This window comes from Agromyces mediolanus, from assembly GCF_044917495.1.
GTDB lineage: Bacteria > Actinomycetota > Actinomycetes > Actinomycetales > Microbacteriaceae > Agromyces > Agromyces mediolanus_B.
Window position 1 is genome coordinate 335,591 of sequence record NZ_JAVSSI010000002.1, and the last position, 57,000, is coordinate 392,590.

Below are 57,000 nucleotides of genomic sequence, written 5' to 3' on the forward strand. Positions count from 1 at the left end.
CGGCCCGACGTTGACCGTGTCGTAGCCGAACTCGTCGTAGAGCCGGGCGACGGCGGCCGCGGCATCCTCGTGGTCGCTCGCCGTGGCGAGCGCGCGGCGACCCGCGGTGCCGGCCGGGCGCCCCTCGGTCGTGATGTCGGCGGCGGTGATGTGGTTGAAGCCCTTCGCGACGCGGCTCGTCGGCAGGTGCGCCTGGAGCATGCCGCTCACGGTGTCGCGGCCCTCGTCGAGGGCGGGCACGTGCCCGTCGCGCTCCCAGTAGTAGTTGTTCGTGTCGATCACGATCTTGCCGGCGAGCGGCTCGACCGGGATCGCCGGATACGCCTTGAACGGCACCGTGACGACGGCGAGATCGGCGGCCTCCGCCGCCTCCGCCGCGGTCGCCGCGCGGGCCTGCGGTCCGAGCTCCGCGACGAGCTCGGCGAGCGTCTCGGGTCCGCGGGAGTTGGCGATCACCACCTCGTAGCCGTTCGCGACCGCCGCCCGTGCGAGCTGACTGCCGATGTGTCCTGCGCCGATGATTCCGAGGGTCGTCATGTGGAAGGGGAACGCTCGGACGGCGCGATTGCTTCCCCGATCGCGACATCCTGCCGCTTCCGGGTCACGAGGTACGAGCCGAGGAGGACGAGCACGAAGCCGACGATCGTCCACACGGTCACCCGTTCGCCGAGCACGAGCACACCCGCGACGATCGCCACGGCGGGGTTCACGTAGGTGATCGTCGTCGCCTTGACGGGGCCGATCTCCGCGATGAGCCCGACCATGAGGAGGAACGCGAGGGCGCTGCAGACGACCGCGAGCACGAGCACCGCGACGACGACCTCCGTCGACGGCCAGCTCGTCGGCACCCCGCCCGTCAGCAGCACGAAGGGCACGAACACGAGCGCGGCGCCCGCGAGCGAGACCGCGACGATGCCGATGCCGGGCAGGTCGGACATCCACCGGGCGAGGATGGCCGGGCCCAGGGCGTAGCCGACGACGACCACCCCCATCTCGGCGACGGCGAAGAGGTCGGAGCCGGCGATGTCGAGGCCGACGAGGGCGGCGACGCCGAGCATCCCGAGGAGGATGCCGAGCCAGTTCACCCCCGACAGCCGCTCCGGCCGGCCCATGAGGAAGGCGATCGCGACGCCCGCGAGCGGCACCGCGGCGAGCAGCAGCCCCGCGGTCGAGCTCGGCAGGTGCTGCTCGGCGGAGCTCAGGAAGTACCAGGGGAAGACGATCTCGACGAGGGTGTACGCGAGCATCGGCTTCCAGCGCTTCAGCACCGGCCAGACCTGATGGCGGAACAGGGCGAGCGGTAGCAGGAGGACCGCCGCGAGCCCCGAGCGCGCGAGCACGACCATGCCCGGGTCGAGCTCGGTCACCGCGACCTTGATGAAGAGGTACGGGATGCCCCACGCGATCCCGAGCGCGGCGAACAGGATGATCCCCCGGCGAGTCACCCGCCCATTCTGCTGCGTCGGGGGCCGGAGCGCACCGTCGAGCCTGCCGAACTGGCGCGACATCCGGCCACGCGGGATGGCTCGCTGAGCTCGTCGAAGCGGGGGCGGGATGGTTCGCTGAGCTCGTCGAAGCGGGGATGGCATGGTTCGCTGAGCTCGTCGAAGCGGGGGTGAGGCGTGGTTCCCTTCGACAAGCTCACGGAACCAGCACCGAGCTCAGGGAACCAGCACCGAGCTGAGGGAACCAGCGCTGGGCTCAGGGCACCAAGGGGTCCGGGTCGTCGCCGAGCGCGGCGTACGCCTGCAGCGGCACGGGCTTCACCGGGATGTGCGCGGCGAAGCGCCCCGCCTGTCCGACGCCCGTGCCGCGGGCCTTCGCCACGAGGCCAGCGACCGCCGACTCGCAGTAGCGGCCCTGGCACGGGCCCATGCCGCTCCGGCAGGCGAGCTTCACGGCATCCGCGGTCCCGGCGAAGGGGTTCTCCGCCAGGAAGCCGTCGATGGTGCCGCGGGTCACGGTCTCGCAGCGGCAGATCTCCGTCGCGGGCGTCGCGAGCTCGAGGAGCGCCTCGCGACGCGGCGCGAACATGCGCTGCACGACGGTCGAGAAGCGGGCGGCCGAGCGGATGCGGCGCTGCGCCCGGGCGAGCGCACGCTCCGGCACGGTGCGGCCGAGCGCCTCGGCGATGCGGAGTCCGGCGAGCTCGCCCTCCGCGCGCGACTGCTCGGCACCGGCGACGCCGCTCGGCTCGCCGGCGACGTGCACGCCGGGCACGGTGGTCTCGAGCCGCTCGTCGTGGCGGACGATCCAGCCGCCCTGCGCCGAGTCCCAGTCGAGGGCGCAGCCGAGCTGGCGCGCGAGCTCGGTCGAGGGGTGGAAGCCGTAGCCGAGCACGAGCGCGTCCGCGTCGACGGTGCGCGCGGGCCCGGTCTGCCGCCAGCCGCGGTCGGCGGGCGCGAGCCGGACGCCCGTGACCCGCCCGTCGCCGAGCACCTCGGTGGGCACGGTGCCGGTCGAGATCCGCACGCCGGCCTTCAGCAGCCGCAGCACGCAGCCCGCGAGCTCGGCGAGGAGCCGCACGTGCCCCGGAACGGCGGGCAGGGCGCGGAGCAGCTCGACGGGCGAGGGGATGCCGCGGGCGATCGCGACCTCCTCGACCCGCGCCCCGGCGGCGAGCAGCTGGTCGGCGACGATGAGGAGGAGGGGGTGCGAGCCGGCGAGGACGATCCGGTCGGCGACGCGCAGCCGCTGCGACTTCAGGAAGCCCTGCACGGCGCCGGCCATCATGACGCCGGGGAGGGTCCACCCCGGGATCGCCACGGGCATGTCGTAGGCGCCCGCGGCGACGAGCACCCGGCGGGCGCGCACGCGCCCGGCGCCGGCCGGCTCGGCCGCGTCGCTCGTCAGCACGTCGAAGGCCGCCGGGGCGGAGCCCGCAGCACCAGCACCAGCACCAGCACCGGCACCAGCGCCGGCACCGGCACCAGCCGGGGCATCCGCCGCCTCCGCTCGCACCGGCAGGATGCCGAACACCGTCGTGCCGTGCCGCCAGGTGATGCCCGGGTGCGAACGCGCCCGGTCGAGCAGCTCGCCGGCCCACGGGTAACCGGTGGGCAGCTTCCGGCGGGCGCCGAACTCGGGCGGCGTGGTGCGGAAGATCTGCCCGCCGGGCGCGCGCTGCTCGTCGGCGACGAGCACGTCGAGGCCCGCCTCGGCGGCGGCGAGGGCGGCGGCGGCCCCGGCCGGCCCGGCGCCGACGACGACGAGGTCGTGGGTGGCGGTCATCGCTCGCTCGTCTCGATCCGCATGCCGTCGCGCACGGGGGCGAGGCACGAGCGGGTGAGCGGCACCCCGTCGACGGTGACGCCGCACTCGAAGCAGGTGCCCATGTTGCAGAGCGGGATCCGCGGCTCCCCGTTCCGGTGCGAGAACGCCGGCACCCCGGCGGCGAGCATCGCGGTCGCGACCGTCTCGCCCGCGAAGCAGGCGACGGGCCGCCCGTCGACGGTGATCTCCACCGCATCTCCGCGCTCGGAGGGCAGGCGCGTCGCCCGCCCGTCGGGGGCGTCAGCGTCGTGCATGGCTCAGCCTTTCGAATCGTGCCGGGTCGTAGGGGCGCAGGTCGATGCCCGGGGCGCGGCCGTCGGCCAGGGCGATGAGCGAGCGGGCGAAGCTCGGCCCGAGGGTGAAGGCCGAGCCGCCGGTCGCGACGTAGACCCCGGGCGTGCCGGGCACCTCGCCGACGAGCGGGAGCTGGTCCGGGGTCACCGTCGTCGTGCCGACCCAGCTCCGCACGATCGGCAGCGAGGCGGTGCGGGGCACCACGCCGATCGCGGCCGCGGCGTTGCCGACGAGCGACTCGCGCGCGAGGGTCGGGCGGCTCTCGAGGTCGGGGGCGCCGTCGGGTCCGAGCGGCAGCCGCGCGGGCCAACCGCCGCCGATCAGCACGGTGCCGTTCGCCGCCTGCTTCAGGGAGAGCTTCGTGCCGGCGTGCTGCACGAGGTGCGGCACGAACGGGGCGGTCGGGGCGCTGACGCTCATCATCAGGGCGAGCGGGATCGTCGGCAGCGCGGCGTCGACGAGGCGGCCCAGCCGGGTCGTCCAGACTCCCGCGGCGAGCATGACGGTGTCGGCCTCCAGGCGCAGCATCCGCTCCGCCTCTCCCGTGCGCTCGACCGCGTGCACCGTCCAGCCGGATGCCGCCCGCTCGAGCCCGACGAGCTCGGTGCGGGTGCGCACCTCGGCGCCGAGCCGCAGCGCCCCGCGGGCGAGGGCCGGGCCGGCGATCCGGGTGTCGGCCTTGCCCTCGATCGGGCAGTAGGCGGCCGCGAGCACCGAGTCGGAGAGGTACGGCGCCAGCCGGCGCGCCTCGTCGCCGTCGAGCAGCTCGACGTCGAGGCCCCACTCCTGCTCGAGCCCGGTCTTCCGCCGCAGCACCTCGACCTGCTCCGCGGTCTCGGCGAGCATGAACCCGCCGCGCTGCGCGACGCCGAGGGACTCGCCGAGCTCGTCGCCGAGCGCCGCCCACTCCCGTGCCGCCTCGAGGTGCAGGGGCATCGCCTCCGCCGCCGTCCGCGCCGACTCCCAGCCGTGCTCGACCATGCGGTACTCGAGCTGGAAGTGCAGGCTCCCGGCGTTCTGCCCCGAGGCGTGCTGGTTCAACTGGTCGCGTTCGAGGAGCGCGACGCGCGCGCCCTCGCGGGCGAGCATCCAGGCGAGCGCCGCGCCGAGCAGTCCGCCGCCGACGACGATGCTGTCGTATCGCTCGCTCACGAGAGCGGGACGGTCGCGATCCCCAGGTCCTCGAGGGTCGAGCGGACGATCGAGACCTGCGCGTCGTCGAGCTCGAGGAGGGGGCGCCGAACGTAGCCGGCCGAGACGCCGCGCAGCCGCAGCGCCGTCTTCATGATCGCCTGCTGGTTGCCGAACTTCGCGCCGTAGTCGGGCGCGAACCACCGGGTCATGACGACGCGGTCGCGGGCGCCGAGCTCGACGGCCCGGTCCCGGTCGCCGGCGGCGAGGGCGTTCCAGAAGTCGGGGTGGTCGCGCCCGAGCGGGGCGCCGGAGCCCATCAGCCCGTCGCCGCGGCCGAGCGCGACGAGGTCGGCGCCGAGCTCGCTCGTCGGGATGCCGAAGTAGCGCACCCGGTCGCCGAGGGCGTACAGCCCGGCGAGGAAGCCGGCGAAGTTCCCGGTGGAGTTCTTGATCGCCACGACGTTGTCGATCTCGGCGAGCTCGGCGAGGGTGTCGACGTCGAGGTCGACGATGCAGCCGCGCGGCCAGTTGTACACGCAGATCGGCAGCTCCGTGCCGGCGGCGACCTCGCGGTAGAACGCGACGACCTCGGCCCGGCTCGGCACGAGGTAGGGCGGCGGGGTGAGCAGGATGCCGTCGAGGCCCGCCCGCTCGGCCGCGCGGGCGTGCCGGATCGCCTCGGCCGCGGTGAAGGCGTTGCAGCCGCCGAGCACGCGCATGCCGGCGCCGAACCGGGCGCCCTGCGCGAACAGCTCGGCCCGCTCGTCCTCGTTCAGGCTGAACCACTCACCCGAGGTCCCGGCGAGGATGACGCCGTGCATGCCCTCGTCGGCGAGCCACCCCATCTGCCCCTCGAAGGCGGCGGCGTCGAAGTCGCCGTCCCGGGTGAACGGGGTCGTGATGGCCGGGATGTAGCCGTGCCAGTCGACGCTCGTGCGATCCATCTTCCTCGTCCTCTCAGTTCGCGCCGTCGGCGGGCAGGTCCTGCGCGTGGTGGTGCACGATGCGCCAGCCCGCCTCGCCGCGCCGGAGCACGTCGGTCACCCGGACGCGCTCCAGGAGCCGCCCGTCGGCCGGGTCGCGCACCTCGAGCACGTAGCGCACGAGGCCGGTGCCGTCGCCGAAGTCGTCGCTCACGATGTCGACGGGGCGCACCTCGGGGAGCGGCTCGGCGCGGTCCTCGGGAGCGATCGCGGGGCCGCGGAGCTCGTCGAGCTCGGCGATGCCGCGCATGAGCGTCGGCCAGGGGGTCTCCCAGACGGTCACCGCGGGGTCGAGGCGGGCGTCGAAGGCGGCGCGATCGCCGAGTTCGCGGTAGAGGGCGACGACGAAGTCGTCGAGGGCGGGGGCAGAGGTCATGGTCGTTCCGTCGTCTGGGTGGTGAGCAGGTGCTGGAGCGGCGCCAGGCCCATGGGGCCGAGGGCGAGCGCCCGGTGGTGGAAGTCCTTCGCGGGCATGCCGGATGCCTCGGCCGTCGCCCGCGCCTCGGTCCAGAGCTTGGCGCCCACCTTGAAGGCGAGCGCCTGGCCGGGCCAGGCGAGGTAGCGGTCGACCTCGAAGCCGGCCGTCCGCGGGTCGACGAGCGCGAGCTCGGTGAGGAAGCGCCGGCCGAGCTCGGGCGTCCACCGGCCGGTCGCGCCGAGCGGGTTGGCCCGCAACTCGCGGCCGGTGTGCAGGCCGAGGTCGACGACGATCCGCACCGCGCGCCAGATCTGGCCGAGCACCATGCCGAGCTGCTCCCCCGGGTCGCGCAGCAGGCCGATCGAGTCGGACAGCTGCTCGGAGTAGTGCGCCCAGCCCTCGGCGTAGCCGTGGATCTCGCAGAGGTAGCGCTGCCAGGGGTGCAGGCCCGCGTTGCTGCGGTTGATCGTGTGCTCGAGGTGGTGACCGGGCACGCCCTCGTGGTGGAAGCTCGTGACCTCCTGCCAGGTGCCGATCGCCTCGGCGCCCTCGGGGATGGTCCACACGATCTTGCTCCGCACGGAGCCGTCGGGCGCGCCGGGCGTGTAGTAGACGACGCCGCTCGCGGCGGTCGGCACGACGACGTCGACGTCGCGGATGGCCGGGGGCAGGTCGAAGGCGACCCCGTCCACGCGGGCGAAGGTGTCCTCCAGCCGCTCCTCGAGCCAGGCGACGATGCGGTCGTGCCCGACGATCCGGGAGCGCGGGTCGGCGTCGAGGAGGCGCGCGGCGGCGCGCACGTCGCCGGCGTCGCCGCTGCCGAGCACGAGCCCCGCGAGCCGGCGCGACTCGGCGACGAGCCGGTCGAGCTCGGTCCAGCCGTAGTCGTACACCTCGTCGAGGTCGAGCGGGGTGCCGAGGAAGCTCTGCGCGGTCTGCGCGTACACCTCCTCGCCGACGGCGTCCTCGGTGGCTGCGCTCGGCAGCAGTTCGGCGCGGAGCCATCCGCCGAGCTCGCCGTAGGCGCGCGTCGCCCGTTCGCCGGCCCGCGCGAACGCCGCGGCCCGCGCCTCGCTCAGCGGCTCGGTGTCGATGCGGGAGAAGTAGTCGAGCCCTGCGGGGTCGATCCACGACTCGATCTGGCCGGCCACGACCTCGATCTGACGCGCCGCCACGACCCCGGAGCCGCTGAACCGGCCGGACCGGCCGGCGTCGCGGGCCCACTCCAGGCGGCGACGGAGCTCGACGAGGGCGGGCTCGACGGCGGCGAGCCGCTCGATCACGGCGTCGCCGTCCTCGTCGTCGGTCACGACGACGTCGTCGAAGCGCTCGCGGATCTCCTGCACCGGCGAGGCGAGCGGGGCGAGGAGCCGGGCGGTGAACCCGGTGTCGAAGAGCTCGGCCTCGCTCGCCGCCCGCTCCCCGAGCGCCGCCGCGAGCGCCACGTCCGCGGCGAGCTCCTCGGCGGGCAGGGCGCGGAGCGCGGCGGCCGTGCGATCGAGCAGCGCCCGGCGCTCCTCGGCCCACTCGGGGCCGTAGTCCGCGAGGCGCGCGGCGGCGTCCCGGCCGAGCGCCTGCGCCGCGGCCGGCTCGTGCTCGGCGAGCGCGGCGAGGTGCGCGTCGGCGACGGAGCGGACGGTGGCTCGATCGCTCATCGGGCGCCGGCCCGGTCGTCGCGCACGACGACGCCGTCCTTCATGACCCAGTCGATGCCGCGGAGCGCCGACACGTCGCTCGTCGGGTCCTCGTCGGTCGCGATGAAGTCGGCGTGGGCGCCGGGCTCGATGACCCCGATGCCGGGCGCGCCCAGCAGCTCCGCCGCGTGGCCGGTCGCCGAGCGCATCACGTCGAGGTCGGTCATCCCCGCCTCGACCATGAACTCCATCTCGCGCACGGTCGCCGTCGTGCCGTCGAAGTCGGCGGCCGGCGGCATGTCGGTGCCCATCGCGATCGGCACGCCGCTCGCGATGGCGTGCTGCAGGCTCTCCCAGTGGCGGGGACCGGCACCGAGGGCGCGCTCCTTCATCCACGTCGGCACGCCCTGCGCGTCGAAGAACTCCTCGCAGCGGCTCACCGTGATGGTCGGCACGTACCAGACGCCGCGCTCGGCCATCAGCTCGGTGACCTCGCGGGTGAGCTCGTAGCCGTGCTCGACGCAGTCGAGACCGAGCTCGATCGCGCGGCGCAGCGTCTCGGACGGCCCGACGTGCGCGGTGACCTTGCGGCCCCAGTCGTGGGCGACGCGGATGATCGACGCCATCTCCTCGTCGGTGAGCTGCGGGGTGTCGATCTGCTCGTGCTCGCCCGCGATGCCGCCGGAGATGCAGACCTTGATGAGGTCGGCGCCGTGCCGGATCTGCAGCCGGGCGAGCCGGCGGAGCTCGTCGGCCCCGTCGCCCTCGAGGGCGTCGGAGTCCCAGCCGTGGCCGCCGGTGCAGCAGAGCGCGTGGCCGGCGGTGAAGATGCGCGGGCCGGGCACGATGCCCGCGTCGATGCCGCGGCGGAGGGCGAAGTCGAGGTAGCGGCTCTCGCCGACGAGCCGGGTCGTCGTGACGCCGGCCTGCAGCGTGCGCTTGGCGCCGTCGGCCATCACGAGCAGCAGGTCCGGGTCGGACTTGCTCGCGATCGCGGCGCCCGCGGTGCCGGGCAGGGCGAGGCCGAGGTGCACGTGCATGTTCACGAGGCCCGGGCTCAGCACGCGCCCGGCGAGGTCGAGCTCCCGCGCGCCGGCCGCCGCCGGGAGGGCGCGGAGCTCCGCCTCGGGGCCGACGGCCTCGATCCGGCCGTCCGCGGCGACGAGCACGGCCGAGCCGTCGAGGAGCTCGGCATCCGCGCCCGTGAAGATGCGGGCCCCGACGAGCAGGGTGGGGATGGGGGTCGCGCTGGTCATGCTGGTGCTCCGTTCGTGGCGGTCGCGTCGGCGCCTGCCGGTGCCGGCTCGGCGGCGTCCTCGTCGAGGCCCGGCAGCTTCTTGACGGGCCCGATCTCGGGGATCGCGGCGATGAGGGTCTTCGTGTAGGGGTGCGTCGGCCGCTCCCAGAGCTGCTCGCTCGGGCCGCGCTCGACGATCTCGCCCGCGTACATGACCGCGGTCTCGTCGGCGATGGCGCGCACGAGCGAGAGGTCGTGCGAGATGAACAGCATGCCCATGCCGAGCTCGCGCACGAGCGACTGCAGCAGCCGCACGATCTGCGCCGAGGAGAAGGCGTCGAGGGCGGTGACCGGTTCGTCGGCGACGACGAGGCTCGGCTTCGCCGCGAGGGCACGGGCGATCGCGAGCCGCTGCCGCTGGCCGCCGGAGAACTGCGAGGGGTAGCGGCTGCCCGCTGCGGCGTCGAGGCCGACGAGCTCCAGGAGCCGCGCGACCTCCGCGGCGCGCTCCTCGCGGGCGATCGGCTCCGAGGCCCCGTCGAGCAGCTGGCTCGCGATCGTCCGGCGCGGGCTGAGCGAGGCGTACGGGTTCTGGAACACCATCTGCAGCTTGCGGTCGGCGGCGGGCCGCTGACGCATCCGGAGCGGCTCAAGCGGTGCGCCCTCGAAGCGCACCGTGCCCGACGTCGGCGCGTGGATGCCGCACGCGACCCGGGCGAGCGAGGACTTGCCGCAGCCCGACTCGCCGACGAGCCCGACGACCTGGCCGGGGGCGACCGTCAGCGAGACGCCGCGGACGGCCTGCACCGGCGGGCCGCCGGGGCGGCGGTGGGTGACGACGACGTCCTCGATCTCCAGCACGGTGGCGGTCATGCGCGGGCCTCCTGCTGCACTCGCTCCTCGGCGAGCGACTGCGCCCGCGAGGCGATGAGCGCCTTCGTGTACTCGTGGCTCGGGTGGTTCAGGATCGTGGTGGTGACGCCGGACTCCACGACGGTGCCGTCCTTGAAGACGTAGGTGCGGTCGGCGATCGAGTTCATCACGCCGAGGTCGTGGGTGATGAAGAGCATCGACACCCCGGTCTCGCGGGCGAGCCGGTCGAAGAGGCGCAGGATGCCGGCCTGCACGGTGACGTCGAGCGCGGTGGTCGGCTCGTCGGCGATGAGCAGTCGCGGCTCGCAGGCGAGCGCGATCGCGATCGCCGCGCGCTGGCGCATGCCGCCCGAGAACTGGTGCGGGTACGCCTTCACCGCGTGGTGCGGGTCGCGGATGCGCACGAGGTCGAGGAGCTCGACCGCGCGGGCGTTCGCCTGCTTCTTCGTGATCCCCGTGTGGTGGATGAGGTGCTCGGTGAGCTGCGTGCCGATCGTGAGCAGCGGGTGCAGCGCCGCCGAGGGGTCCTGGAAGACGATCGCGATGCGGTTGCCGCGCACCGTGTCGAGCTCCTTCCGGGAGAGGGCGAGCAGGTCGCGGCCCTCGAACATGATCCGGCCGCCGGCGCGGGCGCCCGGCGGGAGGATGCCCATGATGGCCGAGGCGGTCATCGTCTTGCCCGAGCCGCTCTCGCCGGCGAGACCGACGATCTCGCCCTCGCCGATCGCGATGTCGGTGCGGTGCACGAGCTCGACCGGCCCCGACGGGGTCGGCATGGTCACCGAGAGGCCCTCGATGGAGAGCAGGGGTTCGGCGGGCGTCGTCATCGCGTCCTCGCATTCCGCGACCGGGGGTCGAGGTGGTCCTGGATGGCGTCGCCCAGGAGGTTGAAGGCCATCACGATCGTGAGGATGGCGAGGCCGGGGAAGAGGCTCACCCACCAGTTGCCGAGGTTCTGCGAGCCGAGCGCGATCATCGCGCCCCACTCGGCGGCCGGCGGCCGCGGGCCGAGGCCGAGGAACGACAGGGCGGCGAGCATCAGGATGGCGTTGCCGAGCTCGATCGTCGACATGACGAGCGCGGGGCCGGCGCTGTTCGGGATGACGTCCTTCACGATCGAGCGGAGCGTCGGCAGGCCGAGCATCCGGCCGGAGACGACGTACTCCTGCTCGCGCACGCTCAGCACCGAGCTCCGGATGATCCGGGCGTAGAGCGGCCACGACACGATGACGAGGGCGAGCACGGCGTTCCCGACGCTCGGGCCGAAGGCGGCGGCGACCGCCATCGCGAGGATGATCTGCGGGAAGGCGAGCACGAGGTCGGCGAGCCGCATCGCGACGTTGTCGACGGCCTTGCCGAAGTAGCCGGCCGCGAGGCCGACGATGCCGCCGACGAGGAGCGAGCACGCGACGATGGCGACCGCGAGCGGCAGCGAGAGGCGCGAACCCCAGATGAGGCGGCTGAGCACGTCGCGGCCGAGGTCGTCGGTGCCCATCCAGTGCGCACCCGACGGCGCCTGGAGGTTCTCGCCGACGGTCTCGAGCGGGTCGTAGGGCGCGACCCACGGCGCGAACGCCGCGAGCAGGCACCAGAGCACGATGATGCCGAGGGAGACGACGGTGAGCGGCCGCCAGAACGAGCCGGTGCCGAGGGTGCCGCCGACGCGCAGGCGGTCGCGCCGGAAGCGCGAGGCGCGCGAGACGGCGACCCGGTCGGAGGGCAGGATGGTCATTTCGCTCCGATCCTCGGGTCGATGACGCTGTAGAGCACGTCGACGAGGAGGTTGATGAGGGTGTAGACGACCGCGATGAACAGCGTCACGCCGAGGATCGCCTGCAGGTCGAGCGAGATGGCGCTCTTGTAGGCGTACTGGCCGAGGCCGGGCCAGGAGAGCACCTGCTCGACGAGCACGGCGCCGCCGAGCAGCGAGGCGAGCATGAGGCCCGACACGGTGAGCACGGGCAGGAGCCCGGCGCGGAACACGTGCCGCCAGGTGATGATGCGCCGGGGCAGGCCCTTCGCGATCGCCGAGCGGATGTACTCGGCATCCAGCACCTCGATCATCGCGGACCGCACGAAGCGCAGGAGCCCGGAGACGGTGAGCGCGGTGAGGATGCCGACGGGCAGCACGAGGTGCCAGAGCGCGTCGCCGAAGACGTCCCACTGGCCGGCGACGGCCGCGTCGACCGTGTACATGCCGGTGACCGCGGGCGGCGGGTCGTAGATGTTGCTGAGGCGGCCGCCGTTCGGCACCCAGCCGAGCAGGTAGAAGAAGACGTAGAGCGCGACGAGCGCGAGCCAGAACGGCGGGGTGGAGAGGCCGACGAGGGCGGCGCTGCGGATGCCGGTGTCGGTCGGGCGGTTCTTGCGCATCGCGGCGAGCATGCCGAGGCCGACCGCGATCACGATCGCGAGGGCCATCGCGGGCAGGGCGATCTCGATCGTCGCCGGCACGTACTGGCCGAGGTCCTCGGCGACCGGGCGATGCGTCTGCTGCGAGGTGCCGAGGTCGCCCTGCAGGATGTTGCCGAGGTAGCGCACGTACTGCACCCAGATCGGCTGGTCGAGGCCCCACTTGGCCTCGAACGCCGCGCGGATCTCCGGGTCGTCGTAGGCCTGCTGCGAGAGGTTCGCCGCGGCGGGGTCGCCGGGGACCACGTTCACGAGGAGGAAGGTCACGACCGTGACGCCCCAGAGCAGCACGAGGGCGCTCAGCAGGCGTTTGCCGATCATCTTGAGGAGGGGTGGCATCGAGGCTCCGTCTCGGGTCGCGGGGGCGACGGGATCGCGGGGGCGACGGGGGTCGCTCGCGCGACGGGGGAAGCGGGCGCCCCTGACAGGAAGAGAGCAGGGGCGCCCGCGGTCCGTTCGGCTACTTGCCGGCGATCGCCGCGAGGTCGACCGTCCAGCCGGCGGGCGTGTAGTCCGCGCCGGTCAGATCGCTCGTCGCGACGACGATGCCGGCGTTGTTCGCCAGCGCGATGTAGGGCGACACCTCGTTCATGACGTGCTGCCAGTCGATCATCGCCTCGTTGCGGCCCTCGGGGGTGAGCTCAGCGGTGACCGCGTTGCTCGCGTCGATGGCCGACTGGTCGGCGCGCTCGAGCGTCCAGCCCGTGCGCAGCGAGGTCGAGGCGCCGGGCGCCATGTTGTTCACGAGCGACGACGAGGCCGGGTAGTTCAGGCTGTTCGGCGAGAAGTTGATCTCGTTCTTGCCCTCGGACTGCGACTGGAGGAACACGTTGATCGGCTGCGGGGTGAGCTCGATCTCGATGCCGGCCTTCTTGGCGTCCTGCTGCACCTTCGTGACGATGGTGCCGAGGTCGACGCCGCGGTACGTGATCGCCGGGTAGACGAGCGCGACCTTCACGTCGGCGAGGCCGGCGTCGGCGAGCAGCTTCTTCGCGCCGTCGATGTCCTGCACCGGGTTCTCCGACTCGTCGAGCGCGCCGGCGAAGGCGGGCGGCACGAGGCCGGCCGCGGGGGTCGCCCCCTCGCCGAAGAGCTTCGCGAGGCCCTCGCCGTCGACCGTGAGGCGCAGCGCCTTCACGAACGCCGGGTTCGAGGTGACGGCCGAGACGGCCGGGTCCTGGTTGAGGCTCAGGAAGTAGGACGTGTCGGCGACGCCGGAGACCTGGAGGTCGTCGGACAGCTCGGCGGCCTGCGGGCCCGAGAGGTCAAGGGCGATCTCGTCGCCCTTCGCCTTCGAGATCGTGAGCTTCTGGTTCTGCACGTCGACGTTCTGGATGACGACGCGGCTGTAGGCCGGCTGCTCGCCCCAGTACTTCGGGTTCGCGGTGAGCACGATCTTCGTGCTCGGGTCGTAGCTCTTCAGCACGTACGGGCCGCTGCCGAGGCTCGCGGTGTCGAGCTGGGTGCCGACCTGGTCGCTCGTGGCGGCGTCCTCGGCGTCGGTCGCGCCGAGCTTCTTCGCCTCGGCCGAGTTCAGCACGCTCGCGGCCGGCATCGCGAGGATGACGGGGACGTCGGGGTTCGGCGTCGCGGAGGTGACGACGACCGTGTCGTCGCCCTCGGCGGCGAAGTCGAGGCCCTGCACGGTCTGCGAGGCGGAGCCCTGCAGGTTCTTCAGCCGGTTGAGGCTGAAGACGGCGTCCTCGGCGGTGACGGCGGCGCCGTCGGAGAACACCGCGTCGTCGCGGAGGGTGAAGGTCCAGGTGGTGCCGTCGCTCGACTGCTCCCACTTCTCGGCGAGCTCGGGCTGGAGGGTCGTGACGTCCGATCCCTCGTAGGTCACCAGAGTGTCGTAGAGCGCGTGCACGGCGATGTTGCCCGTCTGCTCGTACACTGTGCCGGGATCGAGTGTCTTGACGACGAATGAGGTGTCGACGGTGAGCGTCTGGTCGCCCGCGTTGGAGGTGTTGGCGCCTCCGGCGCATCCGGCGAGTGCGACGACGAGCGCGACGGCGCCGGCGGGCACCACGAGCTTGGCTGTGAGGGATCTCATGTGCTTCTTTCCCCGGTCGGCGACGGTGACGAAGGAGTCGGAGGAGCGCTCAGCCTCGCTGCCAATCAGTGCCCGGTGTCGTGTGGATGATGTTCAATCCAGGTACCATGAATTCAAGCACATTAAACACGTGCGGACTCACATGTCAAAACGCGGCCGTCCGTCACACCCGGATGGGGGCCGCACAGGAAGAAGGATGACTCAGCGTGCTCGGTGACCGATTGAAGGCCCTGCGCCAGGCCAAGGGCCTCACCCTCCGCGAGCTCTCGGAGCGGACGGGACTGTCGGTCAGCATGCTGAGCCAGATCGAGAACGGGGCCGCCGATCCGAGCCTCGGCTCGGTGCGCAAGCTCGCCGAGGTGTTCGAGGCATCCATCGCGACGCTGTTCAGCGACCCCGACGCGCCCGCCATCCACATCAGCCGCCCCGGCGAGCGGCACAGCCTCGGCGTCGCCGACGCGAGCTTCGCCTACGAGCGGCTCACCCCGGGCCGCGGCGACCTCGAGGTGCTCCGCGCCGAGATCCCGCCCGGGCAGGCGACCTCGCCCCGCCTCTGGGGGCACGCCTCCACCGAGTGCGCCTACGTCATCTCGGGCGAGCTGACGGTCGAGCTCAGCAGCGAGCGGGTCGCCCTCGTGGCCGGCGAGTCGGTCACCTTCGACTCGCGGGAGCCGCACCGGTACCTGAACGAGAGCGACGGCGTCACCACGATCATCATCGCGGTGACGCCGCCGTCCCCGTAGTCCGGCGCCGCGGCCGGTCAGTCGCCCTTCACGTTCACGATCTGCCGGAGCGTGTGCCGCACCGAGACGAGCGACGCGGCATCCGCCATCACCCGGTCGATCGGCTTGTACGCCTGCGGGATCTCGTCGATGAAGGCGTCCGTGTCGCGGAACTCGATGCCCGTCATCGCCTCCCGCAGCTGCTCGTGCGTGAAGGTCTTCCTGGCCCGCGACCGGGAGTACTCCCGCCCCGCGCCGTGCGGCGAGGAGTTCAGCGACATCGGGTCGCCGAGGCCCACCACGACGTAGGACGCGGTACCCATCGACCCCGGAATGAGGCCCGGCCTGCCGACGTCGGCCTGGATGGCGCCCTTCCGCGACACCCACACCCGCTTGCCGAAGTGCTCCTCGCTCTCGGTGAAGTTGTGGTGGCAGTTGATCCGCTCCTGCTCCCCCACCGGCACGCCGGTCCACTCGGCGAGCTGCCGGATGACCCGGTCCATCATCTCCTCCCGGTTGAGCAGCGCGAAGTGCTGCGCCCACCGGAGCTCGGCGATGTACCTGGTGAACTCGGGCGTGCCCTCGACGAGGTAGGCGAGGTCGGGGTCGGGCAGCGCGATCCACCACTGCTTCGCGAGCCGCCGGGCGACGCCGATGTGGTGCTGGGCGATCTTGTTGCCCACGCCCCGGCTGCCGGAGTGCAGGAACAGCCACACCCGGTCGGCCTCGTCGAGCGAGACCTCGATGAAGTGGTTCCCGCTGCCGAGCGAGCCGAGCTGCTCCCGCCAGTTCCCCGCGTAGGAGGCCGGGTCGAAGCCGCTCCGCTCCGCGAGCTCCTCGAGCTCGGCGATCCGGGGCTGCGCCGTCGCGACGACCTTGCGGTTGTACTTGCCGGCCGACAGCGGGATGGCCCGCTCGATCTGCTCCCGCAGCTCCCGCCGGTCGGCGGGGAGCTCGGAGACGTGGAACTGCGTCCGCACGGCGATCATGCCGCAGCCGATGTCGACCCCGACCGCGGCCGGGATGATCGCCCCGAGCGTCGGGATGACCGAGCCGACCGTCGCGCCGAGGCCGAGGTGGGCATCGGGCATCAGCGCCAGGTGCGGGTGGATGAACGGCATCGTCGACGAGGTGCGGGCCTGCGCGACGGTCTGCTCGTCGAGCAGGCTCGCCCACGAGACGAGCCGGTCGGAGAGTCTCTCCATGATGGTGGTTCCTGTCTGCTTTCCCGGAGCCCGCTGGTGGCGGGCCCCGCTCCGATGAGTCCTCGGGCCCGAGGGTCACCGTCGCGCGCAGACGGAATCACCCCGGGCCTCGAAGCGGCACGGGGTGACGGTGGCGATGGATCGCTGGCGTCAGGGTGCCGGCTCGAGAGCCTGCTCGAGCTTCGCTTCGGGGCGCTGCTGGCGCCCCGTGTTCGCGGGCTCGGCGAAGGCGGGCGTGAGGGTGCGCTGCAGAGACACGTTCACGATTCCACCTGCTTCCAGACTCCGGGGATGCCGCGCGATCGCGCAGCCTTGGAACCCTAGCGGGCCGAGGCGGCGGAGGTCAAGGATGGCCGGCCGGTTCGCCGAGTTCGTCGAAGCGCAGTCCCTTCGACGGGCTCAGGGAGCGAAGCGGGCGGCGCTCGCGTCGACGAGGGCGGCGAGCAGGGCGACGCGCTGCGGCACGCTGCCGAGGTCGAGCCACTCCGCGGGACTGTGGTCGCCGCCGCCGACCGGGCCGAGCCCGTCGAGCGTCGGCACGCCGAGCGCGGCGACCCGGTTCGCGTCGGACACCCCGCCGGTGCGGGCGAGCCCCGGCTCGAAGCCGAGCTCGCGGGCGAGGTCGAGTGCGAGCTCGCCGAGCGCGCGGCCCGCGCCGGTCTCCTCGAGCGGCGGGCACTGGTCGACGACGCGCACCTCGACGCGGGTGCCGTCGACGACAGGCGCGTCGGCCCGGTCCCGGAGCTCCGCGAGCGCGCCCTCGATGACGGCGGTGCGCGTCGCGCGCATCTCGACGTGCAGCGTCGCCCGCTCGGGGACGACGTTCGTGCGCTCCCCGGCGCGCAGCACGCCCACGTTCACGCTGAGCTGCCGCGCGGGGTCGGCGAGCGCCTGGAGGAAGACCGTGAGGTGCGCCGCCTCCAGCGCGGCGTGGGCGCCGCGCTCGGGCTCGATGCCCGAGTGCGCGGCGACGCCGTGCACGACGAGCTCGAGGTCGACGACGCCCTTCCGCGCGATCACGAGGTCGCCGTTCTCCCGCGCGCACTCGAGGCTGAACGCGGCGTCCGCGCCGCGCGCGAGCTCCTGCAGCACCGGACCGCCGGCGGGCGAGCCGATCTCCTCGTCGGGGGTGAACGCGAGCACGAGCTCGCCGTAGCGTTCGGCGCCGAGCGCGATGAGGTGGGCCGCGACGTGCAGCGCGGCGACGACGCCGGCCTTGTCGTCGGTGACGCCGGGTCCGTGCGCGTGGCCGGCGTCGTCGATCGAGAAGGGGCGGGCCGCGGCATCCCCCCGCTCGAACACGGTGTCCAGGTGCGCGAACAGCAGGACGCGCGCGGCGCCGTCGCCGCGCCGTCGCCCGACGATCGTGTCGCCGTAGCGCGGGTCGGCGGAGGGGCGCCGCTCGACGGTGAAGCCGAGCGTTCCGAGGCGGTCGGCGACGACGTCGCCGACGCGGTTCACGCCGGCCGGGTCGAGCGAGCCGGAGTCGATGCCGACGAGCTCCGCGAGGTCACGGGCGTACGCCCCCTGGGCCGCTTCGGCGCGGCGGAGCAGTTCGGCAACGAGCACGGGGCCTCCGTTCGAGCACTGCAACATCCGTTGCAGATCACGACGACCATACACGAACCGAAACGCTCGTTTCCGATCCCCCTCACCCGACTTGCCCGAATTCCCTGCGAATCGGGCAACTCGGGGAAGGTGAGGCGACTACAGGAGTTCGAGCTCCTGCACCGTGCGCTCGATGCGCTCCATCCGCTCGCGCGCCGGCGGGCCGAGCCGGGTCAGCACGGCCTCGAAGATCGCCTCGATGAGCGCCATGACGGGCACCACCGAGTCGAACGGCCCGCGCTCGGAGGCGAGGCTCGACAGCACCGTATCGGCGTCGCCGGCGCACGGCGAGACCCAGCGGTCGGTCACGAGCGCGACGGTGGCCTTCCGCGCCTTCGCGTGCTGCACGAGCCGGCGCGTCTCGGCCTCGTAGCGCCGGAAGTCGAAGACGACGAGCACGTCCTTCGCGTCGAAGCCCGACATCGTCGCGGCCCGGAGGCTCGCCATCCGCGGCACCATCTGCACCGCGGGGCGCAGCTGCTGCAGGCTCGCCTGCAGGTACTCGGCGAGGTAGCCGCTGTACCGCCCGCCGGCGACCCACACGCGGTTCTTGGGGTTCGCGATCGCGGCGACGGTCGTCTCGAAGTCGTGCTCGGAGAGCCCGGCGAAGGTCGCGCGGACGTCGTCGGCGGGGGCGTCGCCGAGCGAGGCCAGGTCGCTGGACGCCGTGGCCCCCGCGGCGCCGATCCGCTCGTAGAGCGAGGCCGGCGAGGCGCTGCGCTGCTCGAGCTCGTGCCGGAGCGCCCGCTGGAAGTCGGGGAAGCCGCGATAGCCGAGCCGGGTCGCGAAGCGCACCACGGTGGCCCCGCTGACCTCGGCGAGCTCGGCGAGCCCGGCGACCGTCTCGAAGCCGGCGACCGGGTAGGCCGCGAGGAGGGTGCGGGCGACCTTGCGCTCGGCCGGACTGCAGTCGCCCATGCGTTCGCGGATGCGCGCGGCGACCGATTCCTCGGCGGCCTCGCCGGGCGGACCGGCCTCCGCTGCGCGACCGGGTCGACGGGAATCGCTCTTCATCTGGGTCCTTCGATCTGCGACGCACTCCGCCGCCGAGCACGATCGGCGACGGGGACCCCCGGTCGGCCGCGACATCGGACGTCGCGAGTCTAGCAACGGCCGCGCGCCGCGCCGGGGGCTCGGCGAGCTGAAATGTTCGTTTCTGTTCTGGACAAACTAGCTTGATGTGAAATACTTGCAACGCATCCCGGCTCGGAGCAGAGGCAGGGCGGCGGCACCGATCGTCTCCGGCCGCAGTCCGACTCGGCCCGTCGGAATCCATCTTGCCCGCTCGCCCGCCCCGGTCCCGCCGGAGCCCGATCCCGTACTCGGAGAGGAGTACCGTGACCGCCAGCCACGACGCCAGCGCAGCCCGCGGCACCCTCGTGCTCATCGGCGGCGCGCTCGACGAGCACCGGGGCATCCTCGAGCCGGTCGTGCAGCTCGCCGCGAGCGCCAGCCCGGCGCCCGGCCGACCGCCGCGCATCGCGATCCTCACCACGGCGTCCGAGCCCGCGGCCTCCGCCGACGCCGAGGCGACGAACGACCCCGGCGTCGAGAACGACGCGGCCGACGGCCGCTACTACGCGGCACTCTTCGCCCGGCACGGCGCCGAGGGCGTGCCGATCCCGGTCGGGGTCGCCGCCGAGCCGCGCTTCCCCGGGCAGCGCTACCTCGCCGCGAACGCCGAGCGCGAGGAGCTCGCCGCGCTCGTCCGCTCGTGCGACGGCGTCTTCCTCGGCGGCGGCGACCAGACGCACTACGTCCTCGCCCTGTTCCGCAGCAGCGGCGCGGCCGCGTCGGCCGGCGCGCCGCCCTTCGGCGAGCGCCGCGACACCGCGGTGCTCGCCGCGATCCGCGAGGTCCTCGATCGCGGCGGCGTCGTCGCGGGCACGAGCGCCGGGCTCGCCGTGCAGCAGGGCGCGGGCATGGTCTCCGGCGGCGGCGTCCACGAGAGCTGGCGCCTCGGCGCCGAGCCCGGCTACGCCGACGACGAGCGGCTCCGCTCCCTCCCGGCCGGCGGGCTCGGCCTCTTCCCCGAGGCGCTCCTCGACTCGCACTTCTCCGAGTGGGGCCGCCTGCCCCGGGCCATCCGCCTCGCCCGCGCACTCGACCGCCCGCTCGTCGTGGGGGTCGACGAGCGCACCGCGCTCGTCTACGACCGGGCCGCGCGGCGCGGCCGGGTGATCGGCGACCGCGGCGTGCATCTCGTCGAGGTCGCCGAGAGCGAGGCGACGGATGCCCGGGCCTCGCACCCCGGTTCCGGCGACGCCGTCGACGGCGTGCGCTGGACCCAGTTGCTCCCCGGCGACGAGCTCGATTTCCGCACCCGGCGCATCGAGCGCGCGGATCCGGCCCCGCTCGCGCCCGGCGACGGTGCAGCGCCGCCGCCCGAGACGGATGCCTGGGCCGCCGACGGCTCGCGCCCCCTCGTGCGCCTCGCGCAGCGCCTCCTCGCCTCCGGCGCCCCCGCCGCGCACGGCGACACCGCCGAGTCGACGCCCCGCTACCGCACCGTGCTCCGCCGCGACGAGCGCACCGTGCGCACGGCCGGGGGCGGCTTCGACGAGCTGCTCGTCTCGATCGCCCCGGCGCCGAGCGCGACGACCACAGACACCCCCTCCCCCGCCACCCGCACCACCGCAGTCCGCACCACCACAGCAGTCCCCATGAACACAGAGGAAGGCGCACCATGCCCACATCCGTGACCGGAGCATCCGGCATCCCCCGCCGCCGGCGCACCCTGCGCCGCGCAAGCGCCGTCTCCGCCGTCGTCGCCTCCGGCGCGCTCGTGCTGAGCGGCTGCGCGGCGTCCGGCGACGGCGGCGACGCCGCGAAGGACGTCGTCAACGTCGTGACGCCCGCGCAGCCGTCGACGCTCGACCCGCAGATCTCGACCGAGTCGATCATGGGCGAGATCACCGGCTCGATCTACGAGACCCTCGTCGTCACCGACGAGAACCTCGTGCCGCAGCCGATGCTCGCCGAGTCGTTCGAGCGCAGCGACGACGGGCTCGAGTACACCTTCGTGCTCCGCGAGGGGGTGAAGTTCCACGACGGCTCCGACCTCACCGCGACCGACGTCGTCGACTCGATGAACCGCTGGACGCGCGTCTCGATCGCCGCCGACGGCGCCTTCGACGGCTCCGAGTGGACCGAGGTCGACGACTACACCGTGAAGCTCACGGTGCCGACGGCGAGCTTCCTGCACCTGCTCTACCTCTCCGACATCGGCACCTCCTACCCGGCGATCATGCCGTCGGAGGTCATCGAGGAGTTCGGCGACGAGCCCGTGCAGGACATCGTCGGCACCGGCCCGTACACGCTCAAGGAGTGGGACGCCGACCAGCGCATCGTCATCGAGAAGTGGGACGACTACCAGTCGGTCGACGCACCCTCGAGCGGTCGCGCCGGGGCGAAGGACGCCGTCCTGAACGAGGTCGTCTTCAGCTTCGTGCCGGATGCCGCGACCCGCACCATGGGCATGCAGTCCGGCCAGTACGACGTCACCCCCGAGCTGCCGTTCGACGGGCTGACCCAGTTCCAGGAGGACCCGAACCTCGTCCTCGGGACCTACACGATCGGCCCGATCAACCTCGTCTACAGCGACCGCCCCGGCGGCCCCTTCGAGAACGTCGTCAACCGCCAGGCGGTGAACACGGCGCTCGACCGCGACCCGATCATGCTCGCCTCGGTCGGCTCCGAGGAGCTCTACGACCTCGTGCACCACAACATGACCGAGCCGCAGCAGGCGATCTGGGACACCGAGGTCGGCAAGGCCGACTTCAACTCCGCCGACACCGCGAAGGCGGAGGCGCTCCTCGCCGAGGGCGGCTACACCGGCGAGCCGGTCACCCTCCTCGTCACCCGGGACTACACCGAGGCGTACAACGCCGCGGTGGTCGTCGCCGAGCAGCTGAAGGGCATCGGGGTCGACGTGAAGCTCGAGGCGCTCGAGTGGGCCTCGTACTTCGACAAGTACAAGGAGGGCCGCGACGAGTGGGACCTCACGATCATCCCGCAGGGCACCGTCACCGACCCGACGCAGACCGTCGGCTTCCTGCCGAACCGCGCCGGCTACTACGACACCCCGGAGCTGCAGGACCTGCTCGCCCGCTTCCGCGCGGCGCCGACGCAGGATGACGCGACCCTGATCTTCGACGAGATGCAGGAGTACATCGAGACGTACCGTCCGCTCACCCGCCTCGGCGACGCGCACAACGTCTACGCCGCCAACAAGGACCTCGACCTCCCGGTGTTCAACTCGCACTTCGTGTGGTGGAACGCCGGCTGGAAGTGACCGGCTGAACGCCCGGGGCGGGCGGGTCGGAGCGTCAGGCTCCGCCCGTCCGCCCCATCCCCCGTTCCCCCTTCGTCCCCGGAGATCCGATGCTCAGATTCGTCCTGCGGCGGCTGCTCAGCCTGCTGCCCGTCCTCTTCGTCGTGTCGGTGGTGATCTTCTCGCTCATCCACCTGACGCCCGGCGACCCGGCCCGCGCCATCCTGGGCCAGAACGCGACGAACGAGCAGGTCGCCGCCCTCCGCGAGAGCATGGGCCTCGACCGGCCGCTCGTCGAGCAGTACCTCGGCTGGGTCGGCGGCGTGCTCACCGGCGACTTCGGCGACTCGTACTTCCTCCGCAAGAGCGTGACCGAGGCGATCGGCGACAACGCCGTGCCGACGATCCAGCTCGCGGTGATCGCGATCATCGTCGCGATCGCGCTCTCGGTGCCGTTCGGCACGCTCGCCGCCCGCTTCCGCGGCGGCCACCTCGACCGCTCGGTGATGGGCTTCACCCTGATCGGGATGACGGTGCCGAGCTTCGTGCTCGCCCTCGCGCTCATGGTCGTCTTCGGCCTCACGCTGCGCTGGCTGCCGATCTCGGGCTACGTGAACCCCTTCGAGGACTTCGGCGCCGGCATCCGCACCCTGATCATGCCGGGGATCGCGCTCGGCACGATCACCGCAGCGCTCATCACCCGCACGACCCGCGCCGCCGTGCTCGACGTGCTGAACGCGGACTACATCGACGCGGCCCGCTCGCGAGGCGTCGCCGAGCGCCGGCTGCTGTTCAGCCACACGCTGAAGAACGCGAGCCTGCCCGTGCTCACCATCATCGGACTCTCCCTCGGCGGGCTCGTGACGGGCGCCGCGGTCACCGAGACGATCTTCAACATCCCGGGGCTCGGGCAGCTCCTCGTGACCTCGATCGCCCGCCGCGACTACCCGGTGATCCAGGGCGTCATCCTCTTCGTCACCCTCATCTACCTGCTCACGAACCTGCTGATCGACCTGCTCTACGGCATCGTCGATCCGCGCGTGCGCCTCGGAAAGGCCTGAGCGATGGCTGCGAACTCCCCCGCCACCACGAACACCGCCGCACCGAGCACGACCGTGCTCGCGATGCAGCCGGCCGCGCCGCGCGACTCACTGTGGCGTCGCATGCTCGGCAACACGGGGCTCATGACGGGCATCGTCGTGATCCTCGTCATCTTCGTGGTCTCCTACGTGCTGCCGCCCCTGCTGCACCTCGACCCGTACGCCGTCGACCCGGCGAACCGCCTCGCGCCGCCGTCGGCGGAGCACCCCTTCGGCACCGACAACTTCGGCCGCGACCTGTTCGCGCGCATCGTCTCCGGCGCCTCGACCTCGCTCCTCGTCGGCTTCGTCGTCGCCCTCGTGAGCGGCGTGCTCGGCGCGATCATCGGCATCGCGGCCGTCTTCAACAGCGTGCTCGACCAGGTGCTCATGCGCATCTGCGACGGGCTCATGGCGATCCCCGCCATCCTGCTCGCGGTGGCCCTCACCGCCGCGCTCGGCCCGAGCGTCACGAACCTCGTCATCGCCCTCACCGTCGTCTACACGCCGGGCATCGCGCGCCTCGTCCGCTCCCGCGCGCTGGCCGTCACCTCGGAGACCTTCGTCACCGCCAGCACGATGCAGGGGGCGGGGATGCTGCACCTGATGTGGCGGCACGTCCTGCCGAACACGCTCTCCGTGCTCGTCGTGCAGTCGACGTTCACCTTCGCCGAGTCGGTGATCACGGAGGCGGCGATGAGCTTCCTCGGCGCCGGGGTGCCGGCGCCGCAGGCGAGCTGGGGCAACATCCTCTACGACGGCAAGTCCGTGCTGATGCAGGCCCCGCAGATGATCCTCATCACGAGCGGCTTCCTCATCGTCACCGTGCTCGCGCTGAACCTCATCGGTGACGGACTGCGCGACCTCGTCGACCAGCGCTCGCGCTCGCTCGTCGGCAAGCCCGGCATCTTCGCCCGCATGGCCGCCGTCGTGACCCCCGGCCGATTCCGTCAGGAGGTGAAGCGATGACCGACGCCGTCACCGACGCGCCGCTCCGCTTCGAGGAGCTCAGGCTCGACATCGACACCCCGCAGGGCGTCGTGCACGCCGTCCGCGGCGTCAGCCTGGAGCTGCACCGCGGAGAGATCCTCGCGATCGTCGGCGAGTCCGGCTCCGGCAAGACGCTGACGGCCCGGGCCGCGCTCGGCCTGCTGCCGCCCCGCACCCGCACGGGCGGGCGGGTGCTGCTCGGCGGCACCGACGTGCTGAGCACCGACGCCGAGTCGCTGCGGCAGATCCGCGGCGGCGAGGCGGCGATGATCTTCCAGGAGCCGTCGACGGCGCTGAACCCGGTCTTCCCGATCGGCTGGCAGCTCGAGGAGGGCCTCCGCGCGCACGGGATCACCGAGGCGGCCGAGCGCCGCCGGCGCGCGGTCGACATGCTGCGCGCGGTCGGCATCCCGGAGCCGGAGCGCCGCCTCGGCGACTACCCGCACCAGTTCTCCGGCGGCCAGAAGCAGCGCATCGTCATCGCGATGGCGCTCGCGCTGCGGCCATCGGTGATCATCGCCGACGAGCCGACGACGGCGCTCGACGTCACCGTGCAGGCCGAGATCCTCGAGCTGCTCCGCGAGTGCCGCGACGAGTTCGGCGCCTCGATCGTGCTGATCACGCACAACATGGGCGTCGTGGCCGACATCGCCGACCGCGTCGCGGTGATGTACCGCGGCGAGCTCGTCGAGGTCGCCCCGGTCGACGAGCTCTTCCGCGCCCCGCGCGAGGACTACACGCGCCAGCTCCTCGCGGCGGTGCCGCGGCTCGGCGGCGGCCGCGATCGCGAGCCAGGGCGCGAGCCGGGCCGGGATGCGGCGGATGCGCCGGTGACGGCCACCCCCGCGGCGGATGCCCCGACGGCACTCACCGCACCGGCCGCGCCTGCCGCGCCGGCCGCCCCGGCGCCGGCCGTGGTCCTCGACGGCGTCGACATCGAGTACCGCAGCGGCTTCGGCACGAAACCCGTCCGGGCGGTGCGCGGCGTCTCGCTCGAGATCGCCCGCGGCGAGGTCGTCGGCCTCGTCGGGGAGTCCGGCTCGGGCAAGTCGACGATCGGGCGCGCCATCGGCGGCCTCGAACGGGTCGCGGCGGGACGGCTCGAGGTGCTCGACGCCGAGCTCCGGACCCTCTCGCGCCGGCGGGTGCGGGAGCTCCGCCGCCGCATCGGCTTCGTGTTCCAGGACCCGGCGGCCTCGTTCAACTCCTTCATGACGATCGAGGACTGCGTCATCGAGCCGATGCGCATCCACCGGGTGCCGGGCGGCAAGGCTGCCCATCGCGCTCGGGCGGCTGAGCTGCTCGACGCCGTCGAGCTGCCCGGATCCTACGCGGGGCGCTACCCCTTCGAGCTCTCCGGCGGGCAGCGCCAGCGCGTCGGCCTCGCCCGTGCGCTCGCGCTCGACCCGGAGCTCGTGATCGCCGACGAGCCCACCTCGGCCCTCGACGTCTCGGTGCAGGCGCGCGTGCTCGACATCTTCACCTCGCTCCAGCGCGAGCTCGGCTTCGCCTCGCTGTTCATCAGCCACGACCTCGCCGTCGTCGAGCTGCTCGCCGACCGCGTCGGCGTGCTCCGGGGCGGCGAGCTCGTCGAGCTCGGGGCGACCGAGCAGGTGCTGCACGCGCCGCAGCACCCGTACACGCAGCAGCTCATCGCCGCGGTGCCGGTGCCGGACCCCGAGGTGCAGCGGCTGCGCCGCCGGATCGAGGACCCGGAGCATCCGATCCTCGACACGGAGGCCGTCGCATGAGCGCCGACGCCCCCGCGATCCGAGCCGACCTCGTGCTCCTCGGCGGCCGCGTCCGCACCGGGCTCGAGCCGGACGCCGCGACCGGCGCGACCGCGCAGGCGGTCGCCGTCAGCGGACGGCGCATCGTCGCCGTCGGCTCCCGCGCCGAGGCGGCGGGCTGGGACACCGCGGATGCCGAGCTCCTCGACCTCGGCGACGCGACCATCACCGCCGGGTTCGTCGACGGGCACGTGCATCCGCTGTCCGGCGCCGAATCCCGGCACCGGGCCCTGCTCCTGCACGACTGCACCTCCGTCGAGGAGGTCGCCCGTCGCATCGCCGCCTTCGCCGCCGACCGCGGCCCCGACGAGTGGATCCGCGGCTTCGGGCTCTCCTTCGACCTCTTCGTCGGCGGCGAGCTCACGAACGCGCCCTTCGCCGAGGCCTTCGGTGGCCGCCCCGGCTACCTGCTGCTCTTCGACGGGCACGCGATCATCGCGAGCCCGCGCGCGCTCGAGCTCGCCGGCATCGACGGGCCGCGCGACTTCGGCAACAACGCCTCCATCGAGGTCGACGCCGAGGGTCGGCCCACCGGCTACCTCGTCGAGTCCGACGCCGAGCTCCTCGTCACGGAGCTCTACCCCAGGATGCCGTTCGACGAGCGCGTCGCCGCCGTGCGGGCGAAGCTCGCCGAGTTCGCCGCGACCGGCTACACCTCGCTGCACCAGCTGAACCTGGAGCCGGGCGACCTCGACGTGCTGCGGGCGATCGAGGAGACGGGCGAGCTGCCCGTCCGCGTCCGCGTCTCGCCGATCTGGCGCGCCACCGACCCCTGGGCCGACACCCTCCGGAACCTCGTGGCGCTGCAGGGCGTCGGCGGCCGGCGCTGGCGGGTCGAGGGCGTGAAGTTCATGCTCGACGGCAGCATCGACAACGGCTCGGCCTGGCTGTTCGAGGCCGACACGGGCGGCGGCGGGCTGCAGCCCTACTGGGTGCCGTCCGAGACCTTCACCCGGGCGCTGCACGCCCTCGCCGAGAGCGGCGTGCCCACGGCGACGCATGCCATCGGCGACCGCGCGGTCGAGTTCGTGCTCGACGCCGTCGCCTCGATCCCGGCGCACGCCCCGCGCGTCACGCACCGCATCGAGCACCTGGAGACGATCCCCGACCGGCTGCTGCCCCGCTTCGCGGAGCTCGGCGTGCCCGCGAGCGTGCAGCCGATCCACGCCTTCGCGCAGCGCCCCGACGGCCTCGACATGTGGACCACGCTCCTCGGCCGCGGCTCGGAACGGGCCGGGCACGGCTGGCGGGTCGCCGACCTCGACGCCGCCGGTGCGCTCGTGGTGCTCGGCTCCGACTGGCCGGTCGAGGAGTTCGACGGGCGCCGGGTCTTCGCCGCCGCCGTCACCCGCCGACGGCACGGATCCGCCCGGCCCCCGGTCGATCCGCACCAGGCGCTGCCGCCGGCGCGTACGCTCGTCGCCATGACCCGCAACGCGTGGACCTCGATCGACCGCCCCGGCGACGGCGTCGTCGCGCCCGGCGCGATCGCCGACCTCGCCGTGTTCCGCGACGACCCGGTGACGGCGGATCCCGAGCGGTTCGCCGAGACCGAGGTGCTGCTCACCGTCGTCGGCGGCCGCGTCAGCCACCGGGCGGGCGGCGGACCCGCCGTCCCGTGACCGGCCTGGCGCGCGCGGCGACGGTCCCGCAGCTGCGCTCCGTGCGGCTCCTCGGCGGATCGGAGCCGGTCGACGTCGCGCTGCACCCCGGCGGCCGCCCCGGCTCGGCCCAGATCGGCGCCGTCACCCCGGCCGGCAGCACGCCGGCGCCGCCGGGCGCGATCGACGCCGAGGGGCGGTTCCTCACCTCCGGGCTCTGGGACGAGCACGTGCACTTCGGCCAGTGGGCCGCGCAGTCGGGGCGGCTCGATCTCGGCGCGGAGGCGGATGCCGGGCTCGCGCTCGCGCGCGTCGCGACGGCCGTCCGGGAGGCGGGCGGCACGGACGCGGGAACCGCCACCGGCGCCGGGATCGTCGCGATGCGGGCCCGCGGCGACGAGTGGACGGGGCGGATGTCCCGGCAGCGCCTCGACGAGGTCGCCGGCCCGGTGCCGGTCGTGCTCATCACCGCCGATCTGCACGGCGCCTGGCTGAACACGGCGGCGCTCCGCAGGCACGGCCTGCCCGAGACCGGCGACGGCCACATCGTCGAGGACGCCTGCTTCGCGCTCGTGCGGCAGCTCGACGGCGGAACGGATGCCGAACTCGACGCCCGGGTCGCGGCGGCCGGCGCCGCAGCCGCGCGCCGCGGCGTCGTCGGCATCGTGGACTTCGAGATGCGCTGGGGCGCCGACGACTGGGCCCGGCGCGAGGCATCCGGATTCGACCGGCTGCGCGTGGAGACCGCGGTCTACCCGCACGATCTGGAGCGGGCGATCGCGCTCGGCCTCCGCACGGGCGACCCGATCGGCGAGGCGGGGCGGATCACCGTCGGACCGCTGAAGGTCATCACCGACGGCTCGCTCGGCACCGCCACGGCGTGGTGCTGCGAGCCGTACCCGGACGGCGGTCACGGCCGCCGCCTCTGGCCGGCCGCCGAGCTCGACGCGCTCCTGCGGCGGGCGCACGGCGCCGGGCTCGGGCTCGCCGTGCACGCCATCGGCGACCGAGCGAACGCCGAGGTGCTCGACGCCTTCGAGCGCACCGGCACGAGCGGCCGGATCGAGCACGCCCAGCTCCTCGCCGACCCCGAGCTCGACCGCTTCGCGCGGCTCGGGGTCACCGCGAGCGTGCAGCCCGTGCACCTCCTCGACGACCGCGAGACCGCCGATCGGCTCTGGCCCGGTCGCGGGCACCGCGCCTACCGCTTCGCCGCGCTGCTCCGCTCGGGCGGGCGGCTCGTGTTCGGCTCCGACGCCCCGGTGGCCCCGCTCGACCCCTGGCTCGCCGTGCAGGCGGCGGTGCTCCGCGCCCGTCCCGGTGAAGCCCCCTGGACGCCCGAGGAGCGGCTCCCCGTCGACGTCGCGCTCGCGGCCTCGATGCGCGGTCCCCTCCGACCCGGGCCGGGCGACGCGGCCGACCTCGTGCTGCTCGACGCCGACCCGCTCGCCGTGGCGCCCGAGGCGCTCGGCGGCATCGGCGTGGCGGCGACCCTCGTCGGCGGCGTCCCGACCCACCCGGTGGGCTGAGTTCCGCTCCGGCGACCCGACCGGCCCCGGCCACGTGGGGTAGGCTCGCGAACAGTGACACGGGGTGCCGCGACCGCGGCTGAGAACACACCCGTCGAACCTGATCTAGTTCGGACTAGCGAAGGGATGTCGCGATGCAGACGCGCGCACTCACCGACCCTGCCCACCTCATCGAGACGAGCGGCGAGCTGCTCGACCTCGTGCGATCGACGACGCCGCTGGTGCACTGCATCACGAACGCCGTCGTCACGAACTTCACCGCGAACGCGCTCCTCGCCCTCGGCGCGGCGCCCGCCATGGTCGACCTCGTCGGCGAGGCGGGCCCGTTCGCGACGGTCGCGAGCGGCCTGCTCGTGAACCTCGGCACGCCCCAGCCCGAGCAGCGGGCGGCGGCCCGGGAGGCGGTCGCCTCGGCCCGGACCGCCGGCACGCCGTGGGTGCTCGACCCGGTCGCGATCGGCGCCCTGCCGATCCGCACCGAGCTCGCGCACGACCTCGCCGAACTGCGGCCGGCGGCGATCCGCGGCAACGCCTCCGAGGTCCTCGCCCTCGCGGGGGTCGGCGCCGGCGGTCGCGGGGTCGACGCCGCCGACGAGACGGATGCCGCAGCCGGCCCCGCCGCGGACCTCGCCCGTCGCACGGGCGCCGTCGTCGCCGTCTCCGGCCCCGTCGACCTCCTGACCGACGGGACGACGACGGTGCGGATCGCGAACGGCGACCCGCTCCTCACCCGCGTCACGGGCGGCGGCTGCGCCCTCGGGGCGGTGGTCGCGGCGTTCCTCGGCGCAGCCCGGGCGACGGATGCCACGGCGCTCGAGGCGGTGACCGCCGCCCACCTCGCGTACACGGTCGCCGCCGAGCGCGCCGCCGACGGCGCCGCGGGCCCCGGCAGCTTCGCCGTGCGCTTCCTCGACGCGCTCGCCGCGGTCGAGGCGGCCGAGCTGCGCTCGCTCGCGCGGCTCTCGCTCGGCACCCCCGTCGAGGCCGCCGCATGAGCGCGCGGCCGGCCCTCGACCTCTCGCTCTACCTCGTCACCGACGCCGCGCTCTGCGGCGAGCGCGGGGTCGCGGCGACCGTCGAGTCGGCGGTGACCGGCGGCGCGACGATCGTGCAGCTCCGAGACAAGCACGCGAGCGACGAGGAGCTGCTCGGACTGCTCGCGGAACTCGACGAGCGGATCGCCGGGCGCGTGCCGCTCGTCGTGAACGACCGCCTCGACCTCGTGCTGCAGGCCCGGGCCGCGGGCATCCGGGTCGACGGGGTGCACCTCGGCCAGGGCGACGCCGCCGTGCTGCGCGCCAGGGCGGAGCTCGGACCCGACGCGATCGTCGGCCTCACCGCCAACACGGCCGCCCACCTGAATGCGGTCGCCGGGCTCCCCGCCGGCACGGTCGACTACCTCGGCGTCGGCGTGATCCGGCCGACCTCGACGAAGCCGGACCATCCGCCGGCGCTCGGCATCCCCGGCTTCGCCGCCATCCGCTCCGCCGCGAAGGATGCCGCGGGCGCCCCGCTGCCGTGCGTCGCGATCGGCGGCGTGGGGCGCGCCGACGCGGCGGCGCTCCGTGCGGCGGGAGCCGCCGGCCTCGCGGTGGTGTCGGCCTTGTGCGCGGCCCCGGATCCCGGGCGGGCCGCGGCGGGCTTCCTCGCCGCCTGGCGGGCGGGCCCGGTCGCGGTGCCCCGCGTGCTCAGCATCGCGGGCAGCGATCCCTCGGGCGGAGCCGGCATCCAGGCCGACCTGAAGTCGATCGCGGCCGTCGGCGGCTACGGCATGGCCGCGATCACGGCGCTCACCGCCCAGAACACCCGCGGGGTCCGAGGCGTGCACGTGCCCCCGGCCGAGTCGCTGCGGGCGCAGCTCGACGCGATCTCCGACGACATCGCGATCGATGCGGTGAAGCTCGGCATGCTCGCGAACGCCGACACGATCCGCGTCGTCGCCGAGTGGCTCTCCCGGGTGCGTCCCCCGGTCGTCGTGCTCGACCCGGTGATGGTCTCGACGAGCGGCGACCGGCTGCTCGATCCGGAGGCCGAGGCCGCGCTGCGGGAGCTGCTCCCGCTCGCCGACCTGGTGACGCCGAACCTCGCGGAGCTCGGCGTGCTGTCGGGCGCCGGAGCCCCGGCAGCCGACTGGGCGGGCGCGCTCGCGCAGGCGGCCGAGCTCTCCGCCCGGGCGGGCGTGCTCGTGCTCGCGAAGGGCGGGCATCTCGGCGGCGCGGCGGCCCCCGACGCCCTCGTGGACGCCCGGCACGGCTCCGCCGAGATCGCCGAGTTCCACGGCGAGCGCATCGAGACGACGGCGACGCACGGCACCGGCTGCTCGCTCTCCTCGGCGATCGCGACGCTCCGGGTGCGGCACGGCTCCTGGCAGCCGGCGGTCGCCGAGGCGCGCCGCTGGCTCCGCGAGTCGCTCCGGCACGGCGAGTCGCTCGGCGTCGGCGGCGGCCACGGACCGGTGCACCACTTCGCGGGACTCTGGGCGCGGGGCGGGCTCGGCACCGCACCCACGGCCGTGGAGCTCGAGGCCGAGTGGTGGGCCGATCTGGCCGACGTGCGGACGGCGATCGACGAGCTGCCGTTCATCCGCGGGCTCGCCGACGGCTCCCTGCCGCGCGCGGCGTTCGAGGAGTACCTCGCCCAGGACGCGCACTACCTCCGGGAGTACGCGCGCGCCCTCGCCGAGGCGGCGCGGCTGGCCCCGGATGCCCCGGCGCAGGCGTTCTGGGCCGCGGGGTCCCGGGAGTGCCTCACGGGCGAGCTCGAGCAGCACGAGCGGGAGCTCTCACTGCACGGGCGGGAGCCCGCGGGAGCTCCGGACGCGGCGAGGCCGGTCGGTGCGGCGAGTCCGGCGGCGCCCGGCGGACGGCCCCCGGGCTTCCGCCCGAACCCGGTGAACCTCGGCTACCTCGACCACCTGCTCGCGAGCGGCGCGCGCGGCGGCTACCCCGAGCTCGTCGCCGCGGTGCTGCCGTGCTACTGGATCTACGACGACCTCGGCCGCCGGCTCCTCGCGGGCGGCTTCGGGCCGGAGCCGACCTCGCCGGAGCATCCGTACGCGGACTGGCTCGCGATGTACGCGGACCCGGCGTTCGCCCGCTCCACGCGCCGCGCGATCGAGCTCGTCACCGGCGTCGCGGCGGCCGCGTCGCCGGAGGTGCGCGAGCGGATGCACCAGGCGTTCCGCCGTTCGGCGGAGTTCGAGCTGGGGTTCTTCGCGGCTCCGCTCGCGGTTCAGCCCACGTCGTAGACGGCCTTGACGACGCCGTTCGCGTAGGCGGCGCGGTCGACGAGCTCGAGCTTCGTGCGCGGCCCGGGCTCGTCGCCGAAGAGCCGCTTGCCCGCGCCGAGCAGCACCGGGAAGACGAGCAGGTGGTACCGGTCGACGAGCCCGGCGGCGGCGAGCGAGCGGGCGAGGGTGCCGCTGCCCTGCACGATGATCGGGCCGCCCTCGCCCGCCTTCAGCTCGGCGACGTCGTCGATCGAGCGGAGGAGGTGGCAGTTCGGCCAGTCGGGCGTGAGCGCGTCGTCGCCGAGCGTCGTGGACACGACGTACTTCGGCATCGCGTTGTAGCGCGCGAACTCCTCGGTCATCGACGGCCAGATCGGGGCGAACTCCTCGTAGCTGACGCGGCCGATGAGCATCGCCTCGGCCTCCTCCTGCTCGGCGCCCTTCAGTTCGTACGCCTCCGGCACGAACGGCACTTCCTTGAAGGTCCAGCCCGCGCGGGGGTGGTCGCCGCCGCCGGGAGAGTCGATGACCCCGTCGAGGCTGATGAACTCCGTCACGATGAGCGTGCGCATGTCGTGTCCTTCCGTCGTCGCGGAGCGGGATGCTCCGTCTCATCCTTGCGTCGAACGGGCGCGGGCGGAATCGACCGGCGGATGACGCGGGTGTACCCCCAAGATGCGGGGTACCCGGGGTTTCTGCCACGATCGGAGCATGACCGACCCGAACACGGCCCCCGCCGGCTGGTACGACGACGGCTCCGGCCGCCTGCGCTACTGGGATGGCACGCTCTGGACCGAGCACTTCGCCCCGCTGCCCGAGCCCGCGGCAGCAGAGCCCGCGGCTGCCGAGCCCGCGACCGTCGAGCCCGCGGCAGCAGAGCCCGCGACCGAAGCCGCCGCCGAGGCATCCGCCACCGTTCCCGCGGCCGTCCCCCCGGTGGAGCCGGCCCTCGCGGACTCGCAGCCGACCGCCGTGTATCCGCCCGGGAACCCCGCGTTCCAGGCGACGCAGTCGTACGGCGCGCAGCCCATCTCCAGCACCCAGCCCGCGTACGGCACCCAGCCCTACGGCGCGCAGCCCGCGTACGGCACCCAGCCCGCCTACGGCACCCAGCCCTACGGCACCCAGCCCGCCTACGGCGCCCAGCAACCGGGCCCCTACGGCGCGTACCAGCCGGTGCAGCCGAAGAAGCCGAACGTGGTCGGCCTCGTCGCCCTCGGACTCGCGGCGCTCGGCGTCGTCGGGGTCTGCATCCCCCTCATCACCGCGATCGGGATGGCGCTCCTCGGGATCGCGTTCATCCTGTCGATCGTGTCGTTCTTCCTCACGGGCCGGAAGTGGCCCGGCTTCGTCGCCCTCGGCCTGTCACTCCTCGGCGGCATCATCGCGGGCGTCGTCCTGCTGGTCTCGGTGATCACGGCCATCGCCGAGAGCGAGTCGTCCTCCTCCGACCCGGCGAGCAGCTGGCCGGAGACGAGCGAGGAGGGCCCGGCCGATCCGCCCGCCGATGCGAGCGGCTTCGGCGACACCTTCGTCTACGACGACGGCGTCGAGCTGACCGTCTCGACGCCCGCGCCCTACACGCCGACCGAGCTCGCCGCGGGCGCCAGCTACCCCGACAACGTGTACTTCACGGTGACGGTGACGAACACCTCCGACCAGCCGGTGGAGGTCTTCGCGTTCGGCGAGCTGACCTCGGCGGGCGAGTACGGCAGCTCGATCTTCGACTTCGACGGCCCGCAGGGCGAGATCAGCCTGCCGCCGACCGAGACGGTCGCGCCCGGCGCGACCCTCACCTGGACCGAGGCGTGGTCGGTGGCCGACCCGGCCTCCCTGACGTACACGATCTCGCCCGGCTTCGACTACGGGGACGCGGTCTTCACGACCGAGTGACCGGCGCTCGACGCGCGAACGGGCCGGGCATCCGAGAGGATGCCCGGCCCGTTCCGTTTCCGGCCCTGCCGAAGTCGGATGCGCATCGAGCGGGCTCCACACCGGTCGATACGCATCCGGCCTCGCCCGGGTCGCGCGCGCGGGAAGGTCGCGCGCGGCCCGGGAGGCCGGTGGGGCGAGGTCGTCATCCCCGCCCCTGGGCTCAGGCGCCGGCGAGCAGCCCGAGCGAGTCGACGACGCGGTTGGAGAAGCCCCACTCGTTGTCGTACCAGGCGACGACCTTCACGTGGCGGCCGTGCACGCGGGTGAGCGCGGCGTCGAAGATCGACGAGTGCGGGTTCCCCTCGATGTCGCTCGACACGATGGGGTCCTCGGTGTACTCGAGGATGCCGCGGAGCGGGCCCTCGGCCGCGGCGCGGTAGGCGGCGAGCACCTCGTCGAGGGTGACGTCCTTCGAGACGGTCGTGTTCAGCTCGACGATGGAGCCGACGGGCACCGGCACGCGGATCGAGTCGCCCTGGAGCTTGCCGTCGAGTCCGGGCAGCACGAGCCCGATGGCCTTCGCGGCGCCGGTCGAGGTCGGCACGATGTTCACGCCGGCGGCGCGGGCGCGGCGCAGGTCGCGGTGCGGGCCGTCCTGGAGGTTCTGCTCCTGGGTGTACGCGTGCACCGTGGTCATGAAGCCGTGCTCGATGCCGGCGAGCTGGTCGAGGACGCTCGCGAGGGGCGCGAGCGCGTTCGTCGTGCACGAGGCGTTGGAGACGATCGTGTGCGAGGCGGCGTCGTAGTCGGTGTGGTTCACGCCGAAGGCGATGGTCGCGTCGGCGCCGTCGGACGGCGCCGAGACGAGGACGCGCTTCGCGCCGGCCTCGAGGTGGGCGCGGGCGGCGTCGGCGGAGGTGAAGCGGCCGGTCGACTCGAGCACGAGCTCGACGTCCAGCTCGCCCCACGGCAGCTTCGCGGGCTCGCGCTCGGCGAGCACCCGGATGCGGGCGCCGTCGACGACGAGCGCCTCGCCCTCGACCGACACCTCGCGGTCGAAGCGACCGAGGGTGCTGTCGTACTTCAGGAGGTGGGCGAGCGTGGCCGGGGCGGTGAGGTCGTTGATCGCGACGACCTCGAAGTCGGCGCCGCGCTCCACGATCGCGCGCAGCACGTTGCGGCCGATGCAGCCGAATCCGTTGATGGCGATGCGAGTGGTCATGTCCTCCAGCATCGTCAGCGGATGCCGCGATCGGCAGTGGCTCGCACGCCAGTGTCCGAAAGGATCGCGCCACACCGCGATCGCCGGCGTCACTCGCCCCTGGCGAACGTCTCCCGGTACCCGCTCGGCGAGGTGCCGAGGATCCGTTGGAAGTGCAGACGCAGGTTCGCCCCGGTGCCGAGCCCGACCTGGGCGGCGACCTGCTCGACCCCGAGCTCGGTCCGTTCGAGCAGCTCGCGCGCGACGTCGACCCGCGCCCGGAGCACCCACTGCATCGGCGTGTAGCCCGTGTCCTCCACGAAGCGCCGCGAGAAGGTGCGCGGCGAGACGTTCGCGTTGCGCGCGAGCTCGCCGAGGGTGATCGGCTCGCCGAGCCGCTCGAGCGCCCACTGCCGGGTGGCGGCGAACACCGGCCCGAGCTCCTCCGGCAGGCTGCGCGGCACGTACTGCGCCTGCCCGCCGCTCCGGTACGGCGCCGCGACGAGCTGGCGGGCCGCGTGGTTCGCCACCCCGACGCCGAGGTCGCGGCGCACGAGGTGCAGGCACAGGTCGATGCCGCTCGCCGCCCCCGCCGAGGTGAGCACGCTGCCCTCGTCGACGAACAGCACGTTCGCGTCGACCCGGACGAGCGGATGCCGCGCGCGGAGGGCCTGCGTGTAGTGCCAGTGGGTCGTCGCCCGTCGCCCGTCGAGGAGGCCCGTCGCGGCGAGCGCGAACGCCCCCGTCGAGATCGCGGCGAGGCGGGCGCCGCGCGCGTGGGCGGCGCGCAGGGCGTCGACGACGACCGCGGGCGGCGGTTCCCGGTCGGGGTGGCGGTAGCCGGGGATGAACACCGTGTCGGCCCACTCGAGCGCCTCGAGCCCGTTCGCGACGTGGTACGACAGCCCGTCGCCGCCCGTGACGAGACCGGGGGCGGCGCCGCAGACGTGCACCTCGTACGGCATGCTCGCCCGGGTGGTGAAGACCTGGGCGGGGATGCCGACGTCGAGCGGCTTCGCCCCCTCGAGCACGAGCACCGCGATCCGGTGCAGGGAAGTGGTCACCTGGCAAGGATGCCACGGACCGCAAGCCGATCGCCCGCGCGGGCGATCGGCTCGCGGCGGTGCGTCAGCGCTGCCCGACGGGCGCCCACGCCCCCGTTGCGACCACCCCGGGCGCCTGACCGCCGTCGAAGCGCCCCAGCCCGAACGCAGCCAGCACCGGCGACGGCGTCCCGCTCAGGACCTCCTCGGCGAGCAGCTCGCCGAGGATCAGCCCGAGCGTCGCGCCGGAATGGGTGAAGACCGCGTAGAGGCCGTCGATCGAGGGCACCGCGCCGACGACCGGCTCCCCGTCGCCGGGGATCGGCTTGAGGCCCGCACCGACGCGCGCCGCGCGCAGCCTCGGCGCCCCAGCGAGGACGCGCGAGGCCTCGTCGAGCAGGCCCTGGACCGAGGCATCGGGCACCTCCACCGTGCCGTCCTCGGCGATCGTGACCGTCTGCTCGGCCCAGTCCGCGTCGAGCACGAGCCGGCCGTCGGGGGTGGGCCGCACCGCGACGCGCGGCGTGTTCAGCACCGTTCGCACGGCCGCCTCGACGGGATCGGTGAACAGGACGAACGCGCCCGGCGTGGCGTCCGGGATCGCTGCGCCGAGCTCGGCGAGCTGCACCGGCACGCCGGCGCCGGTGGCGAGCACCACCCGATCGGCCTCGATGAGCGTGCCGTCGGCGAGCACGACCCCCCGCGCGGCCCCGGCGTCGACCGAGACCCGGGCGGCGCCGGCGTGCTCGATCACCCGGGCGCCGTCGGCCTCCGCGTCGGCGACGAGCGCGGCGATCAGTTCGGGCAGGCTCACCCAGCCCTCGCCCGGATTGAAGATCGCCCCCTCCTCGGCGACGGCCGAGGCATCCACGTCCGGAGCGAACGCCGCCACCTCGTCGCGCTCCACCCAGACCGAGTCGTACCCGACGGAGCGCTCGAAGGCGAACGTGTCGCGGAAGCTCTCGCCCGGACCGGCCCATTTCATGCCCCCGTCGAAGCGCAGGTAGCCGGCGCTCTCCGGCCGCGCCGCGCGCCAGCTGCGGTACCGGTCGAGCGCGAGCAGCCGCAGATAGTGGTACGCGCTCGAGCGGTCGCCGGAGGAGTTCAGCCAGGCGATCGAGCGGCCGGACGCGCCGTCGGCGAGCCGCCCGGCGGTGATCAGCGTGACCCGCGCGCCGCCGCGGGCGAGCTGGGCGGCGGTCGACGCGCCGAGGATGCCGCCGCCGACGACGGCGACGTGGAGTGGAGTGGTGCTCATCGGATTCCTTCGTTCGGGGTGGAGTGGTCCGCCGTCGTCGCGGCGCGCGGGGTGCGGAGGGGGGTCTCGGCGTGGAGCTGCTCGATCAGCTCGAGCACGGCGACGGCGTCGTCCGGTGCGACCGGAACCGGCGCGCCGTCCCGGATCGCTCGCGCGAGCTCGCGGTAGAACCCGGCGTAGTCGCCGCGCTCGGTGGGCCGCGGCGCGAGCGCGCCCTCGATGCCGACGACGCCCCACCGCTCGGGCGGGGTCTCGCCGTACCCCGGCGCGTCGGGCGAGACGCCGGCGTCGAGCGCGGCCTCCTGCCCGTCGAGGCCGTGCACGGTGTAGCCCCCGCTCGACCCGAGCACGTGGAATCGGGGCCCGAACTGCGCGGCGAGCGAGTTCATCCAGAGGTGCGACACGGTGCCGGACTCGTGGCGGAGGGCGACGAACGCATCGTCGTCGGCGATCCCGTCGGGCCGGTGCGCGGCGAGCTCGGCACGAGCCTCGGCGACGGGGCCGAACAGCTGCAGCGCCTGGTCGATGAGGTGCGTCCCCAGGTCGTAGAGCATCCCGCCTCCCGCCGCGGGCGCAGCCTCGGCCTTCCAGCTCGCCCGCACCTCCGGCTTCCACCACTCGAAGCGGGATTCGAACCGACGGACGTCGCCGAGGGCGCCCTCCGCGAGGAGCCGCCGCAGCGTGAGGAAGTCCCCATCCCAGCGGCGGTTCTGGAAGACCGTCAGCCGACGGCCGAGCCGTCGGGCGAGCGCGATGAGCTCGCGCCCCTCGGGCGCCGTCACGGTGAAGGGCTTGTCCACGACGACGTCGAGACCGGCCTCGAGCGCCGCGGCCGCCAGTTCGGCATGCGTCGCCGGCGGCGTGCCGATGACGGCGAGATCCAGGTCCCCGGCGGCGTCCAGCATCGCCGCGGCCGTCGGCAGCACCCGCGCGGCGGGGTACCGCGCGGCGACCTCGGCGGCGCGCCCGGGGTCGCCCGTCACGACGGCGTCGAGCGAGTAGGCGGGGTCCGCGCCGAGGAAGGGGGCGTGGAAGACGCGACCGGAGACGCCGTAGCCGACGACGACGGTGCGGATCGGCACGGTCGGGGCATCCGCCATCAGAGCACCTCCGAGAGGAAGCGCTTCAACCGGTCGCTCCGCGGCTCGTCGAAGAGCTGCTGCGGCGGCCCGGCCTCCACGACGCGGCCCTCGTCCATGAAGACCAGCTGATCGGCGACCTTTCTCGCGAATCCCATCTCGTGCGTGACGACGAGCATCGTCATCCCGCGCTGCGCCAAGCTCGCCATGAGGTTCAGCACCCCCTTCACGAGCTCGGGGTCGAGCGCGCTCGTCGCCTCGTCGAAGAGCATGACCTCGGGCTGCATGGCGAGCGCCCGGGCGATCGCGACGCGCTGCTGCTGCCCGCCCGACAGGTCCCGGGGGCGGTGGTCGGCGCGCTCCGCCAGCCCGACCTCGCCGAGGCGCTCGGCGGCGACCCGCCGGGCCTCCGTCTTCGACAGGCGCTTCACGTTCCGCAGCGCGAGCGCGACGTTGTCGAGGGCGGTGTGGTCGGGGAAGAGGTTGAAGTGCTGGAAGACGAGCCCGATGCGTCGGCGCACGACGTCGGGCTTCAGTCCGAGCGCGCTCTCGCCGGCGAGGAGCACCTCGCCGGACTTCGGCTCGTGCAGCCGGTTCACCCCGCGCAGCAGCGTCGACTTGCCGGAACCGGACGGCCCGATGATGCAGGTCGTCGTGCCCGGCGGCACCGTCAGCGAGACGCCGCGGAGGACGTCGATGTCGCCGTAGGCCATGGTGAGCTCGCGGAGCTCGAGGCTCGACCCTTCGTAGAAGCGTCCGTCGGAGACGGGCACGGGCGAGGTGTAGGTCATGAGTTCTCCCCGTAGGTGAGGGTGACTTCTTCGACCTCGTCGAGGCCGCTCTGCGGCGGCGCGGGCTTGCGCCGTCCGGCGCGGAACCGGTGGTCGAAGTAGTTCACGAGGTGGGTGAGGGGCACGGTGATCACCAGGTAGAAGAGCCCGGCCATGACGAGCGGCGAGAGGTTGCCGGTGAGGACCGCGGCGTCCTGCCCCACCCGGAAGAGCTCGCGCTCGCTGACGAGGAGCCCCAGGAAGTAGACGAGGCTCGAGTCCTTCACGATCGCGATGAACTGGTTGACCAGGGCGGGCAGCACGCGGCGCACGCCCTGCGGGACGACGACGAGCCGCATCGCGCTGCCGTAGCTCATGCCGAGCGCGCGACAGGCCTCGAGCTGTCCGCGATCGACGCTCTGGATGCCGGCGCGGAAGATCTCGCCGATGTACGCGCTCGCGATGAGGCTGAGGGCGAGGATGCCGAGCGGGTAGGGCGAGGGGCCGAACAGCTGCTGGCTGAACCGGGCGAAGCCCTGTCCGATGAGCAGGATGGTCAGAATCGCGGGCAGTCCCCGGAAGACGTCCGTGTAGACGCGCGCCGGGACCCGCAGCCAGGCGGTCTTCGAGATGCCCATGATGGCGATGATCATGCCGAGCACGATCCCGATCACGGTCGCCCAGACCGAGATCACGAGGGTGTTCACGAGTCCGACGCCGAGCAGCTGCGGGAGCACCTGCCACATCGCGTCGAAGTCGAAGAAGGTTCTGATGAGGTTGTCGAGCCAGTCCATCGGATGCTCCGTCGTGTCGGTGACGCCGGGCGGCCCCGTGGGAGCCGCCCGGCGTCAGCGGTGGCTACTGGGCCGGCGTCTCCGCCGGCGCCTCGGTCTGCTCGTCCGAGGGCAGGTACTGCTCGGGCATCGGCGAGCCCGGGAACCACTTCTGGTAGAGCTCCTTCCAGGTGCCGTCCTCCATCGCGGCGTGGAGCGCCTCGTTCAGCGCGGCCTGGAACTCGGGCTTGCCCTTGGCGATCGCGAAGCCGGCGGGTGCGTCGAAGGAGGGGATGTCGATCGCGTTCACCAGGCCGAACTGCTCGGCGTACTCCTTGGCCGCTTCGTAGTCGAGGAAGTGCGCGTCGATCGAGCCGCTGTTCACCGCGGAGATGGCCGCGTTGTTGTCGGGGAAGCGAACGAGCTCGGTGTCGGTGAAGTGCGTGACCGCGTAGGCCTCCTGGAGCGTGCCCTGCACGACGCCGAGCCGCTTGCCGGCGAGGCTCGCCTCGTCGGTGATGCCCGAATCGGGTGCGGCCATGACGGTGAGGTAGCCCGCGAGGTAGCCGTCCGAGAAGTCGACCGTCTGCTCGCGTTCCTCGGTGATGCCGATCGCTGCGACGCCGACGTCGAACTGCCCGTTCGCGACGGCGGCGAGCAGGCCGGAGAAGTCCTGCCCCGTGAAGACCACGTCGTCGATGCCGATGCGGTGGGCGACATCGGTGAACAGCTCCACGTCGAAGCCCGTGAACTCGCCGGAGGCATCCGTGAAGGTGTACGGCTTCGCGTCGCCGAGGCTCGCGACCCGGATCTGACCGGGGGTGATGAGCCCGTAGGGATTGTCGTCGCCGCCGGCGGTGGCGGCGGGGCCGCCGCCGCTCGAGCAGGCGGCGAGGACGAGTGCTGCAGCGGCGGCCGCGACGGCGGCGACCGTCCTGCGGACGCGGGTGGGGGCGGGGGTCATGATGGTTCCTCTCTGAACACGGGACGCTGAGCGCGGAAGGTGATGCGGGGCGGGACTGACGGAGTGAGACCGGTCTCAATGTGCGAGAATGAGACCGGTCTCAATCGCGTTTCTGGGAGCGTACCCGGGCGATGGCCACCCGTCAACCGATAGCGTCGATCCGACGCCCGTGAACGGCGGACCACCGAGGAGGCGATGTGGGCGAGCACGGCACCGGACGCCGCGAGATCACCGTGAGCGACGTCGCATCCGCCGCACGCGTCTCGAAGGCGACCGCCGCACGCGCCCTCGGCGACTACGGCGCGGTGAGCGATGCCGTGCGGGATCGCGTGCAGAAGGCCGCCGAAGAGCTCGGCTACCGGCCGAACGCGCTCGCGCGGACCATGAGCACCGGCCGCTCGCACACCATCGGCATCGTCATCGGCGACATCGAGAACCCGTACTTCGCCCAGGCGACGCGCGCCGCCGCCGATGTCGCCGCCGCCGCGGGCTACGACGTCATCCTCTCGAACTCCGACGAGGAGCCGGACCGCGAGGCGCAGGCCATCGCGGTCCAGTTGGCCAAACGCGTCGACGGCCTCCTCGTGGCGCCCGCCTCCTCGCTCGCGCCGGACACCCTCCAGCCCGTGCTCGACGCGGCGCGCCCCCTCGTGCTCTTCGACCGCGCGGTGCCGTCCCTCGACGTCGACACCGTGATCACGGCGAATCGCAGCGGCGCGCGTCGACTGACCGCGCTCCTCCTCGCCGCGGGCCACCGTCGGATCGCCTTCGTCTCCACCCTCGCCCACGCGGGCGGCTACCGGCTCGGCGAGGTCCTCGCCTCGTCGTCGGTGGCCGAACGCGTGCAGGGCTTCACCGACACGCTCGCCGAGGCCGGCATCGAACACCCCGAACGGTTCGTGCATCTGAACGCGAAGGAGCACGGGGTGGAGGAGCTCGTGGTACGACTCCTCCGGGCCGAGGAGCCCCCGACCGCGATCATCGCCTCGGACAGCCTCGTCGCCCTCGCCGCCTTCCGGGCGGCCAGGCGGCTCGGCATCCCGATCCCCGGACGGCTCTCGCTCGTGGCGTTCGACGACGCCGATTGGACGGGCCTCACGACGCCCGGCATCACCGTCATGGCCCAGCCGATCCACGAGATCGGCGCCGAAGCGGCACGGGCCCTCCTGCGCCGGATCGGCGGCGACGGCTCGCCGGCCGCCACGACGGTCCTCGACCAGCAACTCGTCGAGCGCGAGTCGGTGGCGCCGCCGGCGGGCTGACCCGGTCGCGCGCCGGCATCAGTCCGGGCTCGCGGAACACCCGGGCGGGCGCATACGTTCTTCTCTGTGGGCGCGCGCGACCGCGGGCCCATGAGAACGAAGGAGCGGACCATGACCGACACCGGCGCCATCACCACCATCCCCGGCACCGAGACCGCGGTGCTCGCCGGCGGCTGCTTCTGGGGCATGCAGGACCTCATCCGCCGCCGCCCCGGCGTCATCAGCACCCGCGTGGGCTACACCGGCGGGCAGAACGACCACGCCACGTACCGCAACCACCCGGGCCACGCGGAGGCGATCGAGATCGTCTACGACCCGGCGAAGACGAGCTTCCGCGAGCAGCTGGAGTTCTTCTTCCAGATCCACGACCCGACGACCCTGAACCGTCAGGGCAACGACCTCGGCACGAGCTACCGCTCGGCGATCTTCCCGACGAGCCCCGAGCAGGAACAGGTCGCCAGGGACACGATCGCCGACGTGGACGCCTCGGGCCTCTGGCCGGGCGACGCGGTCACGACGATCGAGCCGAGCGGCCCGTTCTGGGAGGCCGAGCCCGAGCACCAGGACTACCTGGAGCGCATCCCCAACGGCTACACCTGCCACTTCGCGCGGCCCGGCTGGGTGCTGCCGAAGCGCGAGCAGGCGAGCGCGGCGGAGTAACTGGTTCAGGCGGTGCGGTCGAGCGCGGCCTCGAGCCGGCCGACCGTGCCGCCGAGGTTCCACTCGGCGCCGAGCCGCTCGAGCCGCTCACGTGCGGCGGGCTCCAGCGGACGGAGCTTCGCCGACGCCGCGTCGAAGCCGAGCGGCAGCTCCCGCCGCACCCGCACCACCTCCGGGGCGACCGCGAGGTAGTCGGCCGCGGCGGCGAGCTTCGCCCGCACCCCGGCCGACATGCCGGGCTCGCCCGACTCGGCCGCGGCGAGCACCCCGTCGAGGGTGCCGAAAGTCTGCAGGAGGCCCGCGGCCGTCTTCTCGCCGACGCCGGCGACGCCGGGCAGGCCGTCCGAGGCATCCCCGCGCAGGGTCGCGAAGTCCGCGTACTGCTGCGGCAGCACCCCGTACTTGCCGACGACCGTCGCCTCGGTGACGAGCTCGAGCTTGCTCATGCCGCGCGCGGTGTTGATGAGCCGAACGCCGGCAGCGTCGTCGACCAGCTGGAACAGGTCGCGGTCGCCCGTCACGATGTCGACGGGCATCGGGGCGCCGGTCGCGAGGGTGCCGATGACGTCATCCGCCTCCGCCTCCGGCGCGCCGACCACGGCGACGCCGAGCACGTCGAGGAGCTCGCGGATGCGCGGGATCTGCGCGACGAGCCCCGGCGGGGTCTCCTCGACGTCGACGCCGCCCGGCACCGCCTCGACCACGCGGTGGGCCTTGTAGCTCGGGATCCGCTCGACCCGCCAGGCGGGGCGCCAGTCGTCGTCCCAGCAGGCGACGAGGTGCGTCGCCTCGTAGTCGGTCGTGAGCCGCGCGATCATGTCGCCGAGGCCGCGCACGGCGTTCACCGGCGTGCCGTCGGGCGAGACGATCGAGTCGGGCACGCCGAAGAAAGCGCGGAAGTAGAGCGACGCGGTGTCGAGCAGCATCATGCGGTCGGCCATGCGCCGATCATGGCACGGATGCCCCGCCGCCGCTGTCCGGCCGTCGGCCGCCCGGCCGGGTGGCATCCCGGCGCTACGGACCCCGCTCGCTACCGTTGACCCATGGAGAAACGACTCCCGCCAGTCCAGCGCTGGGTGTTCTGGCCCGCGGCGGTCGTCATCGTCGCCTTCGTGGTCTTCGCCCTCGTCGCCCCCGACGCCGCCGAGACGGTGTTCGGGGCGATCCAGTCCGGCATCGTCAACACCTTCAACTGGTACTACGTGCTCATCGCCGCGTTCTTCGTCGCGGTCAGCCTGTTCTTCGGCTTCAGCCGCTTCGGCGACATCAAGCTCGGCCGCGACGAGGACGAGCCCGAGTTCTCCTTCCCGGCGTGGCTGTCACTGCTGTTCGCCGCGGGCATGGGCATCGGCCTCGTCTTCTACGGGGTGAGCGAGCCGCTCAGCCACTTCGTCTCGCCGCGTCCGGGCGTGACCGGCACGCCGGAGCAGCTCGCGCAGGCGGCGCTCAGCCAGACGTATCTGCACTGGGGCATCCACGCCTGGGCGATCTACGTCGTCATCGGCCTCGCCCTCGCCTACGCCATCCACCGGCGCCGCCGGCCCATCTCGATCCGCTGGACGCTGGAGCCGCTCCTCGGCAAGCGCGTCGAGGGCGGCTGGGGGCACGCGATCGACGTGATCGCCCTCGTCGGCACGCTCTTCGGCGTCGCGACCTCCCTCGGCCTCGGCGTGCTGCAGATCAGCGCCGGGCTGCACGCGGCGGGCTTCGCCGAGCCCGACGAGTTCACCCAGGTCGTCATCATCCTCGTGATCTCGGTCTTCGTGCTGTTCTCCGTGCTGTCGGGCGTCACCAAGGGCATGAAGTGGCTGTCGACGGCGAACCTCGTGCTCGCCGGGCTGCTCGTGCTCTACCTGCTCGTGTTCGGGCAGAGCGAGTTCCTGCTGCGCGAGTTCGTGCAGTCCATCGGCAACTACATCCAGAACTTCGTCGGCCTCTCGTTCAACACGAGCGCGTTCCAGGGCGCCGCGGGCGAGCAGTGGCAGGCCTCCTGGACCTCGTTCTACTGGGGCTGGTGGATCTCCTGGGCGCCCTTCGTCGGCATCTTCATCGCGCGGGTCTCGAAGGGGCGCACCGTGCGGGAGTTCGTGATGGGCGTCATCATCGTGCCGACGCTCCTCGGCATCCTGTGGTTCGCCGTGCTCGGCGGCTCGGCGCTCGCGATCGAGCTGCAGACCCCGGGCGCCCTCACCCGTCCCGACGGCACCGTCGACGTGCAGGGGGCGCTGTTCCAGCTGCTCGAGTACGTGCCGGGCACGCAGATCGTGACGATCGGCGTCATCATCCTGATCGCGATCTTCTTCGTCACCTCGGCCGACTCCGGCGCGCTCGTGATGGGCATGATCGCGACGGGCGGGCAGCTGAACCCGAAGCGGTGGATCCGCACCTTCTTCACCGCGATCACCGCGCTCCTCGCGATCGCGCTGCTCCTCAGCGGCGGGCTCACGGCCCTGCAGACGGCGGCGATCATCATCGCGCTGCCGTTCAGCGTCGTGATGCTCCTCATCTGCTGGTCGACGATCATCGCGTTCCGCCGGGAGCGGCGCGCGTACGAGCGGGCGCAGCGCGCCGCGTTCATCGACCGGATCGGCGAGGTCTACGGCCTCGAGGCCGAACCGGGCGAGGGGGCGCCGCTCGGCACCCAGCCGCGCTGGGTGCGCTCGCTCCGCCGGCGCTTCGGGCTCGCGGACGCCCCGGCGTCGGAGCGGCGGCTCTCCGCGACCGCGCTCGAGGCGGAGCGGCACGACGAGCTCGGCGTGCCGGGCGCCGACGTCGACGAGCTCGTCGACCGGGACGAGCTGGCCGTGCTCGACGACCCCGAGATCCCCGAGCACGGCGAGGACGAGCCGCGCGGGATGCCGCAGTAGCGTGCCCGCGGGGCGCGCGCAGTAGCGTGGTCGCATGGGCATGACCGCCGCATTCCGGGCCGCGAAGCGGGCGTCGCTGCTGCAGGTGGCGAAGTCGGCGGTGGCGACCATCGCGGCGTGGCTCGTCGCGGGCTGGATCGTGCAGGGGCAGCTGCCCGTGTTCGCCGCGATCGCCGCGCTGCTCGTCGTCCAGCCGAGCGTCAACCAGTCGTTCGCGAAGGCGATCGAGCGCAGCATCGGCGTCATCGCCGGCGTCGTGATCGCCTCGGCGCTGGGCCTCGTGTTCGGCTCCGCGAGCTGGGTCGTGCTCGTCGCGATCGTCGTGGCGATGCTCGTCGCCTGGGCGCTCAAGGTGACGCCCGGCACGGGCAACCAGGTCGCGATCAGCGCGATGCTCGTGCTGGCGCTCGGCTCCTCGAGCCCGGCGTACGCGATCGACCGGATCTTCGAGACGCTCATCGGCGCCGCGATCGGGATCGTCGTGAACGTGCTCATCGTGCCGCCCGTGCTCGTCGGCCCGGCGCGCCGGGACCTCGCGCTCCTCGGCGGGGAGCTCGCGGCGAGCCTCAGCCGGCTCGCGGCGGCCCTCGAGTCGCCGCAGTCCTCGCACGCGATGCAGCAGCTCATGCTGGAGGCGCGGCTGATGCGGCCGATGCGGGATGCCGCCGAGGCATCCATCTCCGCCGGCGAGGAGTCGCTCACCCTGAATCCGCGGCGCTCCGCGCACCGCGACGAACTGCGCGAGCTGCGGGCGCTGATCGAGAAGCTGAGTCCGATCGTGACGCAGGTGATCGGGATGACGCGGGCGACTCTCGACCACTACGACCCGGCGCTGTCCGAGGAGCCGGCCGTGCAGGCGATCGCGGAGCAGCTGCGGCGGGCGGCGCACGACGTCCGGCTCGCCGTGCACCTCGCCGACATCGAGCCCGACCCGGCGCCGATGACCTCGGCGGTGCCGGCGCTGACGGCGCCGCTCGTCGTCACGGCGCCGCGCTCGGGGCACTGGATCCTCATCGGATCGCTCATGGAGGACCTGCGCCGCATCCACGAGGAGCTCCTCGACGACGCCTGAGCGGGATGCGCCCCCGGCCGTCCCGCCGATCCAGGGTGCGAGCGTAGGCTGACGGGGTGACCGGAGCCGTTCGAACGGCGCGACGCCGCGACGCGGCGCTCGCGGGACTCGTCGCGGTCGGCGCCGGAGTCGGCGTCGGCGAGCTCGTCGCCGCGTTCGTCGCCCCGACCGGCGGCCCGATCACCGCGGTCGGCGGCCTCGCGGTCGATCTCGCGCCGGCCTGGGCGAAGGATGCCGCGATCGCGCTCTTCGGCACCGCCGACAAGCTCGCCCTCATCGTCGGCATCGTCCTCGTGCTCGCGCTCCTCGCGGCCGCAGCCGGAGTGCTCGAGGCGATCCGCCCGCCCGTCGGCACGATCCTCGTCGTCGCCGCCGGTGCCGCCGGGGTGGTCGCGACCGCGACCCGTGCGCAGTTCTCGCCGCTCGACCTCGTCCCGCCCCTCGTCACGACGGTCGTCGCGGTGCTGCTGCTGCGCCGGCTCGTGCGGCTCGCGAGCCGGGCCGCGCCGCTCGGGCGCCCGGATGCCGGGACGACCCCCGCCGAGCCCCGCCCGGATGCCGGGCCATCCGCCGCCGAGCCCGCGACAGGACCCGACCGGCGGCGATTCCTGGCCTGGGCCGTGGGGTCCGCAGCCCTCGGCGTGCTCGCCGGCCTCGGCGGCTGGACGCTCCGCGCCGGGGCCAGGGTCGCGAGCGCCGCCCGGGACGCCATCCGCCTCCCCGCCCCGGCGACGCCCGCCCCGGCGATCGGCGCCGGCTCCGCCTTCGAGCTCGACGGCCTCACCCCGCTCCTCACGCCGAACACCGAGTTCTACCGCATCGACACCGCGCTGCAGGTGCCGGTGATCGACCCTGCCGACTGGCGGCTGCGGGTGCACGGGCTCGTCGACCGCGAGGTGACGATCGACTGGGCGGAGCTGCTCGCCCTGCCGCTCGAGGAGCACACCGTCACGCTCGCCTGCGTGTCGAACGAGGTCGGCGGCTCCCTCATCGGCAACGCCACCTGGCTCGGCTACCCGATCGCGGCGCTCCTCGAACGGGCCGGAGTCGCGTCGGACGCCGACATGGTGCTCTCCCGGAGCATCGACGGCTTCACCGCCGGCACCCCGCTCGAGGTGCTGCGGGACGGCCGGGCGGCGCTCATCGCGATCGGGATGAACGGCGAGCCGCTGCCCGCGGAGCACGGCTTCCCGGTGCGCCTCGTCGTGCCCGGCCTCTACGGCTACGTCTCCGCGACGAAGTGGGTGACCGAGCTCGAGGTGACCCGCTTCGACCGGGCGCGCGCGTACTGGACCGACCGCGGCTGGAGCGAGCGCGGCCCGGTGAAGCTCTCGAGCCGGATCGACGTGCCGCGCGCCCCAGTCTCGGCCGGCGCGGTCACCGTGGCGGGCGTGGCCTGGTACCAGCACGTCGGCGTCGAGCGCGTCGAGGTGCGGGTCGACGGCGGCGCCTGGCACCGCGCCGAGCTCGCGAGCGCGATCTCGGCCGACACCTGGGTGCAGTGGCGGTGGGACTGGGATGCCGCATCGGGATCCCACCAGCTCGAGGTCCGCGCGATCGGAACCGATGGCTCCGTGCAGACCGAGGTGCAGCGCCCACCCGCGCCCGACGGGGCCACCGGCCTCGACCGGCGCACGGTGGAGGTGCGCTGAGGGCGCTGCCGGCGCCGCACCTCGGTTAGGTTCGGTCGTATGCACCTCGACGATGACCGCTTGGCCGCGGCCGTGCTCGATTCCGTCGCTCGTGCAGCGCGGGGTTCCCTCGTCTGGGAGGCCGGTTCGGCGCAGGCCGGCTGCATCCGCGTCGTCTATCGAACCGACGCGGACGCACCGCTCATCGGCCGGAGATTCGATGTGGGGCGTCTTCGAAACCTGTTCGCCCCGAACACGCCCGAGGCGCTCGCCCAGGTGATTCTCGACGAGCTGCTCGACCCGACGGACCCGGGCCCGCTCCACGACCCGGAACAGGACGCTCACCTCGTACCCGGGATGGGTCGAGTGGGTTGGTGGCCGAGCCCCTGAAGGCCGGCCGACGGGATCAGGCGAGCAGGTCGCGGACGGCGAGCCCCCATTCGAAGCCGCACTCGCGGCAATCGAAGATGGGCGCGTCGTCGAAGGTGAACCCGTCGAGACCGCCGTCGAGGTCGGGAGCGGCCTCGACCTCGAGGTCGAGCGGGCCGTAGACGATCACGTGCACGGCGTGCGAGTCGCACCGCGGGCAGCGCTCGTCGGCGACCCGGGCGGGCGCTGCACCGGCGGGGTCAGACTCGAGGCTCATCATGCGGTTCGTCATGGCCCACACGGTACGCCGCGCCTCCGACATCCTCCGGAGGGCGGCGGCGCGTCGGCCGCTCGGGCGCCGCCGACTGGGCCTCGCGCCCCGCTCCGTCCTAGGCTTGCCCCGTGCCCGCATCGACGCCCGCCCCCGCCGCCAATCCATCGACCCCGGAGTCGCCGGCGAGCCGCATCCTGCGCACGAGCTTCGCGACGGAGGAGGCCGTCTACGGCGTCATCCTCGTCGCCGGTCTCATCGCCGTCTCGGGCGTGCACGGCGCGACGTCGTTCACCGTCTTCACGACGGTCATGATCACCGTCGTCGTGTTCTGGCTCGCCCATCTCTACGCCGGCACCGTCGCCGGGCACGGCCTCGCCCACGACCGCATCGTCGGCATCCGGGAGTCCTTCCGGGCCGCCTTCCGCCGCTCGCTCGGCCTGCTGCTCTCCGCGCTCATCCCCTCGAGCATCCTGCTCTTCGGCGCCGCCCGGGTCATCGACGACCGGCTCACGATCTGGGTCGCCCTCTGGGTGTGCGTCGCGGTGCTCGGCATCCTCGGCTTCATCGCGTTCCAGCGCCGGGGCGCACCGTGGCCGATCCGCATCCTCGGTTCGCTCACGACCGCGGCCTTCGGCGTCGCGATCATCATCGCGAAAGCGTTCATCCACTGACCGGCGCACCCCGCCCCGCCGGCCCGCCCCCGACGCACCACACGGAACGGACGATCGACACGATGCCCGACGCACCCACCGGATTCGACTTCTTCTCCGCGGGCGAGCTGCCCGCACCGACCCTGCCGGCCGAGGAGGTCGCCGCGATCGCCCGCGAGCACTGGGACCTGCAGCTCCGGCTCGAACCGCTCGGCAGCCAGCAGGACCAGAACTTCCTCGCGCACGCGGGAGCGGATGCCGCGGCCGCGCCCATCGGCGTCGTGAAGATCACGAACCCGGCCTTCGGCCCCACCGAGGTCGCCGCGCAGGAGGCCGCCGCCGCCCGGATCGCCGGCGCCTCGCCCGACCTCCGCGTCGCGACGACGCTCCGGGACGCGCAGGGGGCGCCGCGCCACGTGCGTGTCGAGACGAGCCAGGGCGTGCTCGACGTGCGCCTGCTGCGGTTCCTCGAGGGCGGCACGCTCACCGGCGACGCCTACCTCTCGCCGGCGGTCGTCGCACGTCTCGGCGAGATCGCCGCGAGCTCGGCGCTCGCGCTCGCGGACTTCGCGCACGAGGGCCTCGACCGCGTGCTCCAATGGGACCCGCGGGTCGCGGACCGCGTCGTCGCCCTGCTCGCCCCGCACCATCCGGATGCCTCCCGCCGCGCCCTCGTCGAGTCCGCGACGGCGGATGCCTGGGCCGCGCTCGCCCCGATCGCCGACGCCCTGCCGCAGCAGGCGGTGCACCTCGACCTCACCGACGACAACGTCGTCTGCAGCCGGGAGCACGGCCTCCGCCGCCCCGACGGCATGATCGACTTCGGCGACGTCACCCGGAGCTGGACGGTCGCGGAGCTCGCGATCTCGATCTCCTCGGTGCTGCACCACGACGGTGCGGAGCCGGCGTCGGTGCTGCCCGCGGTGCGCGCGTTCCACGCCCGCCGGCCGCTGAGCGCGGACGAGCTCGCCGCGATCTGGCCGATCGTGGTGCTGCGTGCGGCCGTGCTCGTCGTGAGCGGCGAGCACCAGGTGCAGCTCGACGGCGGCGAGAACGCGTACGCCGCCGCCGGGATCGCCCGCGAGTGGCGCATCTTCGAGCGGGCCACCGCCGTGCCGATCGACGTGATGACGGCGGTCATCGCCGCGTCGGTGCAGGACGACGCGACCGCGACGCCCGAGGCGGAGACCGGGGCCGCCGGCGCGACCGGCGGCCGCCCCGGCGTCACCCGGCTCGACGTCTCCGTCTTCGCCGAGTCCGTCGACCGCGGCGCCTGGCTCGACGGGGCCGCGCTCGAGGAGCGGCTCGCCGCCGAGGCCCTCGACGCCGGGGCATCCGCCGCCTGGCTGCCGCGGGCCGTGCCGCGCCTCACTGCGGGCGCGCCCCGCTCCGCCGAGTCCGCAGCGACGATCCCGCTCGGCGTCGACGTCTGGTTCGCCGAGCAGACCCGGCTCGAGGCATCCGAGCACCTCCGCCTCGACGGAGCGGTGCAGGAGACGGACGGCGAGTGGATCGCCCCGGCCCGCAGCCGTGTGCGCGCGCGGCTCGGCCGGGCCGATGCGCCGCACATGGTCCGGCCCGAGTACGCCGCCGGCTGGCTCGCGGTCACCGACGACCCCGCGCCGATGCTCGGCCTCGCCGAGCCGGATGCGCCGCACGCCCGGCCCGCGGCATCCGGTTCCGCCGCGGGCGCCGCCTCGTCCCTCCTCGCCCGCCGCGACGCGAGCTTCGCCGAGGTGCAGGAGCACTACTACGAGGCGCCGCCGCAGATCGAACGCGGCTGGCGCGAGCACCTGGTCGGCACCGACGGCCGGGTGTACCTCGACATGGTGAACAACGTCACCCCGCTCGGCCACGGGCACCCCGGCGTCGCCGACGCCGTGAGCCGGCAGCTGCGCCGGCTCAACACGAACTCGCGCTTCCACTACGCGGCCGTCGTCGAGTTCTCCGAACGGCTCGCGGCCCTCCTGCCGGAGCCGCTCGACACCGTGTTCCTCGTGAACTCGGGCTCCGAGGCCGCCGATCTCGCCATCCGCGTCGCCCTCGCCGCGACCGGGCGCCGCGACGTCGTGAGCGTGCTCGAGTCGTACCACGGCTGGACCTACGGCTCCGACGCCGTCTCCACCTCCATCGCCGACAACCCGAACGCCCTCGCCACGAGGCCGGACTGGGTGCACCCGATCGAGGCGCCGAACCCGTACCGCGGTCGCCACCGCGGCGCGGACGCCGCCCGCTACGCGCCCGAGGCCGCGGCGGCGATCCACGAGCTGGCTGCCGCGGGCCGCCCGCCGGCCGCGTTCATCGCCGAGACGTTCACGGGCAACGCGGGCGGCATCCCGCTCCCCGACGGCTACCTCGCCGAGGTCTACGCGGCCGTGCGCGCCGAGGGCGGGCTCGCGATCGCCGACGAGGTGCAGGCCGGATACGGACGCCTCGGCGAGTGGTTCTGGGGCTTCGAGCAGCAGGGCGTCGTGCCCGACGTCGTCGCCGTCGCGAAGGCGATGGGCAACGGCTATCCGCTCGGCGCGGTGATCACGAGCCGCGAGGTGGCCGCCCGATTCCGCACGCAGGGCTACTTCTTCAGCTCCACCGGCGGAAGCCCCGCCTCCTCGGTCGCCGGGCTCGCCGTGCTCGACGGCTACGCCGAGGAGGGCCTGCAGCGGAACGCCGCCGACACCGGCGCCTACCTGAAGTCCCTCCTGGAGGAGCTGCGGACCCGGCATCCGCTCATCGGCACCGTGCACGGGCTCGGCCTCTACCTCGGCGTCGAGTTCGTCCGCGACCCGGAGACGCTCGAGCCCGCCACCGAGGAGACGGCGGCGATCTGCGACCGGCTGCTGGAGCTCGGCATCGTCATGCAGCCCACCGGCGACCACCAGAACGTGCTGAAGACGAAGCCGCCGCTCGTCATCACCCGCGAGAGCTGCGACTTCTTCGTCGCGATGCTCGACCGGGTGCTCGAGGAGGGTTGGTGACGCGCCGCGACGCGCCCGGCGCCCGCTCGTCCCTAGACTGAGCCCGTGCTGCCCCTCGTCGTCTCCGTCGCGCTCGTGCCGGCGATCGTCATCCTGGCGTTCGGCATCGCGGTGCGGCTCGTGTCCCGGCAGCCCGCGGTCTCGCCGGTGGTGCAGTACCTGCCCGACCGCTCGTCGACCGTGCTGCGCGACGCGCTGCTCGCCGACGCCGACCGCCGCGCCGTCCCGGCCGCGCTCATCGAGCTGGCCGTGCGGCGCAAGATCCGGCTGGTGGCGGATGCCTCGGCCGGCGACCGCGCCCCGATCGGCGTCGTCCTCGTCGAGGGCGCCCGGTTCACGCCCGAGGAGTACGCCGTGCTCGAGGCCCTCGTCGGGCCCGACCACGTGCCGGGGCGGCTGCGCCGCTTCTCCGCCGACCGCCGGGCTCTCGGCCTGCGCATCAAGGCGCTGCTGCGCTTCACCGAGGACTCCCTCGCCCGCGAGGGCCTCGTCGCGACCCGCCGGATCAGCTGGCCGGGCACGACGCTCACCGTCCTCGCCTACCTGGGCATGCTCTCCGAGGCGGTGCTCATCGTCTTCGCGCTCGTCGCGAGCGACTGGCTCGCCCTCGGCGTGACCCTCGTCGCGACGGCGGCGACGATCCTGACGGTGATCATCACCCCGGCCTCGTGGCGGAAGTACCTGCCGCCCGCCCGCCCGAAGCGGGAGCACCTCGACGGGCTGCGCCGCTACCTCGTCGTCGCGGAGGGCGACCGGCTGCGGGCCCTGCAGTCGCCGCGCGGGGCGCAGCTCGTGCCCGAGTCCGCCGACGCGACCGCCGGCCCCGTGCACGATGGCGATGCACCCGGGGACGCTGCACCCGGGGGCGCCGCGTCTGCGGGTGCTGCGTCTGCGGGGAGCCCGCCCGCGGAGCCCGCGGGCGACGCGATCGCCCGCTTCCACCTGCACGAGCGGCTGCTGCCGTACGCCGTCGTCTTCGGCGTCGAGCGCGAGTGGGCGACGAAGCTGAAGCTCGAGGCCGCCGGGATCGCGAACGCCGGCGAGGGCGGCACCGCAGACACGCTCGCCGAGCTCGTCGAGCTGACCGCGGACCTCGCGCAGCTCATCGAGCTCGCCGGCGGCGCGGTCGAGCTCGTCGCCGCCCTCGGCGAGCTGAGCGACGCCACGGGCGCCGTCATCGAGAGCGCGAGCGACTTCTTCGACGCGCTCACCCCCTGACCGCCCAGCGAGAGGACCGGAGTTGACCGAGCAGGACCCGCAGGAGCCGCCCGTCGCCGAGCAGGAGCTGCAGATCGAGGTGGCGGGCTCCCCCGTCTCCGCCGTCGCGACGCGGCCCGATGCGGCGCTCGCCACGGTGATCGTCGCGCACGGCGCGGGCGCCGGCATGGGGCATCCCTTCATGTCGGGCGTCACCCGCGCGCTCACCCGGCTCGGCTTCGCGACGCTGCGCTTCAACTTCGCCTACGTCGAGGCGGGACGACGGATGCCGGGGCGGCCCGCCGCGGCGATCGCGGCCTGGCGCGCGGCGGTCGAGGCGGCCCGCGGTCTCGCCGCGGAGGCGGGCGCACCGGACGAGCGGTTCTGGGCCGCGGGCAAGTCCTACGGCGGGCGGATGGCGTCGATGGCGGTCGCGGAGGGGATGGCGGTCGACGGCCTCGTGTACCTCGGCTATCCGCTGCACGCCCCGGGCAAGGCCGGGCAGCTCCGCGACGCGCACCTGTACGGGGTGACGACGCCGATGCTGTTCCTGCAGGGCACGAACGATCCCTTCGCGACGCCGAACTCGGAGCTCGACGAGGTCGTCGCCCGGATCGGGCCGACCGCGACCCTCGAGTGGATCGAGGGCGGCGGCCACTCCTTCGAGGTGAAGGGCGTGAAGCGCACACCGGCCGAGATCGGGGCCGGGCTCGCGCCGCTCGTGGCCGACTTCATCCGGCCGCGGTTGGGCTGAGCCGCGAAGTCGCGCGAACCGCGCACTCCAGCGGAGTGGCGGCGCGATTCGCGCGACGTCGCGGGGCCCGGGCACGGGCCTGGCCAGGCCGGGCCGGGCCGGCTACGGCACGAGGACGAGCTTGCCGCGCACGTGCCCGGTCTCGCTCAGGCGGTGCGCCTCGGCGGCCTCCGCGAGCGGCAGCACCTGCGCGATCTCGACGTCGAAGCGCCCGGCGGCGAGAAGCAGCGCGGCGAGCGGCACGGCGTCGGCCCGAAGACCCAGCTCCTCCGGCGTCAGCGGGATCGGGCTGCCGCCGCTCCAGGCGCGGATGCCGAGCTCCGCCGCCTGCGGCCCGAGCACGATCGTGCCGATCCGGGCGGGGTCGCGGGTGAGCTCCTTGGAGACCGCGATCGCCTCCTCGGTGCCGACGAGGTCGAGCGCGGCATCGACGCCGCCCGGGGCGAGCGCCCGCACGCGAGCGGCGAGCCCCTCGCCGTACGTCACGGGCTCGGCGCCGAGCTCGCGCAGCCGGTCGTGGTTGCGCTCGCTCGCGGTCGCGATGACGCGGGCGCCGAGCCGCCGGGCGAGCTGGATCGCCGCCTGTCCGACGGCGCCCGCTCCGGCGTGCACCAGCACGGTCTCACCGGCGGAGACGCCGAGCGAGACGAGCGCCTGGTGCGCCGTGCCGGCGGGGATGCCGAGCGCCGCTCCCTGTTCGAAGGTGATGCCCGCGGGCTTCGGAGTGAGGAGCGCGACGGGCACGGCGACCTCGCTCGCGTAGGTGCGCGCGCCCCAGGCGACGATGACCTCGTCGCCCGGCCGCCAGCCGTCGACGTCGGGGCCGACGGCGGAGATCACGCCCGAGGCATCCGCCCCCGGCCGCCGCGGCGTCGTGATCGGCCCGCTCGGCCGGAAGGCGCGACGCACCTTGGCGTCGATCGGGTTCACCCCGATCGCGCGCACGGCGACGACCACTTCGCCGGGACCCGCCGCCACCGCCGGGACCTCCCGGTACCGCAGCACCTCGGGTCCGCCGAACTCCTCGTACTCGATCGCGAAAGCCATGCGCCCAGCCTAGGCAGGCCGGGCGCACGACGGTCGCGGATGACGCCGGGCGACCCGGTCGCTATCCCGCGAGGCGCGGGGTGCGCGGCGGCTCGGTGCGGCGGTCGCCCGTCGCCTCGAACGCCGCGGCGAGCGCGAGCAGCGCCGTGTCGTCGTAGGCGCGGCCCGCGATGGTGAGGCCGACGGGCATGCCGATGTCGGCCATGGTGCCCATGGGCACGGTCACGGTCGGGATGCCGAGGTGGCGGGGCACGAGATTGCCGTTCGCGACCCAGACGCCGTTGCGCCAGCCGAGCTCGGCGGAGGCCTCGTTCACGTCCATGTCGGCGGGGCCGACGTCGGCGACGGCGGGGAAGGCGACGGCGTCGAGGCCGAGGCCGTCCATCCACTCCTCGAGGTCGATGCGCCGGGTCTCCTCGAGGCCGCGGACGCCGGACTCGAGCTCGGGGATCTCGGTGAACGACGCGTAGGGGTGCGCCGCGACCTGCGCCGGGTAGTCGGCGATGTCGTCCTCGAAGCCGTCGACGCGATCGGGCAGGGCGCCCTCGGGCTGCGGGAAGATCCGCGCCCCGTCGACCCCCACGAGGGTGCGCAGCGCGGGGTCGCCGTTGGCCTGCAGGAAGTCCTCCCACGCCCACGCCGACAGGTCGACGATCTCGCGCTTCAGGAACTCCTCGCTGACGAGACCGCGGGTCTTCAGCGTCGGCGCACCGGGGCGGTCGCCCTCGTAGTTCGACACGACGGGGAAGTCGACGAGCATGACCTCGGCGCCGGCGGCCTCGAGGTCGCGGCGGGCGGCCTCCCACAGCTCCATCACGGAGGCGCGGGTCTCGATGCGCTGCCCGGTCGGTCCGCCGATGCCGCCGTCCGGGTTGGTGCCGGCCTCGGGGTCGGCGTTCACGTACATGCGCGGCACGCCGATGCGCTTCCCGGTGAGTTCGG

50 protein-coding genes and 1 riboswitch (2 of these 51 only partly in view) are annotated in these 57,000 nt (G+C 73.7%); of the genes, 21 read left to right on the plus strand and 29 right to left on the minus strand.

The features are described from left to right. From ROT00_RS04335 to ROT00_RS04400, 14 genes are all read right to left on the minus strand, one after another. Positions 1-537, minus strand: partial view of an NADPH-dependent F420 reductase gene (locus ROT00_RS04335; RefSeq protein WP_404772614.1) — the 5' portion only. 108 nt of this gene lie to the left of the window's left edge; the window shows 537 of its 645 coding nt (coding positions 1-537); the start codon lies at positions 535-537; the stop codon falls past the left edge of the window. Then, positions 534-1,445, minus strand: a complete 912-nt coding sequence (locus tag ROT00_RS04340; RefSeq protein ID WP_404772616.1) for a DMT family transporter — start codon at positions 1,443-1,445, stop codon at positions 534-536. The genes ROT00_RS04335 and ROT00_RS04340 overlap by 4 nt, the downstream gene beginning before the upstream one ends. A 256-nt stretch (positions 1,446-1,701) precedes the next feature. After that, positions 1,702-3,231: an FAD-dependent oxidoreductase gene (locus tag ROT00_RS04345; protein ID WP_404772617.1), complete on the minus strand. Its 1,530-nt coding sequence runs from the start codon at positions 3,229-3,231 to the stop codon at positions 1,702-1,704. Next, positions 3,228-3,527, minus strand: coding sequence for a (2Fe-2S)-binding protein (locus ROT00_RS04350; protein ID WP_404772619.1), 300 nt, complete (start codon positions 3,525-3,527; stop codon positions 3,228-3,230). The genes ROT00_RS04345 and ROT00_RS04350 overlap by 4 nt, the downstream gene beginning before the upstream one ends. Continuing rightward, positions 3,514-4,719 (minus strand): NAD(P)/FAD-dependent oxidoreductase, encoded by a 1,206-nt coding sequence (locus ROT00_RS04355; protein WP_404772621.1) that lies wholly within the window; start codon positions 4,717-4,719, stop codon positions 3,514-3,516. The genes ROT00_RS04350 and ROT00_RS04355 overlap by 14 nt, the downstream gene beginning before the upstream one ends. Then, positions 4,716-5,645 carry a dihydrodipicolinate synthase family protein gene (locus ROT00_RS04360; RefSeq protein WP_404772623.1) on the minus strand — a complete coding sequence of 310 codons (930 nt, stop codon included), beginning with the start codon at positions 5,643-5,645 and terminating at the stop codon, positions 4,716-4,718. Before ROT00_RS04360 ends, ROT00_RS04355 begins: the two co-directional genes overlap by 4 nt. Before the next feature lie 13 nt (positions 5,646-5,658). After that, complete coding sequence (locus ROT00_RS04365) at positions 5,659-6,060, minus strand: YybH family protein (protein WP_404772625.1); 402 nt, start codon at positions 6,058-6,060, stop codon at positions 5,659-5,661. Further along, complete coding sequence (locus tag ROT00_RS04370; protein ID WP_404772627.1) at positions 6,057-7,757, minus strand: DUF885 domain-containing protein; 1,701 nt, start codon at positions 7,755-7,757, stop codon at positions 6,057-6,059. The genes ROT00_RS04365 and ROT00_RS04370 overlap by 4 nt, the downstream gene beginning before the upstream one ends. Next, positions 7,754-8,992, minus strand: a complete 1,239-nt coding sequence (locus tag ROT00_RS04375) for an amidohydrolase family protein (RefSeq protein WP_404772629.1) — start codon at positions 8,990-8,992, stop codon at positions 7,754-7,756. The genes ROT00_RS04370 and ROT00_RS04375 overlap by 4 nt, the downstream gene beginning before the upstream one ends. Beyond that, entirely contained in the window at positions 8,989-9,846 is an 858-nt protein-coding gene (locus tag ROT00_RS04380; protein WP_404772630.1) for an ABC transporter ATP-binding protein, read from the minus strand. The genes ROT00_RS04375 and ROT00_RS04380 overlap by 4 nt, the downstream gene beginning before the upstream one ends. Next, complete coding sequence (locus tag ROT00_RS04385) at positions 9,843-10,673, minus strand: ABC transporter ATP-binding protein (protein ID WP_404772632.1); 831 nt, start codon at positions 10,671-10,673, stop codon at positions 9,843-9,845. Before ROT00_RS04385 ends, ROT00_RS04380 begins: the two co-directional genes overlap by 4 nt. Beyond that, a complete protein-coding gene (locus ROT00_RS04390) occupies positions 10,670-11,578 on the minus strand; it encodes an ABC transporter permease (protein WP_404772634.1) in 909 nt (302 codons plus the stop codon). The genes ROT00_RS04385 and ROT00_RS04390 overlap by 4 nt, the downstream gene beginning before the upstream one ends. Next, positions 11,575-12,597, minus strand: coding sequence for an ABC transporter permease (locus ROT00_RS04395; protein ID WP_404772635.1), 1,023 nt, complete (start codon positions 12,595-12,597; stop codon positions 11,575-11,577). The genes ROT00_RS04390 and ROT00_RS04395 overlap by 4 nt, the downstream gene beginning before the upstream one ends. Positions 12,598-12,718: 121 nt before the next feature. Further along, a complete protein-coding gene (locus ROT00_RS04400) occupies positions 12,719-14,311 on the minus strand; it encodes an ABC transporter substrate-binding protein (protein WP_404772636.1) in 1,593 nt (530 codons plus the stop codon). Between the two features lie 206 nt (positions 14,312-14,517). Between ROT00_RS04400 and ROT00_RS04405 the strand changes: the two genes are divergently transcribed. After that, positions 14,518-15,054 carry a cupin domain-containing protein gene (locus ROT00_RS04405; RefSeq protein ID WP_404772637.1) on the plus strand — a complete coding sequence of 179 codons (537 nt, stop codon included), beginning with the start codon at positions 14,518-14,520 and terminating at the stop codon, positions 15,052-15,054. Positions 15,055-15,071: 17 nt separating this feature from the next. Here the strand turns inward: ROT00_RS04405 and ROT00_RS04410 are convergent, their stop codons facing one another. The 3 genes from ROT00_RS04410 to ROT00_RS04420 all read right to left on the minus strand — a co-directional run bounded on the left by ROT00_RS04410 (position 15,072) and on the right by ROT00_RS04420 (position 18,860). Next, on the minus strand, positions 15,072-16,238 hold the full coding sequence (locus ROT00_RS04410; protein WP_404772638.1) for an RtcB family protein: 1,167 nt from the start codon (positions 16,236-16,238) through the stop codon (positions 15,072-15,074). A gap of 399 nt (positions 16,239-16,637) precedes the next feature. Next, positions 16,638-17,807, minus strand: coding sequence for a M20 family metallopeptidase (locus ROT00_RS04415; protein ID WP_404772640.1), 1,170 nt, complete (start codon positions 17,805-17,807; stop codon positions 16,638-16,640). Between the two features lie 138 nt (positions 17,808-17,945). Then, positions 17,946-18,860 carry a MurR/RpiR family transcriptional regulator gene (locus ROT00_RS04420; RefSeq protein ID WP_404772642.1) on the minus strand — a complete coding sequence of 305 codons (915 nt, stop codon included), beginning with the start codon at positions 18,858-18,860 and terminating at the stop codon, positions 17,946-17,948. A gap of 323 nt (positions 18,861-19,183) precedes the next feature. Here ROT00_RS04420 and ROT00_RS04425 point away from each other — a divergent pair, with 323 nt between their 5' ends. The 9 genes from ROT00_RS04425 to thiD all read left to right on the plus strand — a co-directional run bounded on the left by ROT00_RS04425 (position 19,184) and on the right by thiD (position 32,355). Continuing rightward, a complete protein-coding gene (locus ROT00_RS04425; RefSeq protein WP_404772643.1) occupies positions 19,184-20,548 on the plus strand; it encodes a cyanophycinase in 1,365 nt (454 codons plus the stop codon). Continuing rightward, a complete protein-coding gene (locus ROT00_RS04430) occupies positions 20,533-22,140 on the plus strand; it encodes an ABC transporter substrate-binding protein (protein ID WP_404772645.1) in 1,608 nt (535 codons plus the stop codon). Before ROT00_RS04425 ends, ROT00_RS04430 begins: the two co-directional genes overlap by 16 nt. A gap of 89 nt (positions 22,141-22,229) precedes the next feature. Further along, on the plus strand, positions 22,230-23,180 hold the full coding sequence (locus ROT00_RS04435; protein ID WP_404772647.1) for an ABC transporter permease: 951 nt from the start codon (positions 22,230-22,232) through the stop codon (positions 23,178-23,180). 3 nt (positions 23,181-23,183) lie between these two features. Then, positions 23,184-24,167 (plus strand): ABC transporter permease, encoded by a 984-nt coding sequence (locus ROT00_RS04440; RefSeq protein WP_404772649.1) that lies wholly within the window; start codon positions 23,184-23,186, stop codon positions 24,165-24,167. After that, positions 24,164-25,939: a dipeptide ABC transporter ATP-binding protein gene (locus ROT00_RS04445; RefSeq protein WP_404772651.1), complete on the plus strand. Its 1,776-nt coding sequence runs from the start codon at positions 24,164-24,166 to the stop codon at positions 25,937-25,939. Before ROT00_RS04440 ends, ROT00_RS04445 begins: the two co-directional genes overlap by 4 nt. Next, complete coding sequence (locus ROT00_RS04450) at positions 25,936-27,600, plus strand: amidohydrolase (protein ID WP_404772652.1); 1,665 nt, start codon at positions 25,936-25,938, stop codon at positions 27,598-27,600. The genes ROT00_RS04445 and ROT00_RS04450 overlap by 4 nt, the downstream gene beginning before the upstream one ends. After that, on the plus strand, positions 27,597-29,108 hold the full coding sequence (locus tag ROT00_RS04455; RefSeq protein WP_404772654.1) for an amidohydrolase: 1,512 nt from the start codon (positions 27,597-27,599) through the stop codon (positions 29,106-29,108). Before ROT00_RS04450 ends, ROT00_RS04455 begins: the two co-directional genes overlap by 4 nt. A 50-nt stretch (positions 29,109-29,158) precedes the next feature. After that, a riboswitch (TPP riboswitch) is annotated at positions 29,159-29,252 on the plus strand. Next, positions 29,243-30,103 (plus strand): hydroxyethylthiazole kinase, encoded by an 861-nt coding sequence (thiM, locus tag ROT00_RS04460; protein ID WP_404772655.1) that lies wholly within the window; start codon positions 29,243-29,245, stop codon positions 30,101-30,103. (Overlaps the previous riboswitch by 10 nt.) Beyond that, complete coding sequence (gene thiD, locus ROT00_RS04465; protein WP_404772657.1) at positions 30,100-32,355, plus strand: bifunctional hydroxymethylpyrimidine kinase/phosphomethylpyrimidine kinase; 2,256 nt, start codon at positions 30,100-30,102, stop codon at positions 32,353-32,355. Before thiM ends, thiD begins: the two co-directional genes overlap by 4 nt. On the opposite strand, the gene ROT00_RS04470 is transcribed toward thiD, so the two are convergent. Beyond that, entirely contained in the window at positions 32,340-32,909 is a 570-nt protein-coding gene (locus tag ROT00_RS04470) for a dihydrofolate reductase family protein (protein ID WP_404772659.1), read from the minus strand. The genes thiD and ROT00_RS04470 overlap by 16 nt on opposite strands. Positions 32,910-33,048: 139 nt before the next feature. On the opposite strand from ROT00_RS04470, the gene ROT00_RS04475 reads away from it, so the two are divergent. Beyond that, positions 33,049-34,230 (plus strand): DUF2510 domain-containing protein, encoded by a 1,182-nt coding sequence (locus ROT00_RS04475; protein ID WP_404772661.1) that lies wholly within the window; start codon positions 33,049-33,051, stop codon positions 34,228-34,230. A 202-nt stretch (positions 34,231-34,432) separates the two neighbouring features. Here ROT00_RS04475 and gap read toward each other — a convergent pair whose 3' ends face one another. The 7 genes from gap to ROT00_RS04510 form a co-directional block, all read right to left on the minus strand. After that, complete coding sequence (gene gap / locus ROT00_RS04480) at positions 34,433-35,434, minus strand: type I glyceraldehyde-3-phosphate dehydrogenase (RefSeq protein WP_404772663.1); 1,002 nt, start codon at positions 35,432-35,434, stop codon at positions 34,433-34,435. An 89-nt stretch (positions 35,435-35,523) separates the two neighbouring features. Further along, positions 35,524-36,465 (minus strand): GlxA family transcriptional regulator, encoded by a 942-nt coding sequence (locus ROT00_RS04485; protein WP_472974907.1) that lies wholly within the window; start codon positions 36,463-36,465, stop codon positions 35,524-35,526. Between the two features lie 76 nt (positions 36,466-36,541). Continuing rightward, on the minus strand, positions 36,542-37,714 hold the full coding sequence (locus ROT00_RS04490) for an NAD(P)/FAD-dependent oxidoreductase (protein WP_404772666.1): 1,173 nt from the start codon (positions 37,712-37,714) through the stop codon (positions 36,542-36,544). Next, a complete protein-coding gene (locus ROT00_RS04495) occupies positions 37,711-38,814 on the minus strand; it encodes a Gfo/Idh/MocA family protein (protein WP_404772667.1) in 1,104 nt (367 codons plus the stop codon). Before ROT00_RS04495 ends, ROT00_RS04490 begins: the two co-directional genes overlap by 4 nt. Beyond that, the gene (locus tag ROT00_RS04500) at positions 38,814-39,584 is read right to left on the minus strand and encodes an amino acid ABC transporter ATP-binding protein (RefSeq protein ID WP_404772669.1); all 771 of its coding nucleotides are present in this window, start codon (positions 39,582-39,584) and stop codon (positions 38,814-38,816) included. Before ROT00_RS04500 ends, ROT00_RS04495 begins: the two co-directional genes overlap by 1 nt. Then, on the minus strand, positions 39,581-40,357 hold the full coding sequence (locus ROT00_RS04505; protein WP_376932559.1) for an amino acid ABC transporter permease: 777 nt from the start codon (positions 40,355-40,357) through the stop codon (positions 39,581-39,583). Before ROT00_RS04505 ends, ROT00_RS04500 begins: the two co-directional genes overlap by 4 nt. A gap of 64 nt (positions 40,358-40,421) precedes the next feature. After that, positions 40,422-41,300, minus strand: coding sequence for an ABC transporter substrate-binding protein (locus ROT00_RS04510; protein WP_376932560.1), 879 nt, complete (start codon positions 41,298-41,300; stop codon positions 40,422-40,424). Between the two features lie 197 nt (positions 41,301-41,497). Here ROT00_RS04510 and ROT00_RS04515 point away from each other — a divergent pair, with 197 nt between their 5' ends. After that, a complete protein-coding gene (locus ROT00_RS04515; protein ID WP_404772671.1) occupies positions 41,498-42,562 on the plus strand; it encodes a LacI family DNA-binding transcriptional regulator in 1,065 nt (354 codons plus the stop codon). 111 nt (positions 42,563-42,673) lie between these two features. Then, positions 42,674-43,222: a peptide-methionine (S)-S-oxide reductase MsrA gene (msrA, locus tag ROT00_RS04520; RefSeq protein ID WP_404772672.1), complete on the plus strand. Its 549-nt coding sequence runs from the start codon at positions 42,674-42,676 to the stop codon at positions 43,220-43,222. Positions 43,223-43,227: 5 nt separating this feature from the next. On the opposite strand, the gene ROT00_RS04525 is transcribed toward msrA, so the two are convergent. Further along, positions 43,228-44,163, minus strand: a complete 936-nt coding sequence (locus tag ROT00_RS04525; protein ID WP_404772674.1) for a 5'-3' exonuclease — start codon at positions 44,161-44,163, stop codon at positions 43,228-43,230. 102 nt (positions 44,164-44,265) lie between these two features. Here ROT00_RS04525 and ROT00_RS04530 point away from each other — a divergent pair, with 102 nt between their 5' ends. From ROT00_RS04530 to ROT00_RS04545, 4 genes are read left to right on the plus strand one after another with little or no spacing between them, the layout of a single operon-like run. Next, positions 44,266-46,089, plus strand: coding sequence for a BCCT family transporter (locus ROT00_RS04530; RefSeq protein ID WP_404772676.1), 1,824 nt, complete (start codon positions 44,266-44,268; stop codon positions 46,087-46,089). A gap of 34 nt (positions 46,090-46,123) precedes the next feature. Next, entirely contained in the window at positions 46,124-47,161 is a 1,038-nt protein-coding gene (locus ROT00_RS04535; RefSeq protein ID WP_404772678.1) for an FUSC family protein, read from the plus strand. Between the two features lie 56 nt (positions 47,162-47,217). Beyond that, the gene (locus ROT00_RS04540) at positions 47,218-48,813 is read left to right on the plus strand and encodes a molybdopterin-dependent oxidoreductase (protein ID WP_404772680.1); all 1,596 of its coding nucleotides are present in this window, start codon (positions 47,218-47,220) and stop codon (positions 48,811-48,813) included. Between the two features lie 39 nt (positions 48,814-48,852). Continuing rightward, positions 48,853-49,182, plus strand: coding sequence for a hypothetical protein (locus tag ROT00_RS04545; RefSeq protein ID WP_404772682.1), 330 nt, complete (start codon positions 48,853-48,855; stop codon positions 49,180-49,182). Positions 49,183-49,198: 16 nt separating this feature from the next. Here the strand turns inward: ROT00_RS04545 and ROT00_RS04550 are convergent, their stop codons facing one another. Then, complete coding sequence (locus tag ROT00_RS04550) at positions 49,199-49,453, minus strand: hypothetical protein (RefSeq protein WP_404772683.1); 255 nt, start codon at positions 49,451-49,453, stop codon at positions 49,199-49,201. A gap of 110 nt (positions 49,454-49,563) precedes the next feature. Between ROT00_RS04550 and ROT00_RS04555 the strand changes: the two genes are divergently transcribed. The 4 genes from ROT00_RS04555 to ROT00_RS04570 all read left to right on the plus strand — a co-directional run bounded on the left by ROT00_RS04555 (position 49,564) and on the right by ROT00_RS04570 (position 55,011). Beyond that, positions 49,564-50,106: a hypothetical protein gene (locus ROT00_RS04555; protein ID WP_404772685.1), complete on the plus strand. Its 543-nt coding sequence runs from the start codon at positions 49,564-49,566 to the stop codon at positions 50,104-50,106. Positions 50,107-50,168: 62 nt separating this feature from the next. Next, on the plus strand, positions 50,169-53,060 hold the full coding sequence (locus ROT00_RS04560; protein ID WP_404772687.1) for an aminotransferase class III-fold pyridoxal phosphate-dependent enzyme: 2,892 nt from the start codon (positions 50,169-50,171) through the stop codon (positions 53,058-53,060). Between the two features lie 45 nt (positions 53,061-53,105). Continuing rightward, on the plus strand, positions 53,106-54,278 hold the full coding sequence (locus tag ROT00_RS04565) for a DUF2207 domain-containing protein (RefSeq protein ID WP_404772688.1): 1,173 nt from the start codon (positions 53,106-53,108) through the stop codon (positions 54,276-54,278). A 22-nt stretch (positions 54,279-54,300) separates the two neighbouring features. Continuing rightward, positions 54,301-55,011 carry an alpha/beta hydrolase family protein gene (locus ROT00_RS04570; RefSeq protein WP_404772689.1) on the plus strand — a complete coding sequence of 237 codons (711 nt, stop codon included), beginning with the start codon at positions 54,301-54,303 and terminating at the stop codon, positions 55,009-55,011. A gap of 102 nt (positions 55,012-55,113) precedes the next feature. Here the strand turns inward: ROT00_RS04570 and ROT00_RS04575 are convergent, their stop codons facing one another. Next, positions 55,114-56,058 (minus strand): NADP-dependent oxidoreductase, encoded by a 945-nt coding sequence (locus tag ROT00_RS04575; protein WP_404772691.1) that lies wholly within the window; start codon positions 56,056-56,058, stop codon positions 55,114-55,116. Between the two features lie 61 nt (positions 56,059-56,119). Then, positions 56,120-57,000, minus strand: partial view of an amidase gene (locus ROT00_RS04580; RefSeq protein ID WP_404772693.1) — the 3' portion only. 850 nt of this gene lie beyond the right edge of the window; the window shows 881 of its 1,731 coding nt (coding positions 851-1,731); the start codon falls outside the window, past its right edge — the gene reads right to left on this strand; it ends in the stop codon at positions 56,120-56,122.

Excerpts from the sequence above, each read along its gene's own strand:
- ROT00_RS04450 (WP_404772652.1), top strand. The coding sequence starts at position 25,936 with ATGAGCGCCGACGCCCCCGCGATCCGAGCCGACCTCGTGCTCCTCGGC.
- ROT00_RS04575 (WP_404772691.1), bottom strand. The coding sequence starts at position 56,058 with ATGGCTTTCGCGATCGAGTACGAGGAGTTCGGCGGACCCGAGGTGCTG.
- ROT00_RS04445 (WP_404772651.1), top strand. The coding sequence starts at position 24,164 with ATGACCGACGCCGTCACCGACGCGCCGCTCCGCTTCGAGGAGCTCAGG.
- ROT00_RS04535 (WP_404772678.1), top strand. The coding sequence starts at position 46,124 with ATGGGCATGACCGCCGCATTCCGGGCCGCGAAGCGGGCGTCGCTGCTG.
- ROT00_RS04375 (WP_404772629.1), bottom strand. The coding sequence starts at position 8,992 with ATGACCAGCGCGACCCCCATCCCCACCCTGCTCGTCGGGGCCCGCATC.
- ROT00_RS04530 (WP_404772676.1), top strand. The coding sequence starts at position 44,266 with ATGGAGAAACGACTCCCGCCAGTCCAGCGCTGGGTGTTCTGGCCCGCG.
- ROT00_RS04470 (WP_404772659.1), bottom strand. The coding sequence starts at position 32,909 with ATGCGCACGCTCATCGTGACGGAGTTCATCAGCCTCGACGGGGTCATC.
- ROT00_RS04380 (WP_404772630.1), bottom strand. The coding sequence starts at position 9,846 with ATGACCGCCACCGTGCTGGAGATCGAGGACGTCGTCGTCACCCACCGC.
- ROT00_RS04440 (WP_404772649.1), top strand. The coding sequence starts at position 23,184 with ATGGCTGCGAACTCCCCCGCCACCACGAACACCGCCGCACCGAGCACG.
- ROT00_RS04390 (WP_404772634.1), bottom strand. The coding sequence starts at position 11,578 with ATGACCATCCTGCCCTCCGACCGGGTCGCCGTCTCGCGCGCCTCGCGC.
- ROT00_RS04495 (WP_404772667.1), bottom strand. The coding sequence starts at position 38,814 with ATGGCGGATGCCCCGACCGTGCCGATCCGCACCGTCGTCGTCGGCTAC.
- msrA (WP_404772672.1), top strand. The coding sequence starts at position 42,674 with ATGACCGACACCGGCGCCATCACCACCATCCCCGGCACCGAGACCGCG.
- ROT00_RS04420 (WP_404772642.1), bottom strand. The coding sequence starts at position 18,860 with ATGAAGAGCGATTCCCGTCGACCCGGTCGCGCAGCGGAGGCCGGTCCG.
- ROT00_RS04430 (WP_404772645.1), top strand. The coding sequence starts at position 20,533 with ATGCCCACATCCGTGACCGGAGCATCCGGCATCCCCCGCCGCCGGCGC.
- ROT00_RS04550 (WP_404772683.1), bottom strand. The coding sequence starts at position 49,453 with ATGACGAACCGCATGATGAGCCTCGAGTCTGACCCCGCCGGTGCAGCG.
- ROT00_RS04525 (WP_404772674.1), bottom strand. The coding sequence starts at position 44,163 with ATGGCCGACCGCATGATGCTGCTCGACACCGCGTCGCTCTACTTCCGC.
- ROT00_RS04435 (WP_404772647.1), top strand. The coding sequence starts at position 22,230 with ATGCTCAGATTCGTCCTGCGGCGGCTGCTCAGCCTGCTGCCCGTCCTC.
- ROT00_RS04505 (WP_376932559.1), bottom strand. The coding sequence starts at position 40,357 with ATGGACTGGCTCGACAACCTCATCAGAACCTTCTTCGACTTCGACGCG.
- ROT00_RS04365 (WP_404772625.1), bottom strand. The coding sequence starts at position 6,060 with ATGACCTCTGCCCCCGCCCTCGACGACTTCGTCGTCGCCCTCTACCGC.
- ROT00_RS04500 (WP_404772669.1), bottom strand. The coding sequence starts at position 39,584 with ATGACCTACACCTCGCCCGTGCCCGTCTCCGACGGACGCTTCTACGAA.
- ROT00_RS04400 (WP_404772636.1), bottom strand. The coding sequence starts at position 14,311 with ATGAGATCCCTCACAGCCAAGCTCGTGGTGCCCGCCGGCGCCGTCGCG.
- ROT00_RS04385 (WP_404772632.1), bottom strand. The coding sequence starts at position 10,673 with ATGACGACGCCCGCCGAACCCCTGCTCTCCATCGAGGGCCTCTCGGTG.
- ROT00_RS04370 (WP_404772627.1), bottom strand. The coding sequence starts at position 7,757 with ATGAGCGATCGAGCCACCGTCCGCTCCGTCGCCGACGCGCACCTCGCC.
- gap (WP_404772663.1), bottom strand. The coding sequence starts at position 35,434 with ATGACCACTCGCATCGCCATCAACGGATTCGGCTGCATCGGCCGCAAC.
- ROT00_RS04510 (WP_376932560.1), bottom strand. The coding sequence starts at position 41,300 with ATGACCCCCGCCCCCACCCGCGTCCGCAGGACGGTCGCCGCCGTCGCG.
- ROT00_RS04545 (WP_404772682.1), top strand. The coding sequence starts at position 48,853 with ATGCACCTCGACGATGACCGCTTGGCCGCGGCCGTGCTCGATTCCGTC.
- thiD (WP_404772657.1), top strand. The coding sequence starts at position 30,100 with ATGAGCGCGCGGCCGGCCCTCGACCTCTCGCTCTACCTCGTCACCGAC.
- ROT00_RS04410 (WP_404772638.1), bottom strand. The coding sequence starts at position 16,238 with ATGGAGAGACTCTCCGACCGGCTCGTCTCGTGGGCGAGCCTGCTCGAC.
- ROT00_RS04360 (WP_404772623.1), bottom strand. The coding sequence starts at position 5,645 with ATGGATCGCACGAGCGTCGACTGGCACGGCTACATCCCGGCCATCACG.
- ROT00_RS04490 (WP_404772666.1), bottom strand. The coding sequence starts at position 37,714 with ATGAGCACCACTCCACTCCACGTCGCCGTCGTCGGCGGCGGCATCCTC.
- thiM (WP_404772655.1), top strand. The coding sequence starts at position 29,243 with ATGCAGACGCGCGCACTCACCGACCCTGCCCACCTCATCGAGACGAGC.
- ROT00_RS04475 (WP_404772661.1), top strand. The coding sequence starts at position 33,049 with ATGACCGACCCGAACACGGCCCCCGCCGGCTGGTACGACGACGGCTCC.
- ROT00_RS04395 (WP_404772635.1), bottom strand. The coding sequence starts at position 12,597 with ATGCCACCCCTCCTCAAGATGATCGGCAAACGCCTGCTGAGCGCCCTC.
- ROT00_RS04350 (WP_404772619.1), bottom strand. The coding sequence starts at position 3,527 with ATGCACGACGCTGACGCCCCCGACGGGCGGGCGACGCGCCTGCCCTCC.
- ROT00_RS04560 (WP_404772687.1), top strand. The coding sequence starts at position 50,169 with ATGCCCGACGCACCCACCGGATTCGACTTCTTCTCCGCGGGCGAGCTG.
- ROT00_RS04345 (WP_404772617.1), bottom strand. The coding sequence starts at position 3,231 with ATGACCGCCACCCACGACCTCGTCGTCGTCGGCGCCGGGCCGGCCGGG.